This window comes from Terriglobia bacterium (assembly GCA_020072565.1).
In the GTDB taxonomy this organism is placed as follows: Bacteria; Acidobacteriota; UBA6911; order UBA6911; family UBA6911; genus JAFNAG01.
Map to the genome: position 1 here is coordinate 57,672 of JAIQGI010000012.1, position 57,671 is coordinate 115,342.

Annotated in this window: 41 protein-coding genes (2 of these 41 cut by a window edge); 12 read left to right on the top strand and 29 right to left on the bottom strand. The window is 59.7% G+C overall.

The window, feature by feature from the left end; translation table 11 throughout:
* Positions 1-698 carry the 3' portion of an NAD-dependent epimerase/dehydratase family protein gene (locus tag LAP85_09275; GenBank protein MBZ5496581.1) on the top strand. 289 nt of this gene lie to the left of the window's left edge, so 698 of the gene's 987 nt are visible here — the last part of the coding sequence; its start codon lies beyond the left edge, outside the window; its stop codon occupies positions 696-698.
* A gap of 100 nt (positions 699-798) precedes the next feature.
* Here the strand turns inward: LAP85_09275 and LAP85_09280 are convergent, their stop codons facing one another.
* Positions 799-2,985 (bottom strand): S46 family peptidase, encoded by a 2,187-nt coding sequence (locus LAP85_09280; protein ID MBZ5496582.1) that lies wholly within the window; start codon positions 2,983-2,985, stop codon positions 799-801.
* A gap of 284 nt (positions 2,986-3,269) precedes the next feature.
* Between LAP85_09280 and LAP85_09285 the strand changes: the two genes are divergently transcribed.
* Positions 3,270-4,649, top strand: coding sequence for an FAD-dependent oxidoreductase (locus LAP85_09285; protein MBZ5496583.1), 1,380 nt, complete (start codon positions 3,270-3,272; stop codon positions 4,647-4,649).
* Positions 4,650-4,731: 82 nt separating this feature from the next.
* On the opposite strand, the gene LAP85_09290 is transcribed toward LAP85_09285, so the two are convergent.
* From LAP85_09290 to LAP85_09305, 4 genes are all read right to left on the bottom strand, one after another.
* Entirely contained in the window at positions 4,732-6,381 is a 1,650-nt protein-coding gene (locus LAP85_09290) for a M1 family peptidase (protein ID MBZ5496584.1), read from the bottom strand.
* Between the two features lie 269 nt (positions 6,382-6,650).
* Positions 6,651-7,304 carry a nitroreductase family protein gene (locus LAP85_09295; GenBank protein MBZ5496585.1) on the bottom strand — a complete coding sequence of 218 codons (654 nt, stop codon included), beginning with the start codon at positions 7,302-7,304 and terminating at the stop codon, positions 6,651-6,653.
* Between the two features lie 214 nt (positions 7,305-7,518).
* Positions 7,519-8,502, bottom strand: coding sequence for a DUF362 domain-containing protein (locus LAP85_09300; protein ID MBZ5496586.1), 984 nt, complete (start codon positions 8,500-8,502; stop codon positions 7,519-7,521).
* Between the two features lie 99 nt (positions 8,503-8,601).
* Entirely contained in the window at positions 8,602-8,760 is a 159-nt protein-coding gene (locus tag LAP85_09305) for a hypothetical protein (protein MBZ5496587.1), read from the bottom strand.
* On the opposite strand from LAP85_09305, the gene LAP85_09310 reads away from it, so the two are divergent.
* Both LAP85_09310 and LAP85_09315 read left to right on the top strand, forming a co-directional pair.
* The gene (locus tag LAP85_09310) at positions 8,759-9,076 is read left to right on the top strand and encodes a BlaI/MecI/CopY family transcriptional regulator (GenBank protein MBZ5496588.1); all 318 of its coding nucleotides are present in this window, start codon (positions 8,759-8,761) and stop codon (positions 9,074-9,076) included. The genes LAP85_09305 and LAP85_09310 overlap by 2 nt on opposite strands.
* A 114-nt stretch (positions 9,077-9,190) precedes the next feature.
* The gene (locus tag LAP85_09315; protein MBZ5496589.1) at positions 9,191-9,937 is read left to right on the top strand and encodes a hypothetical protein; all 747 of its coding nucleotides are present in this window, start codon (positions 9,191-9,193) and stop codon (positions 9,935-9,937) included.
* A 168-nt stretch (positions 9,938-10,105) separates the two neighbouring features.
* Here LAP85_09315 and LAP85_09320 read toward each other — a convergent pair whose 3' ends face one another.
* From LAP85_09320 to LAP85_09345, 6 genes are all read right to left on the bottom strand, one after another.
* Positions 10,106-11,920: an FAD-dependent oxidoreductase gene (locus LAP85_09320; GenBank protein ID MBZ5496590.1), complete on the bottom strand. Its 1,815-nt coding sequence runs from the start codon at positions 11,918-11,920 to the stop codon at positions 10,106-10,108.
* A gap of 29 nt (positions 11,921-11,949) precedes the next feature.
* Positions 11,950-14,643, bottom strand: coding sequence for an ABC transporter permease (locus LAP85_09325; GenBank protein MBZ5496591.1), 2,694 nt, complete (start codon positions 14,641-14,643; stop codon positions 11,950-11,952).
* The gene (locus tag LAP85_09330) at positions 14,636-17,371 is read right to left on the bottom strand and encodes an ABC transporter permease (GenBank protein ID MBZ5496592.1); all 2,736 of its coding nucleotides are present in this window, start codon (positions 17,369-17,371) and stop codon (positions 14,636-14,638) included. The genes LAP85_09325 and LAP85_09330 overlap by 8 nt, the downstream gene beginning before the upstream one ends.
* A gap of 15 nt (positions 17,372-17,386) precedes the next feature.
* Positions 17,387-17,737, bottom strand: a complete 351-nt coding sequence (locus LAP85_09335; GenBank protein ID MBZ5496593.1) for a PadR family transcriptional regulator — start codon at positions 17,735-17,737, stop codon at positions 17,387-17,389.
* A gap of 127 nt (positions 17,738-17,864) precedes the next feature.
* Positions 17,865-18,053, bottom strand: coding sequence for a hypothetical protein (locus LAP85_09340; GenBank protein MBZ5496594.1), 189 nt, complete (start codon positions 18,051-18,053; stop codon positions 17,865-17,867).
* A gap of 265 nt (positions 18,054-18,318) precedes the next feature.
* Positions 18,319-18,963, bottom strand: a complete 645-nt coding sequence (locus tag LAP85_09345; protein ID MBZ5496595.1) for a hypothetical protein — start codon at positions 18,961-18,963, stop codon at positions 18,319-18,321.
* Between the two features lie 479 nt (positions 18,964-19,442).
* Between LAP85_09345 and LAP85_09350 the strand changes: the two genes are divergently transcribed.
* On the top strand, positions 19,443-21,251 hold the full coding sequence (locus LAP85_09350; protein ID MBZ5496596.1) for an SLC13 family permease: 1,809 nt from the start codon (positions 19,443-19,445) through the stop codon (positions 21,249-21,251).
* Here LAP85_09350 and LAP85_09355 read toward each other — a convergent pair.
* The 7 genes from LAP85_09355 to LAP85_09385 all read right to left on the bottom strand — a co-directional run bounded on the left by LAP85_09355 (position 21,248) and on the right by LAP85_09385 (position 32,809).
* Complete coding sequence (locus LAP85_09355) at positions 21,248-22,303, bottom strand: GAF domain-containing protein (protein ID MBZ5496597.1); 1,056 nt, start codon at positions 22,301-22,303, stop codon at positions 21,248-21,250. The two genes, LAP85_09350 and LAP85_09355, sit on opposite strands and share 4 nt — an antisense overlap.
* Before the next feature lie 316 nt (positions 22,304-22,619).
* Positions 22,620-24,443: a CocE/NonD family hydrolase gene (locus LAP85_09360; protein MBZ5496598.1), complete on the bottom strand. Its 1,824-nt coding sequence runs from the start codon at positions 24,441-24,443 to the stop codon at positions 22,620-22,622.
* A gap of 195 nt (positions 24,444-24,638) precedes the next feature.
* Entirely contained in the window at positions 24,639-25,334 is a 696-nt protein-coding gene (locus LAP85_09365; GenBank protein ID MBZ5496599.1) for a lipid-binding SYLF domain-containing protein, read from the bottom strand.
* A gap of 266 nt (positions 25,335-25,600) precedes the next feature.
* Positions 25,601-26,896, bottom strand: a complete 1,296-nt coding sequence (locus LAP85_09370) for a nucleotide sugar dehydrogenase (protein ID MBZ5496600.1) — start codon at positions 26,894-26,896, stop codon at positions 25,601-25,603.
* 159 nt (positions 26,897-27,055) lie between these two features.
* Positions 27,056-28,744 carry a M14 family metallopeptidase gene (locus LAP85_09375; GenBank protein MBZ5496601.1) on the bottom strand — a complete coding sequence of 563 codons (1,689 nt, stop codon included), beginning with the start codon at positions 28,742-28,744 and terminating at the stop codon, positions 27,056-27,058.
* A gap of 326 nt (positions 28,745-29,070) precedes the next feature.
* Positions 29,071-29,445 carry a hypothetical protein gene (locus LAP85_09380; GenBank protein MBZ5496602.1) on the bottom strand — a complete coding sequence of 125 codons (375 nt, stop codon included), beginning with the start codon at positions 29,443-29,445 and terminating at the stop codon, positions 29,071-29,073.
* Positions 29,446-29,749: 304 nt separating this feature from the next.
* Positions 29,750-32,809: a TonB-dependent receptor gene (locus tag LAP85_09385; GenBank protein ID MBZ5496603.1), complete on the bottom strand. Its 3,060-nt coding sequence runs from the start codon at positions 32,807-32,809 to the stop codon at positions 29,750-29,752.
* 351 nt (positions 32,810-33,160) lie between these two features.
* On the opposite strand from LAP85_09385, the gene LAP85_09390 reads away from it, so the two are divergent.
* Positions 33,161-33,748, top strand: a complete 588-nt coding sequence (locus LAP85_09390; GenBank protein ID MBZ5496604.1) for a thymidine kinase — start codon at positions 33,161-33,163, stop codon at positions 33,746-33,748.
* A 3-nt stretch (positions 33,749-33,751) separates the two neighbouring features.
* Here the strand turns inward: LAP85_09390 and udk are convergent, their stop codons facing one another.
* The 7 genes from udk to LAP85_09425 form a co-directional block, all read right to left on the bottom strand.
* A complete protein-coding gene (udk, locus tag LAP85_09395) occupies positions 33,752-34,360 on the bottom strand; it encodes a uridine kinase (protein ID MBZ5496605.1) in 609 nt (202 codons plus the stop codon).
* Between the two features lie 22 nt (positions 34,361-34,382).
* A complete protein-coding gene (locus LAP85_09400) occupies positions 34,383-35,246 on the bottom strand; it encodes a purine-nucleoside phosphorylase (GenBank protein ID MBZ5496606.1) in 864 nt (287 codons plus the stop codon).
* Positions 35,247-35,360: 114 nt separating this feature from the next.
* Positions 35,361-36,629, bottom strand: a complete 1,269-nt coding sequence (locus LAP85_09405; protein MBZ5496607.1) for a NupC/NupG family nucleoside CNT transporter — start codon at positions 36,627-36,629, stop codon at positions 35,361-35,363.
* Between the two features lie 63 nt (positions 36,630-36,692).
* Positions 36,693-38,003 (bottom strand): thymidine phosphorylase, encoded by a 1,311-nt coding sequence (locus LAP85_09410; protein MBZ5496608.1) that lies wholly within the window; start codon positions 38,001-38,003, stop codon positions 36,693-36,695.
* A gap of 49 nt (positions 38,004-38,052) precedes the next feature.
* Complete coding sequence (gene cdd, locus LAP85_09415) at positions 38,053-38,484, bottom strand: cytidine deaminase (protein MBZ5496609.1); 432 nt, start codon at positions 38,482-38,484, stop codon at positions 38,053-38,055.
* A 196-nt stretch (positions 38,485-38,680) separates the two neighbouring features.
* The gene (locus LAP85_09420; protein ID MBZ5496610.1) at positions 38,681-40,165 is read right to left on the bottom strand and encodes a B12-binding domain-containing radical SAM protein; all 1,485 of its coding nucleotides are present in this window, start codon (positions 40,163-40,165) and stop codon (positions 38,681-38,683) included.
* A gap of 20 nt (positions 40,166-40,185) precedes the next feature.
* Positions 40,186-40,356, bottom strand: a complete 171-nt coding sequence (locus tag LAP85_09425) for a hypothetical protein (GenBank protein ID MBZ5496611.1) — start codon at positions 40,354-40,356, stop codon at positions 40,186-40,188.
* A gap of 161 nt (positions 40,357-40,517) precedes the next feature.
* Between LAP85_09425 and speB the strand changes: the two genes are divergently transcribed.
* The gene (gene speB, locus LAP85_09430) at positions 40,518-41,342 is read left to right on the top strand and encodes an agmatinase (protein ID MBZ5496612.1); all 825 of its coding nucleotides are present in this window, start codon (positions 40,518-40,520) and stop codon (positions 41,340-41,342) included.
* Between the two features lie 97 nt (positions 41,343-41,439).
* On the opposite strand, the gene ssnA is transcribed toward speB, so the two are convergent.
* The 4 genes from ssnA to ygeW form a co-directional block, all read right to left on the bottom strand.
* Positions 41,440-42,762, bottom strand: coding sequence for a putative aminohydrolase SsnA (gene ssnA / locus LAP85_09435; protein MBZ5496613.1), 1,323 nt, complete (start codon positions 42,760-42,762; stop codon positions 41,440-41,442).
* Positions 42,759-45,332: a selenium-dependent xanthine dehydrogenase gene (gene xdh, locus LAP85_09440; GenBank protein MBZ5496614.1), complete on the bottom strand. Its 2,574-nt coding sequence runs from the start codon at positions 45,330-45,332 to the stop codon at positions 42,759-42,761. Before xdh ends, ssnA begins: the two co-directional genes overlap by 4 nt.
* A 295-nt stretch (positions 45,333-45,627) precedes the next feature.
* Positions 45,628-46,845 carry a YgeY family selenium metabolism-linked hydrolase gene (locus LAP85_09445; GenBank protein MBZ5496615.1) on the bottom strand — a complete coding sequence of 406 codons (1,218 nt, stop codon included), beginning with the start codon at positions 46,843-46,845 and terminating at the stop codon, positions 45,628-45,630.
* A 59-nt stretch (positions 46,846-46,904) separates the two neighbouring features.
* Complete coding sequence (ygeW, locus tag LAP85_09450; protein MBZ5496616.1) at positions 46,905-48,116, bottom strand: knotted carbamoyltransferase YgeW; 1,212 nt, start codon at positions 48,114-48,116, stop codon at positions 46,905-46,907.
* 148 nt (positions 48,117-48,264) lie between these two features.
* On the opposite strand from ygeW, the gene LAP85_09455 reads away from it, so the two are divergent.
* The 5 genes from LAP85_09455 to ygfK form a co-directional block, all read left to right on the top strand.
* Positions 48,265-49,545 carry a threonine synthase gene (locus tag LAP85_09455; protein ID MBZ5496617.1) on the top strand — a complete coding sequence of 427 codons (1,281 nt, stop codon included), beginning with the start codon at positions 48,265-48,267 and terminating at the stop codon, positions 49,543-49,545.
* Between the two features lie 24 nt (positions 49,546-49,569).
* The gene (locus LAP85_09460) at positions 49,570-51,039 is read left to right on the top strand and encodes a pyridoxal-phosphate dependent enzyme (protein MBZ5496618.1); all 1,470 of its coding nucleotides are present in this window, start codon (positions 49,570-49,572) and stop codon (positions 51,037-51,039) included.
* Between the two features lie 115 nt (positions 51,040-51,154).
* The gene (locus LAP85_09465) at positions 51,155-52,615 is read left to right on the top strand and encodes an FAD binding domain-containing protein (protein MBZ5496619.1); all 1,461 of its coding nucleotides are present in this window, start codon (positions 51,155-51,157) and stop codon (positions 52,613-52,615) included.
* A 10-nt stretch (positions 52,616-52,625) separates the two neighbouring features.
* Positions 52,626-54,896, top strand: coding sequence for a xanthine dehydrogenase family protein molybdopterin-binding subunit (locus LAP85_09470; GenBank protein MBZ5496620.1), 2,271 nt, complete (start codon positions 52,626-52,628; stop codon positions 54,894-54,896).
* Positions 54,897-54,939: 43 nt separating this feature from the next.
* On the top strand, positions 54,940-57,671 hold the 5' portion of the coding sequence (ygfK, locus tag LAP85_09475; GenBank protein ID MBZ5496621.1) for a putative selenate reductase subunit YgfK. It continues 562 nt past the right edge of the window; 2,732 of the gene's 3,294 nt are visible here — the first part of the coding sequence; it begins with the start codon at positions 54,940-54,942; its stop codon lies off the right edge, out of view.

Genomic DNA, 57,671 nt, shown 5'->3' on the forward strand with positions numbered 1-57,671 from the left:
ATCCCTACACTGATCTGGACATCAATTGCCGGGCACAACTGTCGATTCTGGAAGCGTGCCGAAAGCACAATGCGGGAATCAAGATCGTTTTCGCCAGCACGCGCCAGATCTATGGGAAGCCCGAATACCTCCCCGTCGATGAGAAACATCTTCTCAGCCCTGTCGATGTCAACGGCATCAACAAAATGGCGGGTGAGTGGTATCACGTGCTGTACAGCAGAGTCTATGACATCCGTGCGTGTTCACTGCGCCTGACAAACACGATCGGTCCCAGAATGAGGGTCAAGGATTCGCGCCAGACCTTTCTGGGCACCTGGATCCGCCTTCTGGTCCAGGGAAAACCGTTCGAGGTCTGGGGTGGCGAGCAGATGCGTGATTTTACCTATATTGATGACGCGGTGGATGCCCTCCTCTCTGCGGCGGCCTGCGAAGACACTAACAGCCAGGTGTTCAATCTGGGCGGGGACTGCATCATCAGCCTCAAAGATCTGGCTGACCTGTTCATCGAGATCAATGGCGGCGGCCAGTACATGATGCGGCCTTACCCGTCGGAGCGAAAAAAAATAGATATCGGCAACTACTATGCGGACTTCAACCGGATCAAGTCTGTTCTGGGCTGGGAGCCCAGAGTAACCTTGTGCGAAGGGCTGAGGCGCACTCTGACCTACTATCGAGAACACCTGGAGCACTACCTCTGAATTCTCACTTCCGTCTCGCTGATCCAGACGGATTTGGAGTCACGAAACACACGGGATCTTTTCGTGCCCCTGTTGGGTTCCGTGGTTCCATCTTGGCGCGCTACCTGATGATGCCCATCTCCTTAAGGAGGTTGGCGGCGCCGTCTACTTCGCTCATGTTCCAGAGCATGTACCGGCTTTCGACGTGGATGGACCGCGTCTTGACCTTGTCGAACAGGAAGTTCGAGGCCACCGATTCGTAGGTTCCGTCGAAGAGGAGACCCACCAGCTCGCCCTTGCCGTTCAGCGTCGGCGAGCCGGAGTTGCCACCCGTGGTATCCACAGTCGAGAGGAAGTTCACGGGCACATCTCCGAGGGCGGCATCGAAATAGGGTGTTTTTATCTTGCCTGCCAGCTGTTGCTTGATTACGTCGATCTGGTGCCGCGGCGCGTTAAAATCGCCCTCCCCGGTCTGCTTCTCGACGATGCCCTTCAGACCCGTCTGAGGTTTATAGAAGAGGCCATCCTTGGCATCCACGCCCTTGACCTGGCCGTAGGTCACACGCAGCGTACTGTTCGCATCCGGTGCCACCAGGCCGCCGGACTTGGCCAGCAACGCCTCCATGTAACGAGGACGCAGGCGGGCGGCAGCGCCGGCCCGGTCCTTGCCGGCCTCGCGGATCGATTCCGCGACGAGTTCCAGCGTCCCGGCGAGAGAGATAAACGAGTCCTTGATGGAAACCAGCTCGGGCGTGCTCTTTTCCATCAGGCCGAGGCGGAAATCCCGATCACCCATCTTGGTGCCGGCATAGAGCTTGTCGAGGTACACGTCGATGGATTTCTCCGCCTCGGGCTTTGCCATCCCCGGCCTGAGGCCGACGATCTTGTCGAGCGGCTCAATCCTCTGCTCCGCAGGAAGGGCGGCCGCCAGCCCCATCGCCCATCGCAGGAACACGCGGTCCACGGTGGCGTCCAGAGTGCGCTGCATGCGATCCTGGTTTTCGCGTATGCGGCTCCAATCGCGCTCCTGGAACCCGGCATCCCGATCGAGGTCCTTTTTGGACCGCTGGATAGAGAGGCGGTACAGCGTTTGTGCCGCACTTAAATAATTGGAGGCCGAGGCCAGGTTTCCCATAACCGCGTTCCGCTCGCGGGTCTTTTCTCCTTCCGCCTGCATGGCCTGAAGCGCCGGCAGAACATCCCCATATTTCTGTTTCCGCGCGGGATCGGCTGCGATCCAGCTTGCCAGCTCATTCTCCATGGTCCGCTTTTGGGCGAGCGCTCCTCCCTTCACGAGGCCCTCGAGCATGCCCCTTTGATTGGTCAGGTTGTTGTTGAGGCTCTGGATGCGTCCCGCGACTTTGATGGCCAGTTCCTTGTTGCTGGCGATCAGCTTGTCGATGAGCGCCAGCTGTTCCTGCGCGAGGCGGATCGAACGCGGGAAGGACCACTCGGCCGTCTCCTTCACCTCTGCATAGGTCTGGTATCGCTGTGTACGACCTGGATAGCCGACGACAAAGACCAACTCACCCGGTTTGACCCCTTCGGAAGAAACCTGCAGCCAGTGTTTTGGCCGGTAGGGGACGTTGTCTTTTGAATACGGGACTGATTTGCCGTCTTTGCTGACGTAAGCGCGCAGGTAACTCCAGTCGCCCGTGTGGCGCGGCCAGCGCCAGTTGTCGGTTTCGCCGCCGAACACGCCGATCCCCTCGGCGGGCGCGTACACCACGCGCACGTCCTTGATGTCGAGCTGAGCAATCTCGAAATACTTGAGGCCCTCGAAGAAGGATGCCACGCCGCAGCGCGTTCCGTCTTTCTCGCAGGCGGCGATGCGCTCCTTGATCCTGCGATCGATGATGTCGCTGCGCTGCCGGTCCGTGGACTTGGGATCAATCTTGCCGGTGATGGCCTCGGTCACTTCCGTGACGGCAGTCGTGACGTAGACATGCTGGCCGGGGCCACTCGACAATTCCTGATCGCGGGTTTTTGCCAGATAACCGTCGGCGAGCAGATTGCGCTGGGGCGTCGAGTTGTACTGCAGACCGCCCGTGACGCAGTGATGATTCGTGACGATCAAGCCGTCGGGCGACACCAAGGATGCGGTGCAGCCACCGAGCGAGACAACGGCGCCCATAGGCTGGCCCGTGAGATCGGCGAAAGCCTTTGGGTCCCCCTTGAAGCCCAAAGCCTGTAGCTGTGCGGCGAGTTGCGGAATCTGCTGAGGCATCCACATGCCCTGCTCGGCGCGCAGCCCGATGGCGGGCAACAAAGCCGTGGCGAATAGAACGATCTTCCGTAGAAAGGCCATGACGGTATCTCCTCCTGATTAGAATGGCTTGTGCACCGCAAGTTTTATCCGGCATCAGCTGGCCGAGCAAGAGGAAAATCCTGGCCTCTTGCTCAGTCACGGCACGTGTTCTAGGATCTTAGGATGCATTGAAGGCGCTCTGCTCTACTTCCATGCACCCCGGTGGGTGAGGTGACCGCCCTGAGGTTTGCGCGCATTTGACGTTGCTTCTTCAGGCGGATACGCGCTACAAATAACTATCGATTCATGCATCCATGCAGTGATTCGCAGTCGGGGGAAGTGCTATGAAAAGCAATCGGCAGGATTCCAAATCATCGCGAGGTGTGGGACGTCGGGTGTTTGTTCAGGCTGCGCTTGGAGGTACGGTTGCCGGAGTCTGCTCCGCATTTCAAGACGCTGCGCCCGGTAAGGTCGGGGGTCTGAAAAATAGTTACCGGGAAGTCTTCGAGACGCCAGTCGTGGCGCACCATCAGGTGGTCGTGGCCGGCGGCGGCCCCAGCGGCGTAATCGCTGCGATTGCGGCGGCACGCAGCGGCGCGGACACTCTGCTGATAGAGCGCTACGCGTTTCTGGGCGGGAATGGCACTGCAGGGCTGATGACCTGTTACAACGGCTTCCGAAACCAGCGACCTCCGGAGGCCTTGCAGACTGTGAAGGGCATTCCTGCCGAGTACATTGCCGAACTGGTCAGGCTGGGCGGTATTGCGGATATCGATAGCTACGAAAGAACGGTCCAGCACGATATCCGGAAGGGCGACATCCCCTATACGGTGCCCTTCGATGCGGAAGCTGCCAAGGTCGCCTGCCTGAACCTGCTCAAGAAAGAAGGGGTCAAGCTCCGCTTGCATAGTTGGGTGGTTGCTCCCATGGTCGACGGCTCGCGGGTGACAGGAGTCATCGTGCATTCGAAGTCGGGCCGGCAGGCCATCGCCGCGGATGCCGTGATCGACTGCACGGGTGACGGCGACGTTGCTGCTGCGGCTGGCGCTCCTTTCATGGGCCCCGCCGCCACTGGCGACCGCATGGCGATGAGCCTTATGTACGGCCTTGGCGGCGTGCCTTCTACCATCAAGGGGCCTTTTGGCGGCATGCGTATCGGCGACCATGTGGTACGATGGGGCCCCCGTCTCCAGGGCGATGGCCTCGATGTCGAGACCTTGACGCGCGTCGAGGTCGAAGCGCGATTAAAGCTGTGGGACGATGTTCTGACGTTGCGGAAAAAAGCCGGGCAGGAGTCGATCTATCTTGCGCAGACGGCCACCACCATCGGTGTCAGGGAAACGCGCAGGATCATGGGCGAGTATGTCGTCACCGAAAAGGACGCAATCGAAGGGATCCATTTCCCGGATGTGATCGCGATCAGTTCCAATCCCATGCCCGAGTATCATGGCCAGCGGTATTTCTTCAAGCACGAAGGCTTCGATATCCCTTATCGCTCGCTGGTGCCCAAGAAAGTGGATGGGCTGGTGCTGTCGGGACGCTGCATTTCCTGCGAACAGGGGCCATTCCAGTCGGCGCGCTCAATGGCGCCGGCGATGGCGGTCGGCCATGCATCGGGTTGCGCGGCCGCGCTGGCCGCCCTCAAGGGGGTGCCACCCCGGAAGTTGGACGTGAAGGCGCTCCAGAAATTGCTTCTGAGCCAAAATGCCGAATTGCGCCTGTAATATCTGAATCGACTAAATACCAAGCGGAGGGCTCAGAGAAAGACAGGATTGTTTTCTCAGCGCCTTCTGCGTTGGGACTTTCTCACTTTTTTGCGAATTCGACGAGCTGCATCAGGAGCCAGACGTTCGGGTCGAGGGCGACATCGGCTGGCTCCTTGTCGAGCTTGATAGTGAATGTCTGATCACGCTGTTCGAGCTGCACGGTCTGAATTGCCGGTGCAGCATTCCTCTCGGTAACGATGCCGATATCCAGCGCCGTCTTGTACACCAATTCCCCCGCATGTGCCTGGAGGATCTCCACGGTCAAGATGCCGCCGGCATAGGACCACGTGCCCTTCAGCGCAGGTTGGCCCGGCGTGTAAACCCACTGGCGGAAGAAATCCCCGAGCTTCCTGCCGGACACCTCCTCCATCACACCCTGGAAATCTCCGGTCAGCGCATTCCCGTTCTGATAGCGCTTGTAGTACGTCGAAATGCCCTTCCAAAATGCCTCGTCGCCGACCAGGCGGCGCAGCATATGGAGAAACCAGCCCCCCTTCTGATAGCTGTTGGTGCTGAGGATGTTGTTGAGTCTGGGATTCGCCGGCGTGACGATCGCAGCTGCCGGGTTCTTTTGGAAGTACGCGATGATACGATCGCGGTCGCTGCGGAGCCCGCGGACCATCACGTCGCGGCCGTAAGTATATTCGTTATAGACGTGGGTAAGGTAGGTGGCGAATCCCTCGCTCAGCCAGGTGTGATCCCAATCGGACTCGGTCACGGAATCACCGAACCACTGGTGGGCGATCTCGTGGGCGAAGAGCCCTTCGTTGCGGCCCTGCCCGCTGACGGATCTCTCAGAGTAGAAGATGTTGCTGGAATTTTCCATGCCGCCATAGCGGGTCTTGGATTGGACGTTGGCCAGTTTTTCGTAAGAGAACGGGCCGATCCGCCAGCTGAAGAATTCCAGCGGCTTCATGGCGATGCGGTAATCGGAGAATCCGGCGTCACGGTCCGCGGCGTAGACCCAACTCTGGACGGGAACTCCCGTGACCTGGCCGATCTTTTCGACGGCGAAACGTGCGACGCCGATGACCATGCAGTAGGTGGCGATGGGAACCGATTCCCGGTAGCGTGTGAGACGGCGGTTGCCCGTGAGGCTGGTTGTCTCGACCAGGTCACCGTTCGCGACAACCTGGTAGGCCTCTGGTGCCGTGATAGCAAATTCGCAAGTTGCCTTGTCGTACGGATGATCGATCGTGGGAAGCCAATGGCGGCAGCGATCGGGGAAATTGTCACCGAAGAAAGCACGTTCCTTGTTCTTGTTCGGACCGATGATCAGGCCGTCGGCCGGGATGCCGGAGTAATTGACGATGATCCGGCGCCGCTCGCCTGCCTGTGCGGCTGTGCCCAGATTGATCTGAAGACGGTTGTTCTCGTGCTTGAAGACGAGCGCCTGACCATCGCTCCTGACCCCGCTCACGGTCATGCCGGTCTTGCCGTCCGCGGATTTGCCGATCAAGTCGAGCGAAAGCTCCATCACGCCGCCAGCCTTGAACAGCACTTCGATTCCTGTTTCGCCGGCGATCGTGTTGGTGTCGTCCTTGAGCTCGAGCTTGAAGATGTAGTTCCGGATGTCAACCCCGGGCTGGCGCGGGTAACTGTCGGCAAAGACCAGCACCGCAACGATCAGGATGGATGCGCTAGCCACGGCCGCGCGCCGTGCGATGGTCGCCGTGAGTCGATGGGCCATGTGTCCTCTCCCTCCCAGATATCGTGAACAAGAATACACCCGCGTCCGTCCGGATCTGCTGCAGGAAAAGCGGAGGGAGAGTGGGCGGTCCCGCGGGTAGCCGGCGCCCACCCAGGTGCCTGAAAACCACCTCGATCCTGGTTGTGAATGAAAAGTCTCGAACTGTCGCTCCGGGCTGTATTGCGTCAACTTATGGGAAGCAGGGGGCATCCCAGCTCAACGAAATCTGCCGCTCTTACAACGGCTGAGTGGCACAGGTGAGGCACCGATTACTTCTTGGGATAACCGGCAGATTGGGCCAGCAGTATCTTCTGCTTCGGCCGCAGCTTCATGATTTTTGCCAGCGCCGGCCGGTCAATCATGGCCCGCACGCCGGACACCAGCCCTTCCGAGGCACAGTACAGGTAGACGTTCTGCGAAATGAAACCGACGTCGGCGGCGGACCAGAACTCCTTTTCCGTTTCCGGCACCCTGCCGGGCTTGTCCAGATCCGCAACATAGATCAGGTTCACGGGCGCGTCCTTCGCGTATGCCTGAACGCCCGTGGCAGCTCTGACGTCCTCTGCCAGTATGGGCTGCAAAGCGTCGGCCTTGGCATCGTAAAGGAACAGGCCCTCGGATAGCGCAACATAAATATCGATTTCCTGCCAGTTTACAGCGGACGGCGCGGTCCGCTGCCCGGTGGGCCGGTTGATCCCGAACGCCGCCCAGAGCAGGTTGGAGAGGATCTGCGGCGGCAGCTTTTCGGTGCTGAATTCCCGGCTGGTCTTCCGGTTCTTGAGTGCCTGCATCAATGGCCGGCCGCCGTCGGTCTGCGGCTTCGGCAGCTGGATCGGTTTCAGATCCTGCGCCGACACCAGACAAAGGCCCAGCGCAAGCACAGCCAGGATCACACGCGGCACACCAAGAAGTACTCGTTTCATACTCTTGCCTCCGAGTGAGTTTTTGCCGAAGAATCCGTCTGACCCGGATCATTCATAAATGTGCGACCAAAATGCAGTCTTGGACGCGGAAGAACGCGGACCGCAGCCGACGGTTCGATATTGGTCGGCGTGCAAAAGCTCCTGCCTGCGTTTATCCGCGTCCAATCTTGTCGCCTTTCACGGGTGTGCGGTTCGGCTTCGTGAATAATTCAGGCTAACCCTGGGTCAGGATCCCTTTGAGAGTGTCGGCGTAGGCGCGACTGTCCGCGTCTCCGGTGACGATCTCGATCTGATCGGGCTTCGCGACGCCCAAGCCCAGCTCGACCGCGCGTTGAATCTGCTCCTGCTCGAAAATCTTCGTCGACATGATCGCGTCATTCGAACCCAGCTGCTTGAGGACCGCCAGGCCGACAGCATCGACAGCGATGCGGTCCGTTCCTGCGATCATAACTCCGGCCCTGACCAGCGTGCCTTGGGATGGGCCGCCGTCGACGAATGCGTCGATCCCATCCAGGACGATGAGCTGCGGCGTGAAGGCCTGGTGGATCTCGGCGATCATGCGCCGCATGTGGGTCTGGCGGGCTCGATGGAGTTCGCCCATCAGGCTCTTGTTGGTGGTACCCACGGCGAGCTTTATCGACAGGCTGTGAATGCCACCGGCGCCGTGGGTTTTCAGGCAGCAGGTCCAGAGGAGGTATTCGGCCTCCGTAATCGGCCGGGCGACGTCGAAACCGTTCTGCCAATGATTGCCCGGCGGATTGAGATGAACCCAACCGTCCGGTGGGAGGTCTTCGAAATTGATCACATCAAAGCCGAGTTCCTCTGCCAGCGCCGGAATCCCCTTGGCTTCGATCACCGACTTGGTCGCCGGAGGGCCACTCCGCTCGCCGATGGTGATCTTCGCGGCGCCGCGCGCTTTCATTTCCATGACGAGCTGGCGCAACGTGTCGTTATGCGTCGAGCCGGGTGCGGGATGGGCTGTGTTGAAATTGGGCTTGATCAGAACCTTCTTCCCTTTGGGTGAAGGAAATGAGAGCAATTTCATGGCAGCCGGAACACCCTTGGTCCTATCCTGGGTCTTCACCAGGGCGACCTTGGCGGTCGCCTGGGCTTGTGCCGGGTGCAGGGTTTCCCGACCTATCAATGAAAACGCCGCGGCTCCGGCGGCGGATTGTTTCAGGAATTCGCGACGTTTCATGGCTGCTCTCCTTTGAGGGTTGCGGCGCCATTCTAACACGGGACTTCAATAAAACGTCAACGCAGTGTCCGCGGAGGCTGCAAAGATCGGATCCTGTTTTTATTGATCTCTGGACTCATGGATGAGGTCAGCGGCTGTGGGCTCATCCCATGAACGGGAGAGTCTGTCGTTGATCTGCTGCTCCAGGTGAAAACGCAGTTCCTTATCAAGCTGCCGCTCGGCTACCCGTCTGCGAACGAAGAAGGAAAGCCACCGCATGGCAAGGCTCCTATTCAACAGTCTGAAGAATCAGAGCAATTGCGTCCGAGAGACGCTCCCAGTTCAAGGTCCCTTGATGGAAGAGAAGGGCTATCTCAAACATGAGCAGGATGGGCCGCGCTACGTGTACCTGCCGAAACAGACGCGCGCGCGGGCGGGGCGGTCGGCGCTCAAACGGCTGCTGAAAACATTCTTCGACGGCTCGGCCGAGCGGGCGGTTGCCGCATTGCTCGAGGTGTCGCGATCGGAACTGGGCCAGGATGAACTCGATCGCCTCTCGCGCCTCATCGCGCAGGCCAGGAAGGAAGGACGATGATGACTTCGCTGCTTGATTGGTTCGCAAACGGGCAGGCGGCTGGCGCCTGGCTGGAGATGCTCTGCGACGTTTCGCTCAAGGCTGCGATAATCCTGCTCGCAGCTTGAGAGCCGCGTGCGCGCCATTCTGCATCCGAACCTCAACCGGCAGAGATTGAGCCGCGCGGCCATCGTGGTGGCGATCTTGATCGTGGCCGGCGCGGTTGCGCCGTTGTCCGCGTTGAGCGGCAAAATCCCTGCGGCAGTACGCACGCCGCAAACCGCGGAAGCCTTAACGGAAGTAGCCGAGATGGCTAAGGCCTCCGAAGCTGAAAATCTCCGGCAAGAGGCAGGATGGACGTTAAAGAGGCCGGCGCCGCTGGTCACATCGCAGGACGGCGCGCGGCCGAAGCGCGAAGCGGCACCGCAGGATGCCAGCGAAATGCAGGCGCGCCTCGGACAGTTGCGGGTGGCATTGAGGGCGCACTCGGCCGCCATAGCTCGGTACAGTACCGGATTGATTCGGGGAGCGCAACTCGCCGAGATCAGCAGGGTGTTGGCCGAACAGATCGCCGCGATCCAGAAAGTGACCGATACGCGGATTCCGAAGGCTTATGCTGAATTGACGTCGCAGAAGGCGGAGTTGGAAGAGAAGCTGAAGCCGCTGAACGAGTCGGATTCCAACTCCTGGGCAATGATGCGGCAGAGGGTGGAGATTGAACGGCTGATTGGCGCCTACGGTCAACTGCTTTGGCGCAAAGCCACGCTGGAGATGGAAATCAATAGCCTCTTGAGACGTTACCAAAGCAATCACCCGGATGTCGGGCGCAAGCAGGCGGAATTGGAATCGGTCATCCGTGAGCTTGAAACGATTCTGAAGTAAGCGTGCGACCAGTCACCGCGATTGCGTCGACAGGCAGTTATATCCGCAATGCTCAGTCTCCATTCGCAAATCGGGTTTCAGCTCGGCTCCGATCCCACGAATCGCATCTTGTTCGCACCACGGGTATCCCCGGAGCCGCACCTGGACGACGTGGCGTGGGTAGTGCGCTCAGACGGGGTGGCGGTCGTTCTGTTCTCGTGCGGCAGAAGGTGATTCCGCGGCGGCATGCTTGCCCGCGATGAGACCCTGGACGGCGCATCTGGCCAGACCGTGCTGGCTGAATCCGCCGGCTGACTCGCCCCCGCAGTAAAGGCCCGGTATGACTGCGCCGTTAAGATCCTGTACCTGACACCGTGCGTTGATGCGCAGGCCGGCGCGCGTATCGTGGACCACAGGCGTGGCCCAGGCTGCATAAAACGGGGCCTCCTGGATCTTGTACCTGGGGGCGGGCTTGCCGAAGTCGGCATCCTTCGCGGCATCCACAAAGGAGTTGTACCTGTTCACCGTGTCCTGCAGGGCAGTGCCGGGCATGGGTTTTTTCTGATATCTGTTGACGATCCTGGCCGCCAGCTCCGCTACGGTGCCGGCACTGAAAAAGTACCCCGCATTGATATCCACATTGGGAGGCGTCGGATCCCATTTCTCGCGTTTCACTGCATCTGCGTCGAAAATGGCCCAGATCGGCCCGCCCCCGTTTACGGCATCCCCTGTTCCCGCCAGGGCCGCGTTGAGGTAATTGGGCGGGTTGTATTTGATGTTGACCGCATTGAGGTAACTTCCGGGGATATACGGATCCATGGACCTGTAATTGTTCGCTGTGAACTGGCCTGCCGCTTCGTCATAGAATCTCTTGCCCGCCTGGTTTACGCAGATCACGTCCTGCCAATCCGCCACCCTGAGGCCTGAAGCGCGTGCGAGCTTGAATATGGGGCTCCCGGGCCGCCACTGCAGATTGCGATACCCATACTGACACCCGATCTGTCCCGGCTTGGTGAGAACCGAGCCAAATTCTCCAGTCTGGTTGTAGGCACCCCAGAGCGAGGCCCCGATGGCCATGGCGGCAATCTCTCCGCTGGCGTCCTGGAAGGAGAAGGGTTCACCCGCCACGCCATTGTATTCCTCCGTCAGGCGCGGATCGAAGATTCTGCGGAAGTTCACATTGCCGGTGGAGCCTCCGGTGGCGAGGATGACAGCCCTTTTCGCACGGATGTTCATCCTGGCGCTTTTGGTCTCTACCGCGATTCCAAGAATCCTTCCCGAGCCGGAGGTCTCCCGGAAAATGCCCGTCATTCTGTGCTGAAGGAGGATCTGTACGCCCGCCTTTTTCGCTGCGGCTTCCAGCGGCCGGATGAGACCAACGCCTGAGGAGGTAACGGCTTGAACCATGGGATCGACCGGTTTGCCCGTCTGAACCTGTTCCCAGGCCATCGCGGCGGCATGCATCTCTCTGGGTGCGGAGTTCCCGACCGAGGTGCCGCCTTGCGTGTCCGGGGCCCGGTCAACAAATATGACCCCATGGGCGACCAGCCAATCGTAGGCGGGAGCGCTCATGTCGGCGAAAGCACGGACAATCTCCTTGTCGTTGTACCTGTAGTCAGGGAACCCATTGGCCTGCACGATGGACCAGTCGGTCAGGTCCGAAAAGAGAAGGTCCGGCGAATCCGTTATGCCGGCCTTCTTCTGGGCACTCGTCCCGCCGCCCAACGCTATGTTCCCTCCGCTGATGACGGCGTGGCCGCCGACATCGTAGTTTGCTTCGACCAGGATCACGGACGCTCCCCCTTCGATGGCTTGAATCGCGGCAGGGAGCCCCATGCATCCCGCCCCTACGACGACGACATCGGCTTCCTTGTCCCACTTGGCTGGTACCCTCTGCGCAAATCCGGAAGTCTGGGAAATCAAAGTACCGGCAGCAACCGCCGCACCGGAACGCGCCGTATCCTTAAAAAACTCTCGACGGGTCAAGCCTTTCTTTTTTGACATTCTCTATCCTCCGCATCTCTGTAAAGGTTCTACTCACAACGGAGGGCCGCGATAGGATCCACCCTGGTCGCGCGCCACGCCGGGACACAAGAGGCCACAAGCGCCACCGTGCCCAAGCCCAGCGTGGCGAGTGCGAATGCGACGGCGTCCCGTGGCGTCACGCCAAAGAGCATGGTGGTGATAACCCGGGTCAGCGCCAGAGCTCCGGCGAGCCCGAGCGCCATGCCGGCTGCCGTGAGCACCAGCCCCTGGCGCCCCACCAGCCGGAACACATCTCCGCGTTGTGCCCCCAGCGCCATGCGGATGCCGATCTCCTGTGTCCGCTGGGTAACGGCGTAGGCCATCACGCCGTAGATTCCCACCGCCGCCAGTGCCAGCGAGACCGCCCCGAAGAAACTCAGCAATAACATGAGGAACCACCGCGGTGCGACCGAATCCTGCATCAGCTGTTCCATGGTGCGCACGTCCTCGACCGGCTGGTCTTTGTCCAAGGCATGTACCTGGGCCCGCAAAGTAGCCGCCGCGCTCTGCGCATCGTCGCGGGTGCGCACCGCCACGAACATCGTTATGGCGCCGGGCCTCTGATAGTACGGCACATATACTTCCAACCCGATCTTCTGGTCGAGGCCCTGGTGCAGCGCTGCGCCGACCACGCCCACAACCAGACGCGCGGGACGCCCTCCGGCGTTGCTGAAGTTCATGCGCTTGCCGATGGGATTTTCATTCGGCCAGCAGCGCCGCGCCATCATCTCGTTGATGATCACGACGCCGGGTGCGCCGCCGAGACCCTGCTCGCTCATCCATGCACCGTCGGGAGCCCTGTCATGCTCGTCGAAAAGGCGGCCCTTGAGCAACGGAATCCCCATGGTGCGGAAGTAGTCCGGCGTCACCAGACGATAGCTCGTCATAGCTCTGGCTTTTTCGGTTGAAAAACCGAGGTTCTGGGCCGCCTTGCCGAAAGGAATGGTGTCGGCAGCCGCCGCGCCCAGAACACCGGGGAGCGCCTCAACCCGCTGCAGCAGTTCCTGGAAGAAAGCCGCCTGCCTTCCGGGATCCCCGTATTTATGTCGCGGCTGCGAGATGCGCATCGTCAGCAGCCTCTCCGGAGCGAAGCCGGGCTGAACCGCCCACAAGCGCGCAAAGGTGTGGATCATCAAACCGGCGCCGACGAGCAGGATAAATGCCAGTGCGACTTCTCCTGCGACCAGCACGCCCCGCAGCGTCTGTCGTCCCGTGCCCGCGCTGCGCGGGCCGGCGCCCTCCTTCAGCTGAGCGTTCAGGTCAATCCTGGATGCCGGCAAGGCCGGAATCAAACCGAACAGGATTGCGGATAGAAATGAAAGCAAGCCGGTAAAAGTAAGAACGCGCCAGTCAATGCCCACCTCCTCTCGGCGCGGAATGTCGACAGGCACCATGGAACGGAAAAGATCGATCCCCCAGTAGGCGATCAACAAGCCGGCGATTGCTCCCAGAATCCAGAGCAGCGTGCTTTCAGCGAGCAGTTGACGAACGATGCGAAGTCTGCCCGCCCCCAATGCCACCCGCAACGCGAGTTCTCTGCGACGAGTTGCGAACCGCATCAGCATCAGGTTGGCAACGTTGGCGCACGCGATCAGCAGCACAAACGAAACGGCGCCGAGCAACACCAGGACCGGCCGCGCTCTGTCGCCCACGACGAAGTCCCGGAGCGGAAGCAGGAACAAGCGCCGGCTTTGATTTGCGTCCGGGTATTGTTTCAGCATTCGCCCCACGAATGCGTTCACTTCCTCTTGGGCACCTCCTCTCGTGGCGCCGGGAGCCAGCCTGGCGACTGCCTGGAAGTTCCACATGCCCATTCCGAACTCTCCCGGTATCGTCCCCAGCGCCAAAGGCACCCAGATATCAGCCTCCGGCGTGCGCGGGCCCGGCGGCATGACGCCGACCACGGTGTAACTCTCGCCGTTCAGTATCAATGCCTTTCCGATCATGCTCGGGTCGCCGCCGAAGGCATCCTGCCAAAGACTGTGGCCCATAAGGATCACTCTGCTGCCGCCCACTCTGTCCTCTTCTTCCAGAAACCCGCGGCCCAGGATCGGTTGCACCCCCAGCATCGGAAACAGGTTTGCCGATACGCGGACGCCCGCAACCTCGCGAGGGTTGTCCCCTCCGGCAAGTACGTATTTGCGCTGGAAGCCTTCCCAGGCAGCCGTTTCTGCAAATGACCGGATCTCGTTTTTCAGAGCTAGAAACGCCGGCCCGGGTATGTGGTTGTGCGACCATTGCTCTGTGAGGCGGCCCGCGCGGCCGGCCATCCTGAGCAGCCAGCTTGACTCTTCCGCCAGCACCGTAACAATCCGGTCCGGCTCCCGGTAGGGAAGCGGCCGCAGATAAATGGCGTTGACCAGGCTGAAGATCGCCGCATTCGCGCCAATGCCGAGCGTGAGCGCGACTACTGCGACGGTTGTGACGCCGGGATTCTTCCGCATCATCCGGAACGCATAAATGAGGTCCTGTCCCAGCCGCTCGCGCCAGCCCCACCCCCAGATCTCTCTGCTCGTTTCTTTGAGCAGCGTGGGATTGCCGAACTGCCGCCGGGCTGCACAGCCGGCATCATCGGCAGGCATCCCATTTTCCTGGTTCTCTTCGGCCTGCATCTCGAGATGAAACTGCATCTCTTCCTCGATCTCGCGATCGAAGCGGTCGCGGCGGAACAGAACCAGCAGACGTCGCCAGAGCTCACTCATTGCGGAGAGCCTCCATGGGATCGATTCGGGTGGCGCGACGCGCGGGAATATAGCAGGCCAGCAGCGCCGTGGCGGTGAGCACGAGGGTGATGGTTGCGAATGTCCAAGGATCCGTCGGACTGACACCATAGAGCAGGCTTGCGATAAATCGAACTGCCGCCGCAGCCGCAGCCAGCCCGATCGCCGAGCCGATCAGCATCAGCGCCAGGCCTTGTCCGAGCACCATCCGCAGCACTTCGCCGGCGCGTGCCCCCAAAGCGATGCGGATTCCAATCTCCCGTTTCCGCTGCGCCACCGAGAATGACATGATGCCGTAGATTCCGATGGCCGCCAATATCAGCGCAAGCAAGCCTAGCCCGCTCAGCAGCCCCGCGGTCATGCGCTCCTGCCCGAGCCCGGCGTCGCGGTACGACTTAAGCGTCACCATCTGCGAAACCGGCAAGTTCTTTTCCAGCGCCTGCACCTGGCCCCGCACGGCAGCTGCAAGCCCCGTCGGGTTGCCCGCGGTCCGCAGCTCCAGGTTCATCATGCCCCAATAGTTCTGTGCCAGTGGCATGTAGAAACAGGGTTTGATCGCCGCACGGTAGTTGCGAAACTTCCCGTCCCTGACCACGCCCATTATTTCCACCGTGCGGCGTGGCTGCTCCACCTCAAAGCGCTTGCCGACGGGATCCTGGCCCGGCCAGAACTGTTGCGCCCATTGCTCGTTGACAATTGCTGCCGCGGCCGCGCCGGCGCGGTCGTAGCTTGTGAAGGCGCGGCCGCGCACCAGCGGCAGGCCGACCGTTTCAAAGTACTTGGGAGAGACGATGTTGAAGTCAACCTGCAGCGTCCGCTTCTCTGCGGGATCATTCGCGGTGCTGATGGACACATCTGTGCCGCCGCGACGTCCGCCCATCGGCACGACCATCACCAGCGCCGCGCTGCGCACGCCGGGCAGAGCTTCCATTCGTTCCAGCAATTGCGTGTAGAACGCCTGTCCGCGCGCTTCGTCATATTTGAGTGCCGCGACATTGAGGTTCGTCATCAGAACGTTGCCCGGATCCGCGGTGATATCGGCGGCGCGGGCGTTGGCGAGCGTTCGCAGGAAGAGCCCGGCGCCGACCAGGAGAACCACCGACAGCGCCGCCTGCACAACCATGAACACGTTGCGCGCATTCCATCGCCGCAGGCGCGCGCCACATCCAGGATCGACTTTCAGGGCCGCCGTCATACTGGTTCTCATCGCCTCCCGTGCCGGAACCAGTCCAAAGAGCACGCCGGTGAGCATCGACACCAGGAGCGCGAAGCCCAGTACACGCGGCTCCACACCCGTCTCCAGCAGCAACGGAAACCGGAATGGGAGGGGAAAGCCGGCGAGGAAATCCGAAGTGAGAACCGCCACCAGAAGCCCGGCGCTGCCGCCCAGCAGGGAAAGTACCAGACCCTCAGTCGCCAGCTGCCGCATGAGACGTGCGCGGCCTGCGCCGATCGCGAGCCGGACTGCCATCTCCCGTTGCCGGCCGGAGGCGCGCGCCAGCAGAAGGTTCGCAACATTGAAACAGGCAATCAGCAACACGATCCCCACCGCCGCCGCCAACATTCCGAGAGATGCCGCGATGGTGTTCCGAGACTGCGGCTGCAGCCGCATCTCGCCGGCCGGGATCAGGGTCGCGGTCCAGAGAAGCGGATTATGTTTGCCCATGACTTTGACCAATTCCGGCTTTCCCCAGACCTCTTGCCATGGGCCCTGTTTCAGCTCGAAACTCAACCTTGCAAAGGCAGCATCGGCTTGTTTCAAGCCCATCTCGGCCTTGAGCCGCCCAACCGCTTCGAGCCAGTGAGTGCCCCACTGATTCCGAAGGTCTATGTCCGCGGCGAACGTCGCGATTGTTGGATACATCATGGTTGGGACCCAGAAATCCGGTGGAGCGCTGCGGTCCAGCCGCAGACCCGCGAAGCCGCGTGGCGCGACACCAACCACGGAAAAGCCGCGGTGGTTCATTATGATTTGTCGACCGATCGCCTCCGGGTCCCCTCCGAACCGGCTCCGCCACAAGCCGTAACTCAGAATGACCGATGGCCGCGCATTCGGAATCTGGTCCTCTTCCGGCACAAACGACCGTCCAAGCGCGGCCTGCACCCCCAAAATGGAGAAGTAATTCGCGCTGACGATCTCACCCGCCAGGTTCTCTGTCCGATCCCCAAACTGCACGTCGGCATCGACATCGCCGTAGGCTGCGAGGCCTGAAAGCACCTCGCTGTGATCCCGATAGTAAAGGTAATCGGGAAAGGACAAGCCTTGATAGGTCTCGGTGCCGGTGTCGGAGTGATAGCCAAGTGAAACCAGCCGGGCCGATTCCGGGAAGGGCAGCGGACGCAAGAGGAGCCGGTCTACAAAGCTGAAGATCGAGGTGTTGACTCCGATCCCCAGCGAGAGGGTCAGCACCGCAACCATCGCGAATCCGGGATTGCGCCGCAACATGCGAGCGGCATAACGCACGTCTTGTAAAAACCGTTCAACCGAGGCCCATCCCCACATTTCCCAGCCCGCTTCCTTCAGCAAAGCCACATTTCCGAATTCCCGCCTGGCGGCATAGCGCGCCTCGTCGGCATCCATCCCGTTCTGCCGATTCTCCTCGGCCTGCATTTCGAGATGGAACCGCATCTCCTCTTCGAGTTCACGGTCGAGGCGGTCGCGGCGGAACAGAACCGAAAGCCGTCGGCCAAACGCGCCCATCCACTTCATAGCACCCCTTTTGATTCAGGCGGGCTCGATCACGCGCACAATGGCGTGCATGACCCGGGTGAAATCGGAGACCTCAGTGGCCAGTTGTTTCCTCCCCGCCGGCGTGAGGTGGTAGACGCGCGCCCGCCGCTTTGGACCCGCCGTAACCCACTCGGCCGTGACCCACCCTTTCACGAGCATCCGTTGGAGGGCTGGGTAAAGCGATCCCTCTTCGACCTGGAGCACGTCGTCCGACATGCGTTTAATTTGTTGAGCGATGGCGTATCCGTGCTGTGGCTCGCGGGCCAGGGTCTTGAGGACCAGCATGTAAAGCGTGCCGGGCGGAATCTCGGCCCGGGAGTTTTTTGTCTCTCTTTGTATAGACATGCTATGCATAGTAAGGCCGGAATAGTCAAGACGTCAAGCGCGAAGATCAGGCATCGAATCAGGGATCGTGTCTGCAATAATCAAAATGCAGGCGGGGAAATGGGGTTTTTCAGATACGTCCACGGCATTAAGGCAAGAAGCGGCCATACTTGAACCAATGGTAGAGGACGTAGAACCAGCTGAGAAATGCATGGATCAGGGCCCAGGCGATGTTGTGATTGACTTTCCAGCTCAGCAGGGCCGCAAGGACAGCGCCAATGCTGCCAAAAATGCCGCCGCCACAGCAGCCGCAGCCCTTTTTATGCCTATCTCCCATTTTGTTTCCCTTCCGGTATCCGGCCCCTGCGCCCAAATCATCCCCGCGTCATTCAGCGTGACATGGGAATCATACGGCGCCTGGACTTCGATCCTACTATGCCTCGACCGCCGGCCGGCTGCCAGCACAATATCGAGCCGGTTGCTTTCGCAAATCGGTAACAGACCCGGTCGGGCGGCACTCTCGCGCCCCGGATCATGCACGGACCGTTCCCGCTCGGGATTCGACAAAAGCGTGACACGAGTGGTGACCCCACTTTTCTCGTTCAAAAGGGAATGTTGCGCTTTTTCAGAAACTTCTCGGCCCTTTTGCGAACGGGAGCTCTGGTGTTCTGGAGCTGCTTTTTGACGAATCGGATAATGCGATCTTTGTCTTGCACGTGATCGAAAAACTGGTCGAAGGAACCGATCGCGTGCCCGATCGCGACATTGCGACATTCCGGAGTCTTGTATTTGGCCCCTTCGACTTTCAGGATTTCCTCTGAGATTCTCTCGGCAAGGTCGGGCTTCGCCAACGCGATTCTTGCCGAGCCGCCGATGATATTGGCGGCAGTGATCATAACGGGCCCGGGGATGGGTGAAAAGTACTTTTCAAAGATGGACTCAAACTTGTTCTTCGAATCCGCGCGTGCCAGGTTGGCGATGCTCATGATGGCACCCCACTTGAGGATGCTGTTCTCGCAATCAAGCATTGTGGCGAGGAGATCGAATTGGGGATAAAGAAGGGCCGGTTGCCGCTCGCTGATGATCCGAAGGACTTTTTCGCATCTGTATTTTATCGTCGCCTTTTTAGCATTGAGGCCTTCGATCAGTTCCTCAATCAAATCAGGAGATTGGATTACCCGCTCTGCGATCCTGACAGGATTTGAACTTTTTCTCGAAATCCGCTGAAGAAGACTCGATCCAGTCATATTCCCCCCTCTGGCTGCCCCGGTTTACGCACTCCCGCTACTAGCCTGAACCATTCAGGAAGCAGAAGCGCACGCCGACCAAGGCCGAACGGTCGGCGCCGGTCGGCGTTTTTCCGCATCCAAAACTGCATTTTGGTCGCACATTCATGAATAATCCGGGCTGGTGCTTGAGCGACCTTCCACCATTGTCTGGAATCGATGCCGGATTTGGGTTTACTCCAATCGGGGCTATGAAAGCAACGGTTTTGAAGCGCGATTGAGGCGAGGTGGACGTCATTGGAGTGCGGCAGCTCGCTGCTGCCTTCGAGTAGGGCGCCACAACACTCTTAAAAGCAGGGTACGATCATCATTGCACACTCCAGCACTTGTCTGCAGATGCGTGCGGCCTTCTGCGCAAGCGTGCTCCTGGCTTGGGCTAGGCGGGGATATTCGGCGAATTTCCTTGCCAGTCCGAATACAGAATCCTATTCTCCGAATTGATGAGTCTCGAAATCGGTATCGTCCTGGTCATTCTGGCAGTCTCCATCCTCCTCTTCGTCTCCGACAAGTACAGCCCTGATCTGGTAGCGCTGTTCGCCGTGCTGGCGTTGCTGCTAAGCCGGACTCTCGACACCGCCGATGCCCTGGCGGGATTCGGGAATCCCGCGGTCATCACCATAGCGTTTGTATTTCTGGTCACGGCCGGTTTGACCAACACGGGGATTGCCGCCTGGATCGGGCGGCACCTGTTCCGCATTGCGGGGGAAAACGAGGGACGCCTGGTTGCCGTAACCATGGCAGCGTCCGCGCTCCTTTCGCTATTCATGAACAACATTGCTTCCGCATCGGTGCTGCTCCCCGGCCTCACCAGCATAGCGCGCCGGACCCGAATCAGCTCGTCAAAGCTGCTGATCCCGCTTTCCTTCGGCACCCTTCTCGGCGGAATGGCGACTCTGTTCACGACGGTCAATATCCTTGCCAACGACGCACTGCACCGGAAGGGGCTGGCGCCATTCACGCTCTGGGATTTCTTCCGCATCGGCAGCCTGCTGACCATTGCGGGGATTGCCTTCATGGCGTTGCTCGGCCGGAAGCTCCTGCCCGACTATCCCGCCAAGGAGATATCCCCCGTGCGCCGCTTTCCTGAGGATCTGGCCAGGCTTTACCGCATTTCGGAGCAGATGTTCGAAGCGCGCATCCTCGCCGGGTCGCCGCTGGACGGAAAAACCGCTGCGGCAAGCCATTTGGGCCATAATTACGGCCTCAATATCCTCGGCATTCTCCGCGGAGCCCTTATCAAGCTGGCTCCGGGTAAGGACGAAATCCTGCGCGCCGGGGACCGGCTGATCATTGAGGGCGAAGTCGAGGTTCTCCAGCAAACCCAGGAAGGACTCGGCCTGGTACTCGAGCCCAAGGGGGCAGCGCCGGATATGGTGCTGGCCGACCGCGACGTCGGAGTAGCCGAGATCGTGATCTCCCCTCACGCCGACGTCGTCGGCCGGTCATTGCGCGACATTCACTTTCGCGAGAAGTTCGGGCTTGCAGTACTTGCGCTTCTCCGCGAAGGTCAGCCGGTGAAGCGGGGTGTGCCGGACGTGCCCTTGCGGGTCGGCGACGCGTTGCTCGTGCAAGGTCCGCGTGCACGTCTGGAACTGCTTCGCGCCGAGCGGAATTTTATCATCCTGGAGGAACCCGAGTATGTCGGTGGAATTGCCCGGCCCGACAAGGCGCCCTGGGCGCTGCTGGGAATGCTTCTCATGCTCTTGCTTGCTGGTCTGGGCCTGCTGAGCATCGCTGCCGCCGCACTGCTGGGGGCAGTGGTGATGGTCGTGTCGGGCGCCCTGAAGATGGAGGAGGGCTACCAAGCCATCGAATGGAAAGCTGTTGTCATGATCGGGGGAATGCTGTCGATGGGAACGGCTCTGGAGAAGAGCGGGGCCGCCACCCTGATTTCCCATAGCCTCCTGCACGTGCTCGGCCCGTTGGGCCCCGCGGCCGTGATGGCAGGTTTCTTCGTTTTATCCATGTTTCTGGCTCAGGTTCTTTCGGGAGCCGCGACGGTTGTTTTGATGGCTCCCATTGCCCTGAGCACCGCAATGCAGCTGCAGGTAAGCGCCCACCCGCTCCTCATGACGGTGGTCTTAGGGGCCTCCTGCGCTTTTCTTACGCCTGTAAGTCATCCGGCGAATGTGCTCGTTATGGGTCCGGGAGGATACAGATTTGTCGATTATGCTCGCGTCGGTGGGTATCTCACGCTGATCGTTTTCCTGCTCGTGATGGTTCTGGTGCCCCGCTTTTGGCCCTTTTAGGTCTCTTCGACGCGGTGCCAACCCTGCTCCTCGGGTTGGAGGCGGTCAATGCGCCGCTTGAGTTCATCATAGAGCTGAGCGTTTTCCAGGGAGATCGCGCCCAGGCTGGCGATCGACTGAATATACGCGGTCTCGTCTTCACTGAAGCGACGGGGCTGCGCGGAATACACCCGCATGACGCCTATAACCCTGTGGCTTCCCGTAGCGCGGTCGGGCACCATCAGCGGGACTGCGTGCACCGATCGTATCCCTTCCTTCAGTGCCTCCTGCGGATACTGGAGCCGAGACAGTTCAGCCACATCGAAAATCGTTACAGTCTCTCCTCGCAGAACCGCCTGATCCACGCTGCTGCGGGCGACGGCGATCTCTCCCTTGTTGAGGTAAGCCTGGCTCAAACCGGTAGCCGCAACCAGGCTGAGTTTCTGCCCCGTAGCATCAAGCAGCCGGATGATACCCCCCTTATAGTTCAACTCGTCGACGGTCCGGCGGAGGAGGGCGGTCAGCACCTCCTGGAGACCCACCGATGAAGTGATCTGCCGGGAGATGTTGCGCAGGGCCTCCACGCGCTGCGAGCTGATCAAGGCCCTCGCTGTGAGTCTCGCCGCTGCCTCCAGGAAGTTTTTTTCCTCCTCGCTTGCGGCCCGCGGTTCTGCCGAATACACCCGCATGACGCCGATGATTCTGTCCCGCAGTGCCAGCGGAGCGGCCAGGAGGCTGCCGATCCCTTCCGCCACCGCCTCCTGGTGAAATTGGAAGCTGGAATCACTCCTCATGTCCGGGACATCGATCACATGGCCGGCGAGGACTTCGCGATCCAGTTCGCTCTTTTCGATTTCGACCGCGCCTTTGGCCAGATACGTGTCGCTGAGCCCGAATGAACCTGCGGCCACCAGAGTGCGGCGCTCGTCGTCGAACTGACGCACCAGCGCAGCCTTGTAGCCAAGATTCTCCACTAGAGCCCGAAGAATGGAGCGGATCACATCCTGCCACTTCGCCGTAGGATTTATGGCGTCGGCGATCGCGGAGATCGTGTGGCAATGCTGCGCGGTCATCGTTTCAGAGCGAATATCGCCTCCTTAGACTGCGCGTTCGGCTGCCGGGGCACTGTTACATCAGGTCGATCAGAGCACCAGTTCGAACAGATTATAGGTTGCAGGGCCCCACAGGTCAAACCGCAACCGCAGAGAGGCTTGGCGAGAACGGGTGCCTCTCGCCATGTGTGCCGATCGGGATCGACAAGCGGGAAATACTGCACACACGGAAAAAGGTTTTATCTATTTCGTGGCTGCCGATTCGGCTGCGGCCGCCGGCCGCGCTGCGGGCTCCGGGGACTGGGCGGTGACATTCCGGCAGACCACGATCCACTCATCAGTGTTTCACGACCGGCAGCTCGATGCTGGAGGGGTGCTGCGCCGAGCGATAGACACGCTGGGTGGTTTTCTGGAAATCTCTCGGATTGGCCAGGAAAATGTTCGGCACGAACTTCTGGGGATTCCTGTCGATCAGGGGGAACCAGGTGCTCTGCACCTGGACCATGATCCGATGCCCTTTCAGGAACGTGTGATCGTTCGTGTGCAAGCCGATGGTGAACTCCGCCGGCTGGTTTGGTATGAGCGGTTCGGGCTTTTCAAAGCTCCTGCGGAAGCGTCCGCGGAAGACCTCGTTGGCGATCATCAGCTGATATCCCGCCATCCTGGGATCGTTCGGATATGCCTCGGGGTAGACATCGATGAGTTTGACGATCCAGTCGCTGTCGCTGCCGGTAGTCGAGGCGAACAGGTGCGTGACGATGTCTCCCGCCAGGGTCAAGTCCTCCGCCAGCGGTTCCGTCGACCATGCGACTGTGTCCGGGCGCAGATACACGAACCGCTGATCTTCCAGCAGCCAGGTCGACCATGTGCTTCCCGAACCGTATGTTGCCTGTATGGGCCGCTGGCGATACGGCACGGGCTTAGCAGGATCGGAAAGGTAGCTGTCGTACGAGTCGGCTGCACCGCCGCCGGGTGCGTTGAATGACAGCCGGCTGCCGGCGTGGAAATAGAGCTTCTGCATGGCGATGGCTTGCTGCGGCGGCCATGTATCCCAAGTCTTCCATCGGTTCGAACCGGTTTCGAAGGTCATGGCTTCCGTCAACGGCAGGGCGCCTTTGTCCTTCAGCCAATACGCAAACCAAGCTCTCTGGATATTTTCACGGAAATATCTGCCGGTGTCGTTGTCGAACGGAACGGGACCCAGGCGGCTGCCGTCTCCGCGCGCCCAGCCGCCGTGGTTCCAGGGACCCACGACCAGGTAGTTCATGTGATTGCTGTCGTTCTTTTCGAGCAGTTCGTAAATCTTAATAGGCCCGTAGAAATCCTCCTGATCCCACCACCCGGCCACGTTGAGATTCGGAACAGCCAGTTTCAAGTCCCCCAGGTAGCGTGGAAACGCCTGCTTCTGCCAGAACTCGTCGTAGTTCGGATGGGCGACGAAATCGTTCCAGGTTGGAATCTTTTCGTGGAAGTGGAGTTTGTTGGCGTTGGCGAGCGGCCCGAGCCGCAGATACCACTCGAAGGTGTCGGCGATGTCAAACGGGAAAAGATAGTTGGTCCTGTCCGTTTCCAGTTCTGCGGCATATTCGAAGCCATAGCTCAGGCGGAAGGCACCATTGTGGTGGAAATCGTCACCGAGGAACATGTCGGCTGGCGAGGCCTGTTCGGAAGCGGCCTTCAGCGCGGGATGCGGCTCGAGCAGCCCCATCATCGTGAGCCAGCCCCCATAGGAAATGCCGAGCAGGCCTGCCCGGCCGTTGTGGTTGGGGACGTTCTTAAGCAGCCAGGCGATCGTGTCGTAGGTGTCGGTGCCCTCATCGATGGATTTAGAATCACTGCGATCTCGCGGCGGGCGCTGCATGACAAACTTTCCTTCGGATTGAAACCGTCCGCGAATGTCCTGAAAGACGAAAATGAAGCCCTCGGGGATCAGCTCGCGGTAGCTGCCAAGCGTTCGCGAGAATCCTTGGCTGTCATCGTTGATGCCGTAAGGGGTACGCGTGATGAGAAAAGGGAGGGCCTCGGGGGCTTTCTTGGGCACGCAGATCTCAGTGTGCAGGCGAACGCCATCGCGCATCGGGATCATCATTTCCGACCTGGCGAACAACTGGCTGAGATCCGGCGCCGTCTGGCTCCTGCCCGGCTGCAGAACCACCATCATGCCGGCAGCACAGAGCACCGCCAGCGCCCCAATCGTTCTCGTGGCTTTCATTTCGGTTTCCTCCAAATGAAGCCGATGGCAAGACAGTCCTCAGAACAGAACCGCAGAAGAGAGGTTTTCCTAGTATTTCGTGATCCCTGGTCTTCGTTGCGGCCGCCGGGCAGCGCTATGGTTACGGCAGTGATCTTGTAGTGATTACTTGCCGCTTAGATTCTTCGGCGATTTCTTATTCAGCAGACCGACCAGAGCCATGCCGGCAGGAGGAGTCTTGACCGCGCCTTCCCGGACTATCTGGCGGGCGCTCAGTTCGCGGCCGTACAGGTTTTTGTTGGCATCGCCGTCGGAGCGCAGTGTCGAACCCTCCAGGGACACGCCGGCAAAGAGACCGCGAGCACGCGAATAAGAGAGGATCTCGGCTCTCATCACGATGTCAGTCGCGGCTGCCGCGGTGCGGCCTTTGGGACCGGCAGCGGCCGAGGCGTCTGCACCCAGCTTGACCTTGCTGCCCATGACCGATTCGGCTCCCTTCGGGTTCATGACCAACAGGAGAAAGTCGGTCGCCTGACCACCGAGCTGGAATCCTATGCTGCCGCCCTCCAGGGCAAACATCGCCGGCGCGCCCCAAGTCCCGGTGAAATCCTTTCCCGAACGGCAGACGATCGCACCGCGACCATAACTGCCGCCTATGCCAATGGCAACCTTCACAACGGATGGGAAGACGATTGCACATTCTGCCTTGTCGAGCAAATCTTGGGGGACGTCGTCCGGAATGTTGAGAATCTCCTTTAGGACGTCACCGCATTCCTGAAGCCGTTGCTGTTCCTTCTTCTGCGCCTGGACCGGCAGAGCCACCAATACCAGCAAGCCAATGGATCCCAGCAGCCTACGCATATTTTCTCCTCCCGAATTGGCAAGTGCGAAACCCTATCTTTCAAGTATAACCCTTCAGGCAGGCGTAAGATGCCAAAAAACCGAGACACGAAACGTTCGTAGGCAGCGCGCACGCAACCCGGACCTCCAGAGGCAGCGACTTGCAGGCGCAACTGCCTATGCTGAAACGTGCGGCGCGGCGTCCGGCGGAGGTGCTTGAAGCGCGGCCGGATCCGGCGCGTCCGTGATTATGGAGGTTTCTGCGGGTCGGTCGGATCGGGCTTGGCTTACAGGCGCCACAGCGTGACACCCTCAGGGATCTGGTCGCGGGGCAAGACCTTGCGAACGTCCGCGACCACGCCCTCCCCACCCTTGAGCAATCCCGTAACCAGTTTCCAGGGATTCGCCTTGAACTGGTCGTGCGACACCGCGAGGATGACCGCGTTTGCGGGTTTTAGTCCCTCCAGCGGCGACAGCTTGATGCCGTACTCATGCTCCGCCTCCTGCGGATACGCCAGGGGGTCATGAATCTGCACGTCGAAGCTGTAGGATTTCAGCGCATTGACGATGTCGATCACGCGCGTGTTGCGCAGGTCGCTGACGTTCTCCTTGAACGTGAAGCCGAGGATCGTCGCGAGCGGGCGGCTTCCATCAAAGCAGACTTTGCCGCGCGCGAGCGTACGTTTGACGACTTCCTTGGCCACAAAGACGCCCATTCCGTCATTAATCCGCCTGCCGGAGAGGATCACTTGCGGGATATAGCCGAGTTGCTCGGCCTTGTGCGTCAGATAGTAGGGATCAACTCCGATACAGTGCCCGCCGACCAGGCCGGGGGAGAATCTAAGGAAGTTCCACTTTGTTCCTGCCGCCTCGAGCACATCGTGCGTGTCAATACCCATGCGGTGAAAAATGATCGAGAGTTCGTTGATGAGGGCGATATTCAGGTCGCGCTGGGTGTTCTCGATTACCTTGGCGGCCTCGGCGACTCTGATCGAAGCCGCCTTATGTACACCCGCTGTTACAACCGAGGCGTACACCGATGCGACAATTTCGAGCGTCTCGGCGTCCTGGCCGGAGACCACTTTGAGAATCTTCGTAAAGGTGTGTTCATTGTCGCCTGGGTTGATCCGCTCAGGGGAGTACCCGATCTTGAATTCCTTGCCGCACTTGAAACGTGATGTCTTCTCCAGTATCGGCACGCAGACTTCCTCGGTAGCTCCGGGGTAGACTGTGGACTCGTAGACTACGATGGAGCCGGGACGCAGGTGGCGCCCCACAGTCTCGGAAGAACGGATGAGCGGTGTCAAATCCGGCCGCTTGGCCTCGTCCACGGGCGTGGGAACGGCAACGATGAAGAAATCAGCATCGCGCAACCGTGCGGGGTCAGTCGTATATTCCGCCTTATTCCCTTCAAAATCGCATTTGGAAACGTCGCCGTTGCGATCGTACCTGGCCTTCAGTTCTTCAACGCGCGCTTCGTTGATGTCGAAAGCGATGAGGTGTTCTTTCTTCCCAAAGGCTACCGCAATCGGAAGGCCGACGTACCCGAGGCCCACAATGGCCACTTTGCGATTATGACCCATGATTACTCCTCCTGTTCAAGATCAATCCTTCCGCTCCGTACACTCATCGGTATCGGGCGGGGTCAGGTGAGATCATATCCCTTCACTTGCCAGGGGGGCGTATCTGCAAAAATCAAAATCCTTACGCGATAGTGATTCTTGCAGATCCGATCCACTTTATCACTTGACCTCCTTGCGGTATTTGAAGATTGGGTAGACGACGGGATGCTGCTCGACCCCGAGCGATCGCATGTGATTGTCGAGGAGACCCCATCCGACGAAGCCGTCCATGGACTGCGGTTCCAGGTAGTAAAACGCCGCGTTAGCCATAGGCTGAGCCATATCAAGGAAGTAAGTTCCGGCCGGGAACTCCCTGGTGGCGGGACCGAAGAATCCGCCTTCGAGCGTCGTCATACTGCTTCCCCGGGGTTTGACCATCTTATCGACGACGAACTCCTCGCCGGTTGCTTTCATGGACTGAGCCAGCGTCTGGAGCCTGATGTTGTGGGTGCGGAGTTTGGCGACCAGATCCTGGAGTTCGGCCGGAATCAGATACCCGCGCGGCATCGGGGCATCCTTGGTTCCCACCGGCTTGGCAAGGTGCTCCACGTCATGAATGACTTCAGGCGGGCCGCTGGCAGATCCGGGTGCGGTGCCCCGCACGCTCGTGCCCGGCAGGAACACGGCGTCATTCGTTCGGTAGGCCAGGATGTCCACCTTGCCCCAGGATTCGTATTTGCCGGCGACCCAGTTTTTCAGCCCTCCCGAATCAGCCTGTGCACGCACCCTGGTGACGGTGTCTTCATCCGCATCTTTGCAGACCTTCTGCATCTCCTTGGCGTGCGCGTTAGTGAACTCCAGGAGGGACAGGACGTAGGCGTACTGAGCGTAAATGCGGCGCTCAAATGTGGGGTGCCCGGGGGTTTCGGTGATGATCGCCATACGGTTCCGCAGGCCGTAATCGTTGACGATGAACTTCGCCTCGACGCTCCAGATCGCGTTGTCATGGCTCCAGACCGTCGGCGGCCACTTGTTGTCGGCAAGGCAGTGAGTGAAGGTCTCGAGTCCGAAATCCCGCCTGACCGCTTCACGCACGGCAGGGAAGAGTGTGTCCCAAGTGTAGGCGCGCGGCGCCGGATGGGCGGCAGGCACTGTGCAGGTGGCGTATGTGTTGGCGTAGCCGTGATTCACACGCCCCATCAGGTGCAGATCGACGAGGAGCACCGGGTCCCACCGGTTGAGTACGTTTTGATACAAGCCGTTCGCCTCGATGCTCTCGAGCTTGACCGCGTCGCGATTGAGATCCAGCCCGGCGGCATTCGATCGCTGCCCGACGATATGAGGGGTGCCGTCCTGGGTGGCAAACGTATCAGTCCCGTCCATGTTGAAGATCGGCAGGATAATCACGATCTGGTTGTCGAGCAGGTGTTTCCGGCTGCCGAACAGAATATCGCGCATCACCAAGAGGAGCGCCTCCGTGCCTTCCGGTTCGGGAGGATGGATATTCCCCTGCAGAAACATTACCGGCTTGCCCGATTTCACGGCTTCTTGCGGCGAGGTACTGCGCGGATTGGCCAGCACGATCGCCGGGGCCACCTTGCGCAGGGCGGTCGTGAAAATGTTAAGTACGTAAACGTTCTCGCTGTTCCATTTCAGCGTGTCGACGAATTCCTGGAGATCCAGGGTCGAAGTCGTCCTGGTGTAATTGGTCTTCTCAGGAACGGTGAGGAATTTTGCGGGCCATTTCCCGTTCCAGCCCTTGGGGACCTCGTCGGCCCAGTAGATCTTCTGCTGCTGAGCCCCGACGGTTATCGATAACACCGCGACGAGCACAACCGCGGGCACAAGGGATCGGGTTCGCGGCATCATTCGATTTCCTCCAGGCGTGCAGGTGTCGAGTCTGGAAAACTCTCCAGGCTATGGCATCCGATGGATAGACCTCAGACCTGACCCTGTCTTACATGCAGACGCTCAACCGCCGGGCAAGAAAAATCTCATGAGGCGGAGCATGTAGATTCAGGCTGCCGGATCTTGGAACGGAAGACGACTTCTTCAGGGCACAAGCGTGCGCCTGCACCGGTTTCCACCATCTGCGTTTTCAGAGCGAATCCGGGTCCAAGCTTCGTGCAGAATCCGGGCCAAGCCGGAAAGCGGCATTCGCTTTGACTTGAGCCGTCCTCAGCATGGCACCGCGATCAAGCCGCGGGCTTGCTCTGCTTTTCCTTCCGCTTCTTGGCCCAGTAGGCCTTCATTCTCTCACTCTGGGCCTTGCGCGCTGCAGGGCTTACAGGGCCCTTTGCCGGCTTTGCTGAAGCCGGTCTTTTTGCAGCCTTGGTTTTGGTGCCCGTCTTCCTCTTTGCGGCCCAATAGGCCCTCATCTTCTCACTCTGGGCTTTCCGTTGGGCAGCGGTTCTCGCTTTGCGTCTCCCCGCGGCGGGTGCAGCGGTTGCGGGCCCCTTGGCCTTGACCCCGCCTTTTAACTGGGTCCGGATCCAATCGATTTCAGCTGCCACTGCGACTCTTCGTCCTTGGAGCGCCTCTATTGCGAGTTCCAGAATCCTCTTGTCCATAATCCCTTTCTGCGGAGTTGGGGGAAAGCCGGATGCTTGAACCGGCAAACTCCGCCACGGCAGTAGCCTACGACACTGGCTCGGGAATTTGCAAGTTGGAATCGCAGCAAATAGCGATCCCGCAGAGATGATATTTTTGGAAGACCGTTCAATGCAATGACTCCAGGACTGGAAGAAAGCGCAAACGCTCGACATTTTTGCAGTCTTAGAGTTTAGGCAGTTTGCAGGTGCTGAAACTGTTGCGATGGAAAGGCGGATCAGGAAGAGGGGCCGGGGACGATCTGCCCCCGGCCCCTTTGACCGTTTAGAAGAACAGACGCATGCTCACCTGGCAACGGCGGGCGTTGGTGCCGTCCGGGAAGCCCTGCGACTGGTTGCCGACGCCAAGGTTAGCCGTCGGCCTCAGTACGCCTAAGGTCGCTGTGTAGGCTTGGGTGTTGACGCCGGTGTTCGTAATGGTATTGGACAAGTTAAAGGCCTCGAACATCAGGTTCAACTTGACGCGTTCGTTAAACGGAAGTACGCGGGTCAGACGCGCGTCTGCGCGGTAATATTGGTCGACGTCCAGGCTGCTGACGGGCCAAAACGGCACTCGGTTCCAGCCGCCGGAACCATTCATGGTCGTGTAGGTCAAAAAGACGCCTGTGAACTGGGTCCCACTGACGTTGACGGTCGCTGTGGTGGGGTGTGCGGAGGCCAGAGTCGTAATTGCCGAAAACTGCCAGCCATTCACGAAGTAGCGGGCGAACGCTGAATTGCTCTGGGTGAACGTGGGTTGCCACATCAAGTTGATTACGGCACGATGGCGCTGGTCCAGGCTGGAACTGCCCCTGTCCGCCATGTAGTTGCCGGGTGTCGTGACGTTGTTGTAATTCCACCCGATGTTCCAGGAAGCGCCCTGCATATCGGCGTCATCGATCGCGTGCGACCACGTGTAGGAGAGGCTGCCGGTCAGCCCGTGCGACATGCGCTTGCGCAGCTGAACGGTCATGCCGTTATACCAGGATTGGCCGCCGTTCTCGACCTGCAGGATCTTACCGTACCGGGAATCGGCCTTATTCGCTGAGATGTAGACAGGTGTCGTGTATGTGCCCACCTGGCTGCCGCCGGCATCGTTGATGATGTAGGTCACCGTCGGACCCGGCTGCCCGAGGTTGACGTCGCGCTGCGTCCAGATGCCGACGCCGCGGCTCCAGATGTAACTTACCGTGAGTGCCAGATCTTGGCTGAGCTGGCGCTCAATCGCCACGGTCCCCTGCTGAGTATACGGATTGTGAAAGTCTGGCGAGGCGAATTGGAGGTTCACGGTCCCGGACGGCAATCCAGTAGTACCAGGAGGAAACACGTTCGGGAAAACCGGTGAGCCCGGAGTGGTAGTAGAGACATAGATGTTCGGCTGGAACGTGCCGTTGCCCAACAGAAGGCTTTCCAGGCCGTTTCCGTGGAAGCGCGCCCAGAAAAGCCCATAGCCGGCGCGGATCAGGGTTTTATCATTGATCATATAGGTCAGGCCGAAACGGGGCCCGAAGTTATTGGTCGGCGAGGGGATAATGCCCGTCTGCGGGTAGTTCGGATTTACCATCCACGGCTGCGGAATGTAGGTATGTTCGTAGCGCAGACCAAAGTTCATGGTGAGCCGCCGGCTGATCCTCCAGACATCCTGCGCATAAATGCCAATGTCGCTGGTACGGAAATTCTGGATGGGATTTCCGAATGTCTGCTGGAAGTTGGAATAACTCTTCGCGTTGGCCGTGTTGCCACTGAAATCTTTGGCGAAATTGGTCAGACTCGAGTAGCTGTAGCCGCCCAGGCCGCGGTAAAGCTGGTTAATGTAGTCCTGGTTAGTGGAGGTGTCAAAGCCGAACTTGGCAGAATGTGCGCCATGCGTCCAGCTGACGTTGTCTACAAACTGGAAGCGCAGCTCGCTGGGCAGAGTGCGCGGGTAGGCCTCGGCCGCGCCGATGGCTGTACCGTTCAGTGAGATGGAGAGGCCCCCTGTTTCTATGGGCCACAGATCCCCGGCACCGGGATCGGACAGGCGATCCTTGAAAAAGCCCACGCGGAATTCATTGAGGAGAGTCGGGCTGATAACGCTGATCCACGACGCTTTTCCATAGCGAGTCTCCACGGTGGAATTCCCGTTGCCGCCGAGGGCGTTGCCATTCGTGAGCACCGCCTGCGTCTGAATCCCGTGCGGCGACTTCCAGTGCATCGCGTTCATATCGAAACTGAAGGAGTTGCGCTCGGTGGGGCGCCAGTCGAACTTCAGAAATCCCATGGCGGAATCCACCGTTCGCGGAACCAATACGTCCATCTGCCGCTTGATGAAGGCGATCGCAGTAGCGCACTGCGCCGCAGTGGCAGTGCAAGACGCAGTGATGTTGTTGCCACCGGCATCTGTGAACGAGGTGTTGATGATGCGGTTGATGGCCGGGAAATTCCTCTTGACGATCTCGAAATTCCCGAAATAGAAGAGCTTGTCCGTCTTGATCGGACCGCCGATGCTGGCGCCGGCCTGGTGCCGCCACTCGGGCGGATTAAGGTTCCTGGGAGCATAGCGGTCCATCGCGTTCAGCGTGCGATTGCGGAAGTACCAGTAGGCAGTGCCGTGAACATCGTTGGTTCCACTGCGGGTGACGGTGTTGATGACCCCACCCATGGCACGGCCGAACTCAGCGGAGAAACCGTTGGAAAGCACCTGGAATTCCTGCACCGCATCCTGCGAGATCTGCGTCGTGATGCGGGTACGGCCGGCGTTTTCGTTGTAGTAGCCCTGGGTGGTGTCGTTGCCGTCGGTAAGGAACGAATTGCCGCCGGCGATGCCGCGGAAACTCACCAGGCCGAAGGTGCCGTCATCGGTTACCGCAGGCGTGATCAGCACGAAGGTGTCCGCGCGGCGGCCGTTGATCGGCAGGTTATCGATCTGCATTTTTTCGACTACCTGCGATACATCCATTTTGGAGGTTTCCACCAGCGGGGCTTCGCCGGTTACCACGACCTGAGTGGCGGTACCCGCCGGTTGCAGAGTCACCTTGAAATCGACCGTTTGGCCGACGAGGATTTCAAAGTCCTTGGCCTCCCACTTGTTAAAACCCGGCATGTTGACCGTCAGGCTGTAACCGGTGGATGGTACCAACGCCGGGGCCGAAAACACGCCCGCTTCAGTGGTTACCATGGTTCGCTGGATGCCCTTCGATGTGTTCGCTACCACAACCTGGGCTCCAGGAACGGTGGCGCCGCTCGAATCGCGCACCACCCCCGAGATTCCTCCCATGCCGGCTACCGCCTGGGCCCATGCGGAGCCGCTCAGTGCGATGCTCAAGATAATTACCAGAAGCAGGAGCTTGCTCTTTGAAACTTCCATGGTTCTTCTCCTTACATTTATGAAAAAGCGGCAGACATTCGTCTGCTTGCGTGAGCCTATCTCGCGGAAAAAAGAAATCTATCCGATGTGCGGGGGAGGGGTCAAATGAAATCCACGCAATAATTCGGCTCGGAGTTGGCCCAAGGCACCACCTATTTTCGGAGCCTGGCCCCGAGCGGTTCCCGACGATTTGGGATCCGGAAACGCGGCGTCGCATTTCCAGCTTGCTCCTCCATGCATACCCGCGATACAAATAGCCTCCTGAGGGCAGGCCAGTCCAGACTACCTCATCGTGGTGTTCTCCCGTCAGGCGGGATGGAGCCCCGTGGCATCAGCAATTGAGGGATGATTATGAACTTTGCCAAGGGAAATCTTGGTTGGATCGAAGTTGTTTGCGGACCAATGTTTAGCGGCAAGAGCGAGGAACTGATCCGCAGGTTGCGCCGCGCCGAGATCGCGCGCCAGCGGGTGCAGATTTTCAAGCCTGCGATCGATCAACGATATTCTGATAACCACATCGTCTCGCACAGCGAACTGAAGATCCGCTCGGCGAGCGTCAAGGACGTCACGGAGCTCGAGGCTGCCCTGGATCTGCGCACGGAAGTCATCGGCATCGACGAAGGCCAGTTCCTCGGCAATGAGCTGGTGGATCTGGTTGTGCGGCTGGCAGACCTGGGCAAACGCATCATCATTGCCGGCTTGGATACCGACTACCTTGGCCGTCCCTTTCACCCCATGCCGGAACTGCTGGCAGTTGCGGATGAAATCACCAAGACCCTCGCCATTTGCATGCAGTGCGGAAATCCAGCGAAGCACACCCAACGCCTCGTGGCCAGCGACGAGCTGATTGTGGTGGGCGCCGGGGGACTGTACGAGGCACGCTGCCGCCGCTGTTTCGAACCCAACCTGGGCAAAGCCAAAGCAAGTACTGAGCGCTGAGTGCTAAGTAGTCCGGCGGACGTGGGCCATCACCGCATCCACGGACTGCTGGATGGGGTTGTCTCCCGCGATTACGAGGTCCGCGAAGGCTTTGGTCGGGCGCACATGCAGCTCTGCCATGGGCTGGACGGTCTCGGCGAACTGACGGCGCACCGACTCAGGAGTGCGCCCTCGTTCGCGCACATCACGCACAATCCTGCGGTCGAGGCAGAGCTTATCCGGCAGATCCACGAACACCCTGGTGCCGAACAATGACCGTACATCCTGCCAATAAAGGACGAACAGCCCTTCCACGACAATAAACTTGCGCGGCTTTACGAGCTCCACATTCCTGGTTCGGGTGTGCGTGGCAAAGTCGTACACGGGACGCTCAATCTCTCTGCCGTTGCTCAGCGCCCGGACATGCCGCAGAAACAGGTCATGATCCAGCGCGCCCGGTTCGTCAAAGTTGAATTTGATCCGCTCTTCCAGGAGGCGATCGGAGAGGTCGACGTAATAGCAGTCGAGGGGCAGGATAGCCGCAGGCAGCTGTGCCGCCAGATTAGTGGAGAGCTCGGTTTTCCCTGCACAGGATGGGCCTGCCACCCCAATCAGATAAGCTCTGGCTGCCATTGGTTTGCATGCCGGCAAGGCACTATCCTCCCGTATTTCTCAGGTCGTCTGAAATATACGGAATCACGGCGCGGAGCAGAGACACGAACTGTCCCTTGATGCGCTCCCCGGTCTCCAGGACTTCTTCATGAGTGATCAACTGATTCGTGATTCCGGCCGCCATGTTGGTAACGCACGAGATCGCAAGAACCTTGATGTTCATATGGCGTGCCGCGATCACTTCGGCCACCGTGGACATGCCGACCACATCCGCGCCAATGGTGCGCAAATATCTGATCTCGGCCGGAGTCTCATAGCTGGGACCGGTCAGCGCGGCATACACGCCCTGGAACATGTCCAGATTGAGGCGCCTGCCTTCACGGAGCGCAATCTCCCGGTAATCCTTGCAGTAGGCGGTAGTCATGTCCACGAAGCGCACGCCCAGGCGCTCATCATTGGGGCCGATCAGCGGATTCGCCCCTTGCATATTGATGTGGTCCTGCAACACAACCAGACAGCCTGGCTTCAGCTCGCGAGAGACCCCGCCGGCGGCGTTGGTCAGGACGGCCGCCCGAACCCCCATGCGCCCGAACACGCGCATCGGGAAAACGACTTCTTTCGCCGAGTGGCCCTCGTAGAGATGCACGCGGCCCTGCATGACGGCGATCGGCACGTCGCCGACGTTTCCGATCACAAGCCGTCCGGTATGGCCCGCAGCGCTGGGCCGGGGGTAGTGGGGAATATCCCGGAATGGGATGGACACCGCCTCCTTCATGCCATCGGCGAACGCGCCCAGCCCGGAGCCCAGGACCAGGGCGATCTCGGGCCGCAGCTCGGTTTTGGAGAGCACAAACTGTGCCGCCCGCTCCGCACCGGCAAACTCGGAGTTTGTTCCGCCCTTGCCCATCAAAACCTCCATCGCCTCTCGGGAATGCTGCAGTGTGATGCCGCCGCCGGCATGACGACAGGGCGCCGGACGGCCTGTGCACTCCGAAGACTTCGGCGCAAATTCCCCTGATCTCTACGTCATCAGGATTCCCACGATCGAAGCCGACATCAGGTTGGCCATAGTTCCGGCCAGCATGGCGCGAAATCCAAGGCGTGCCAGTTGGTCGCGCTTATTGGGCGCCAGCGCTCCGATGCCGCCGATTTGAATCCCGATGGAACTGAAGTTAGCAAATCCGCACAGCGCGAATGTTGCAATCGTAAACGAGCGCGGGTCGAGGATGGTCTTCATCGGCCCGAGCTGGGAGAACGCCACGAGCTCGTTGATCACCATGCGCGTGCCCAGCAGGTTGCCGACATTGACGCAGTCCTTCCACGGCACGCCGATTACGAAGGCCACGGGCGCGAACAGGTGGCCGAAGATGGATTGCAGCGACACCGGGAACCAGGAGATACCGACCTTGGCGAGGCCGCTGTGAACACCGCCGAGAATGCCGTTCGTCAGTGCGATCAGCGCGAGAAACGAGACCAGCATGGCGCCCACGTTTAACGCCAGATGCAGGCCGTCGGTCGTGCCGCGCGAAATAGCTCCCAGCGTATTGGTATCCCTGGGCATCTCAACCGAGTCGACGTCCACCCCGGTCGCAGCGGCGGCCCCGGGAGCGCTCTTGGCCGCGGTCAGCGGGGTCTCGGTCTCCGGGACGAACATTTTGGCCAGCAGGATCGTGCCGGGCGCGGTCATGATGACGGCCGCAAGGAGGTGCTTGGCCTCGATACCATAGAGAATGTAGGCGCCCATGATGCCTCCGGAAACATGCGCCATGCCCGCCGTCATGATGGTCATCAACTCGGATTTCGTGCAGCTGGGCAGGAACGGACGAATCGAAAGCGGAGCCTCCGTCTGACCCATGAAGATGCTGGCGGCCACGTTGAGCGATTCGGCGCCACTGGCGCCCATCAGCCGCATCACCTTGGCGAATTGCCGGATCACGAATTGCATGATGCCGAAATGGTAGAGAACGGCAAAGAACGCGGAGATGAAGATGATCGTCGTCAGCACCTGAAAGGCGAAAACCATGCCGAATTTGCCGCCATTCTTGCCCAGTTCGCCGAATACAAACTCAGAACCGGCAAACGAGTAAGCCAGGAGTCTGTTGACGGCTTCACCGGCCATCTGGATCGCACCTCGGCCCGCTTCCAACCTGAGCACCAGCAGGGCAAAGGCGAATTGCAGGCCGAGTCCCCAAAGGACAGTCTTGACCCGGATGGCGCGCCGGTTGGTCGAGAAGGCATACGCGAGGCTCATCATCGTCAGGAGACCGACAAATCCCATAAGTCGGGCCATTCGTTTTTCCCCCTGTTCCGCGCCTGCCGTGAACCCAACGTGCGCAGCCGGGCCGGGTTGCGGTTATCCCCCGATAACCTGTCTCACGAGCGGCCGCGGCACATGCCTTGCGTCTTGTGTCACACGATAGGCCTGCTCCACCAAGGCGCGGGCTTCGGGCAGCCGCGCATCGGAGTTGTAATGCACCGTGAGCAGCGGTTCGCCCGCCGCAACCACGTCTCCAACTTTTTTGTGAAGCACCATACCGACCGCAGGATCGATCAAATCCTCTTTCTTTTCGCGGCCGCCGCCCAGCACGACGCCGGCAATACCCACCTGCTCGCAGGCGATTGCGGTAACCCGGCCGGCGCATGGACTGACCAGCTCCACCTTGTGCCGCGACTGCGGCAGTCGCTTGGGGTCGTCCAGCACCTCCGGATCGCCTCCTTGCAGCCTGATAATTTCGCGGAATTTTTCCAATCCCCGGCCGTTGGCGATTATTCCCCCGGCGAGGCGTTTGCCTTCATCCACGGTGACCGTCCGCTGACCCAGGTAGAGCATCCATCCGGCGAGCTCAAGGCACAGGGCGCGCAAATCGGCCGGACCGGAGCCGCGCAGAACGTCGATGCACTCGGCGACTTCGAGCGCGTTCCCGACCGCCTGCCCCAGCGGCTGATCCATGTCCGTTATCAGCGCGACCGTCTTCTTGCCCATGCGCCGGCCGGTTTCGACCATCAGTTCGGCGAGCGCCGCGGCGTCCTCGGTTTTCTTCATGAATGCGCCGGAACCGGTCTTGACGTCCAGCACGAGGGCATCAATACCTTCGGCCAGCTTCTTGCTCATGATCGAGGCGCAGATCAGATAAGGGCTGTCGACCGTGCCCGTCACGTCGCGCAACGCATACAGTTTTTTGTCGGCGGGAGCGATCTCCGGCGTCTGGCCTATCAGCACGCACCCGCATTTGCCCAGCACACGCTGGAAATCCGCCAGGGAGAGATTCACATTAAAGCCGGGGATGGATTCGAGCTTGTCCAGCGTTCCGCCCGTGTGGCCCAGACCGCGCCCACTAATCATGGGCACAAGCAGCCCGGCCGCAGCAACCACCGGCGCGATGACGAGCGAGGTTTTGTCGCCCACCCCTCCAGTCGAGTGCTTGTCCACTTTGCAGCCCGGCAGCGATGAAAGATCCAGGATTCTGCCGGAGCACAGCATGACCTCCGTGAGAGCTGCCAATTCGGCACGACTCATCCCGCGGAGAACGACGGCCATCAACCATGCGGAAATCTGATAGTCGGGAATTTCATCGCGGGTGTAACCCGAAACCAGGAAGTTGATCTCTTCTCGGGTCAGCTCGGCCCCGTCGCGCTTTTTCCGGATTATGTCTACAGGACGCATTTTGAAAATCCCATAAGTCGGCACAGACTCGCCGTACCGATGTCCCGGATCAGAACACAAACCCGAAGGGCAGGAGTTCGGAGGCCCGAATCTCCTGCACTCCGTTCTGTCCCTGGAACAGCACGGTCGCGTCGGGTCCCATTTCAAATATCACCTGGCGGCACGCCCCACACGGCGCACATGGCCCCTCGGGTCGGCTCCAGACGGCGATGGCCCGGATGCGCATCTTGCTGCCCTCGGCAGCCACCGCAGAGAAAATCGCGGTCCGCTCGGCGCAATTGGTCAGCCCATAGGAGGCGTTCTCGACATTGCATCCGGAAAAGATAGCCCCGTTTTCCGTAAGCAACGCGGCGCCGACTTTGAATTTGGAATAGGGAGCATAGGCGCGTGCCAAAGCTGCTTTTGCCGCGCTGAGAAGGACTTCCCGCTGCTCGGCCGAGAGTCGGGGATGTCGAGGATCGGCTGATTGGTTTCCGGCCACCGTAATCTCCTGGGTTAATACAGCGCAGGCTGAAATGCCGGCGCGTTCATCCTTCGCCGCATGCAGTTTGCCGCGGGGCAAAGAGGCATTAGAAGTGAGAAACCATGGCGCGTCAAGTGGCAAGTGGATTGAACTTCCTTAAACGAGGATCCCGGACACGTGTGATGAGGAGAGGCCGCTATTGCTCTCTTGTCCCCTACAGGTAGTTTCGCTCGGCGCGGCGGCGTGAGCGGTAGCGTTCGAAGGCCTTGCGCGCATCCTCTAATCCAAGCATCGACCTGAGTGTGCTTCCGCGAAAGGTGTGCCGCAGCATCCTGTGTCCGATTCGTGCCACAAAGAACGGGCTGTGAAGGAAGGAGGCCGGCATGTGGCGCAACTTCATCCAGCGCTCGGCGCGCCAGCGCATGAACTCGATCTCCTCGGCAGCTAAATGCTCACTGCGCACGACCGCGGTAGTGCCGTCATATTCCTCCCATCGATCGCTGACGATCAGGCCGCGGGCCCGAAACTCGTTGCTCATGGGAGTCCGGGGGTAAGGAGTTGGATGCTGGATGTAGGGCCAGTCGACATAGCGACGAGCAAAATCCAGGTTGGCCTCAATCGAGGCCCTGGTATCGTCCGGGTTGCCGACAATCAGGCCGCCCACGACATAGAGGCCGTTCCGGTGCAGATGATCGATCGCCCGGCGGGCTGCGTTGCGGACGACGTGCCCATGAGCGCGTTCTTCATTCTTCGATCGCGCCCGCAAGAAACTCAGATCACTCTCCAGCACATTCTCGATCCCGAGGAACACGTAGCGGAAGCCCGCCCGGCGCATGAGCGGCGCCAGCGTGGCGCCGTGGTTGGCGAGGGCGGAAGTCATCGCCTGCACAATGTATTCGGCCCGGTTCAGACGGGCGTCGATGAGGGCGCGGCAAAAGGCCTCAAAGCGCGCCACATCGAGTGTAATGTTGTCGTCGACCAGGAAGATCGTGCGTGCACCGCGATCCAGCGCGTCGCGGATGTCTTCCAGCACCCGATCCATCCGGTACGTGTGGAAATTGCGGCCCCGCAGCGCGACGATCGAGCAGAAACTGCAGTCAAATGTGCAGCCGCGCGAGGTTTCGACGACGTCGACCGGGCGGCCCATCAGGGTATACCCATCGAGCACTCGTGCACCGCGATTCGGAAGACGGATCTCATCTCCGTTCAGGCGGCTGACGGGCCGGTCGGGATTTTGAGAAAACCTGTCACCGTCGCGATACCATAGTCCCTCAATGTGCCCGTAACCGTTGCCCCGCTCCAGCGCCCGCACAAGTTCGCGGAAGGTGATCTCTCCTTCGCCGCGCACCAGAAAGTCCGCGGCGCCGGCGTAGGCTTCGGGCGCCAGGCTGGGATCGTAGCCGCCGGCGACAATGCGCGCCGCCGGCCGCAGCGAGCGCACCAGTTCGGCTATCCTCAACGCGCTTCGGCGCTGAAAGGTCATTACGGACAGCCCTACCAGGTCCGGCTCAAACTGGCGCACGAGCCGCTCGATGCTTGCGCGCACGCGACGCTGGACCAGGATCAAGTCGGCGACGGCGACCCTGTGATGCGCGTCGATGTTTCCTGCCAGAGAGGTAAGGGAGGCAGTCGGCAGCCGCATCCCATGCGCAGGCATGTGTTCGAAGGAATCCGGCATGGAGAGCAGCAGAATATTCATGTGGTTCTTGCTGCGCCTGCTTACTTAATGGCCTTCTTCGCCTTTTCTATGGTCGCCCGAGAGAAGTAGGCGCAGACACCCTTCTTGGCATCGGGCTGGATGGCGGCCGCCTTCACCGCTTCCTTCAGCCGTTTCTCCGGCACGCCAAGCTCCACTGCCCAGTTTGCGACGGTCTTCATTTCCTCAGCCATGATTCTGGCCCTCCTTTGATGAATCGACGGTTGCAGCATCATATCACGCTTGCAGATTCCACTGAATCTGCCGGACAATTATTTGGCGCGCGCCAGGAGTTTCTGCAGGATAGCTGAAATCAGGAGCGCGGGAAGGTTCCTTCAGATTGGAGAAGACGACGGTGTCATACCCTGATCTTTCTTCCGAGGGAGGGAAACTCGGCATCATCGGGCTTCCCTTCGACGAAAACTCCTCTTTTCTGACGGGAGCAGCGGGAGCGCCCCCTTTGATAAGAGCAGCCCTCTTTTCGGAGGCTTCGAATCTCTGGAGCGAAAACGGGACCAACCTTGGTGATGTGTCGCTCATCAGGGATGCCGGTGATGTCGCGGCTGTTGCCGGCGTGGACCTGGTTTTCCTGATCGAAGAATCAGTGCGGGTGCTGCTCGACCGGAAGCTGCGGCCGATTGCGCTGGGTGGCGATCATGCGATTACCTACCCCGTGATCCGAGCAATTGCCCGGAGCTATGCCGGTCTGACCGTCCTGGACTTCGATGCTCACCCGGATCTGTATGACGAGTTTCAGGGCAGCCGCCGCTCTCACGCCTGCCCATTTGCAAGAATCATGGAGGAAGGGCTGGTGCGCCGTCTTGTGCAGGTTGGGATCCGTTCGATGAACGGGCACCAGCGTCGCCAGGCGGAAAAGTTTGGGGTTGAGGTGATCGAGATGAAGGATTGGCGCGACCTGCTGCTCGTGCTGGATTCACCCATGTACATCTCGTTCGACCTGGACGCCCTCGATCCCGCATTTGCCCCGGGCGTCTCCCACCGCGAGCCTGGGGGCCTTTCCGTGCGGCAGGCGCTGAGGGCGATTCAGACGCTGGACGCGGTTGTTGTCGGGGCGGATCTGGTCGAGTTCAATCCTCGAATGGATGCCATGAACACGACAGGAGTCGTCTGCGCGAAGCTCCTGAAGGAGATCGCGGCAAAAATGCTGGAAACCGCCTGACCGCTCAAAAGTGGATAGTCATGTTGACATGGTTTTGCTCCCGGTGGTGGTCACCACATGGGACGGCAAGCGCGTCACGGATTTGAAACCATCACAGCTAGAACCGTTTCCAGAGCGCGGCGGACAGTTTTTGCGAATGCCCGGCGATGCTCTCTTCATCCAGGTGCAAGAGGCGCTTATTCTTCATCAGAATTCTTCCGCCGACGATGGTGGTATCGACTATTGCCTGGGACAGCCCGAACACCAGATGAGCCGGGAAATTGTCTTCATTCATCCTCGTCGGGGGGAAGTAGTCGACGCAGATCAAATCTGCATTCCAGCCTTCCCTCAGTTGCCCTACCTTTTGGAAATAACGGTTGGAGATCTCCTGGTTGTTCCTGATCAGGAGGCCCACCGCCTCACCGAGCGCGGCACTGGGATCTTTTTGCGAGAGTCTCTGTGCCCAGATGGCGCTGCGCAGCTCCTCGCGCATGTTGCTGGTCATAGCGTCTGTTCCCAAACCGACCAGCACGCCCTTTCGCGTAGCCTTCAACAGATCCATCACGCCGACGGCATTATTCAGGTTGGATTGGGGATTATGGACGACGGCCGTCTGTGACTGGGCCAGCCGGTCCCATTCGTCATCATCCAGATGGACCGCATGGGCGCAGACGGTTCGTGGACCGAGGATGCCGTGATCCGATAAACGCTGAACCACATTCTTGCCGTAGCTACTCCGGGTAATCGTTTGATCCGCGACATCCTCGGCACAGTGTATGTGAAAACCAGCCTGATACTTCCCGGCCATTTCTGCGCACTTACGAAATGTTTTTTCCCCGAGGGTAAAGGAGGCATGCAATCCGAAAAGCGCCTTCAACTGGTTGTTGTTCACTTGCCGGCATTGCTCCATAAAGCGGAGATTTTCCTCGATTGCTTCCCGGGCGATGTCCTCTCCATCCCGGTCGGAAACCTCGTAGCAAAGACATGCCCGCAACCCCAATTCCTGAACCGCCTGGGCGATTCGGGTGAGGGATCCCTTTACGGCGTAAGGTGAGGCGTGATGATCGATGACCGTTGTGGTCCCATGGCGAATGGATTCCAGCCCCGCCACCAGCGCGCTGTAATAACAATCCTCGAGGGTAAGCCGTCGATCGAGGCGCCACCACAAATTGCGCAGTATTTCGGTAAAATTCCTCGCCGGTTCTGCCTTGGTCAGGCCTCGGGCGAAACTGGAATAAAAGTGGGTGTGGGCATTGACAAAGCCCGGCATGACTACCTTGCCATGAGCGTCGATGACCTGAGCCTTGAGATTCCTGGTGGACCTTTGCGGCACTATCTTCTTGATGAGGCCGCCTTCGATCAAAACCGCGTGGTTGGCGAGTACCCGGTTGGGATGCTCCAAAGTGACGATGATGCCGTTTTTGATCAGCATTCTTTTCATTTGGGATTCCGTTTCAATGGGAGAGAATATCGGCGCATGCCGTCAAAGGCATGCAGCGCGTTGGCCACCGAAGCTGCGGTAGGCGCCATCCCTATTTCTCCCACTCCCTTGGCACCAAAGGGTCCATGCGGATCGCCGGCTTCGACGCCGATCACGATTACCTCCGGCATCTGGGGCGCGCGCAGCACACCGCATTTGCCCAGTTTCAGAGACACCGGCCTCCCGTCTTTCATGGGGAAATCCTCGGTGAGGGCATATCCGAGTCCCATGTGCACGGCCCCTTCAATCTGGCCCTCGAACAGAGTGGGATTCATGATCCGGCCGACATCGTGCGCAGCGTAAATCTTGTCGATCTTCCCCTTTTCATCCAGCGTGACCACCTGGGTCGCGTAACCGTAGGAATAATGGGTCTCATGACCCACGTCCGGCTTCACTTCACCGATCTTCGACGTCCTGTTGTAGATCCATTCACCGGTGTATTCCTTGCCGGCCAGATCCTTGAGAGAACAATTCCTCAGGTCGGCGATCAGTCTTTCAGTGGCGACAATCAGCGAATTCCCCACCAGCGAGGTCCCGCGGGAGGCGGTGGTCATGCCGCAAACCGTTTCAGAGGCGGTATCGACTCGGACCTCGATGATCGAGGGATCAAGCCCTGTCCGCTCACAAACAGTCTGTATGGCCATCGTGTGGACTCCCTGGCCCATTTCCGTCCAACCATGATAGATAATCAGCTTGCTCCCGGATTCAACGACGATTTTGGCTCTGCCGATATCGGGAACGCCATTGCCGATCCCGGTATTTTTGATGGCGCAGGCGATACCCGCGTAGGGCGCCTGATAGAACACGTCCTTTACTGCCATCAGGGTCTCGCGCAGACCCACTCCGCCATGGAGGATCTGCCCGGTGACCGTTTCTTTCCCATCCGCCAGAGCATTGTCGTAGCGGAACTGCCAGCGGTCAAAGCCTCCCTGCCTGCACAGGTCGTCGACACAGCTCTCCATGGCGAACGTCGCTTGCGGGACGCCAAAGCCGCGCATTGCTCCGCAGGGGATATTGTTGGTGTACACAGCCCGCGAGCGCACGAGCACGTTGGGGACGGCGTAGGCGCCCGCGGCATGCCCCGCGGCGCGCTCCAGAACTTTCATCCCCACCGAAGCGTAGGCTCCGGTGTCACCGACAATTTCAGCAATCATTCCGGTGAGCTTGCCGTTTTTGTCACACGCGACAGCGTAATCGAGGCGCATGGGGTGGCGTTTGGGATGCATGATCAGAGATTCTTCGCGAGTGAGAGAGACCCGTACCGGCTTTTTCAGGAGATAGGCATAAAGGGCCGCGTGTCCTTGAACGGAAAGATCCTCTTTTCCGCCAAAAGCCCCGCCGGTTGCCACCTGGACTACGCGCACCCGCTTCTCCGGCAGACCCAGAATCATGGCGATCTGCCTGCGGTCTTCGTAGGCGCCTTGCCCCTGGGAAAACACATGGATTCCGGCTTCACCGGCGGCCCTGCAAGGCCTCGCGAGAGCGCATTCGGTCTCCATGTAGGCGTGTTCCACACGCTGGGTGTAATAGCTTCCCTTAGCAAGATAAGCTGCATTCGCGATTGCCTGATTCGGATCCCCGCGTTTCAAACTGGTCAATGATAAGACATTGCCGCTCTGATGAATGAGGGGCGCATCTGGCTTGAGTGCCTCATCCACGGTGGTAACCGGCGCCAGAATCTCATATTTGACTCTTATCTTCCTGGCCGCCCGGCGGGCGATCTCGTCCGCCTCAGCCACTACTCCCGCTATGACATCTCCGAGGTAACGGGTTTCTTCTCCGACCGCAACCATCACCGGCCAATCTTCAATTATGAGACCGATGAGCCGTCGGCCCGGGATGTCCGCTGCTGTAAATATCCTGATCACGCCGGGCGTCTTTTCCGCTGCAGCGGCATCGATTCTCAGGAGCCTGGCGCGTGGATGATCCGAGAATCTGAGAGCAGCAAAGAGCATCCCGTCTTCTTTCAGGTCTCCGACGAAAGGCCTTTTCCCCAGGACCGCCTGGTAGGCCTGATGCCTCGCCAGCCGGCTGCCTATCTTACCCGTAGCATTTTCTTCAGGGAGTGTTTCCTCGCCCCGCAGTACCCTCGCAGCATAGAGAATTGAATCTATGATTTTTTTATAGCCGGTACAGCGGCAGAGATTGCGCTGAAGGGCCTTCTTGATCTGACCGCGTGTGGGATCCGGATTGCTCAACAGCAGCGCCCGCGCAGCCATCACCATGCCCGGAGTGCAAAACCCGCATTGGACTCCCCCTTTTAATACAAAGGCTCGGGCGAAGATATCCTGGATTTTTTCTTCTAACCCGTCGGGGGTGATTACGGTCTTGCCTTGCACCTGCTTCATCGAGGTCGTACAGGAGAGTGTGGCTTTCCCGTCCATAATGACCGTGCATCCCCCGCATGCCCCTTGTCCTGAACACCCGACCTTGCAGGAGGTGATTCCCGCTCTTTCTCGAAGATAGTATGAGAGCGTCAGATCGGTATCACCCTCGAAAGTCCTCTTTTCGCCGTTGAGTATGAATTCCACTGTGTGATTTCCTCCAGCTTCGGCACCGCAGGTGCACGCTCATAAACGCGGATCCTAACCCGAACTATTCGTGAAGCAGAACCAAACGCCGGTGAAAAGGCAACAAAATTGGACGCGGATAAGCGCTGGCGCCTGCGGCGCGGCAAAAGTTCCTGCACGCCGACTAAGACCGAACGGTCGGCGTCTGTCGGCGTTTTTCCGCGTCCGAAATTTTCTCTTGATCGCATATTCATGAATAATCCGGGCGAATCTGCGTGAATCGCGCTCATCTGATGTTCCGCTTTCAGGAACGGAATCAGATGGGTCGGGCCATCTCGCAGTACAGGTGGGGAAATGCCGCGTAAAAAGCTGCGGCCGTGACCAGATGATCCACCGGCACCTGATCATCTACCGTGTGAGCGTATATTTCATTTGCGGGGCCGAATCCGATAGTAGGAATTCCCATCATTCCCATTGTGGCGACACCGTTGGTGGAAAAAGTCCATTTGCCGACTTCGGGTTCTTTTCCCAAAATCCGACGATAAGCTTCCATACTCGCTCTGCAGAGCAGATGATCTTCTTCCAGCACCCACGTGGGATAGTATTTTTCGGTCTCATAGACCAGACCAGTGTAACTCGGCACGTTGTATTTCAAGACTTCCGGGATTGCCTCTACCCCCGCGTGCCTGATCGCTTCCTGCACTTCCGCCATCGCACCAACCTTGGTTTCTCCACGGGTTAAGCGCCGGTCCAGGTGGATGTAGGCGCGGTCGGGGACTGCGCACAGAGATGGGGTGCTGCATTCAATGTAGGAGACGGTCACCGTTCCTTTGCCCAGGAACGCATCCTCGCGTAAGCGTTCATTCAGTTTCTCAATTTCATTCACGATCTTCGCCATCATGTATACGGCGTTTTGTCCTCTCTCGGGCGCCGATCCGTGACACGAGATTCCTCTGGCAGTCACCCCGATTTCCATCCGGCCGCGGTGGCCTCGATAGATATTGAGATTGGTGGGCTCGGTGATGACCACGACCTCGGGCACGATGATGTTGTTCTTGAGCAGATATTGCCAGCAAAGTCCGTCACAGTCCTCCTCTTGAACGGTTCCGGTGAGCCATAGAGAATAATCTTCTTCGAGTTCGAGATCCTGGATGATCCTGGCGGCATAGACCATGCTGGCCATGCCGCCTTCCTGGTCGCCGGCTCCGCGGCCAAAGATTATTCCCTTTTCCAATTTCCCTAGAAATGGGTCCCACCTCCAGGCCCCGGCATCGCCCACGCCGACCGTGTCGACATGGGCATCCATCGCGATCACCCGCTTGCCGTTGCCGATACGACCCAGGATGTTTCCCATGGCATCGATGCGGATCTCATCGAATCCCACCTTTTCCATTTCTGCCTTGATCCGGAGGATGACTTGTCTTTCCTTACGGGACTCGGACGGAATAGCGAGCATTTCCCGCAGAAAAACAACCATGCGCTCGCGATACTTTTCGGCCTGCACCATGATTCTTGCAGCATCGATCTTAACCATGGGTACCTCAGTGTCTAGTTGATCCCGCGCCGCGTGCCGGTGCGGGCGAGCACAATCTTTCAACCACTCAAATGTTCGAGCCGGAGTCTCCGTCTCTTTTCTTTTTTTGCAGCGAGGCCTTTCAAGACCACTGCCGGATCATCAAATCTGCCGGCAAGGATCATGGCGGCAATGATAAAGGGCTTAAATCCTGCCTCTCGATATGTTTCGATGCGGTAGCGATCAAATACACTTTTCTGCACCTCGCCTTGGGCACAGGAAACGGAGGAAATATCTGCGGGCAAGCAATGCATGTAGAGCGCCTTGCCGTTCCGCGTGAGTTTCATTCTGGCCTCGGTACACTCCCAGTGCTTGAAACGTGCATTATTGGCGAGGCATTCCTTTTCCAGGTCTTTGAGTCCTGCTGCGTCGTTTTGGCGCAGGAGCGCCGTGCGCCTTTCCATCACCTGATAGGGAGCCCAGCTTTTGGGATAGACCACGTCGGCGTCCTGAAACGCCTCTTCCATGGATCCGGCGAGATGGAAGCTCCCTCCGTTTTTGTTCGCTTCCAGCGCAGCGAGATCCAGCACCTCAGGAACCACGTTGTAGCCCTCGGGGTGAGCCAGAACCACATTCATGCCGAATCGGGTCATCAGCCCGATAACGCCCTGCGGCACGGAGAGGGGCTTCCCATAGCTTGGTGAGTAGGCCCAGCTCATGGCTATCTTTTTGCCTCTGAGATTGTCAAGACCTTCGAAGTAGTGCTCCAGCTGAAGCAAATCTGCCATGCTCTGCGAGGGATGGTCTACATCGCATTGCAGGTTGACGATGGTAGGCCTCTGCGGCAAGACCCCCTCCTTGTATCCATTATCAAGAGCTATGCCCACCTCGAGCATGTAGGTGTGCCCTGCTCCCAGGAAAATGTCGTCCCGAATCCCGATCACTTCGGTTAAGAAGGAGACCATGCTGGCGGTTTCACGCACCGTTTCGCCGTGGGTGATCTGGGATTTGCCTTCATCCAGATCCTGAACGGCGAGGCCCAGCAGGTTGGCGGCGGAAGCGAAGGAAAAACGGGTGCGCGTGGACTTATCGCGGAAGTGGGATACCGCCAGACCGGAGTCAAACAGCCGGCAGGAGGCATTGTCATGATAGAGCGCCTTGAGGATATTGGCCGTCTTGAGGATGATTCTTAATTCATCAAGGCTCTTATCCCAGGTCAGAAGAAAATCTCGACCGAAGAGTCCGTTTTTCAACTTTCTGATTTCCGCGATTTCCTTGTTGAGATCCACCATGACTGGCTCCCGGTCACATTTTAAAATGGCAACGAAATGAAAAGGTTGTAGCATTAAAGCACCGAGGCGAGCAACGGCGAATAAGGCAGTGGGAAGCTGCCTCCTCTTTTTTTGTGGCCGGGACGCCGGGAGCGGGGAAGAGGCGAGCATGGATCAGGTTCTGGGGCTTGAATGCACCATCTGTAGCGCAAGGTATCTGGTAAACGAGATAACCTATGTCTGCCCCAAACACGGCGACGACGGCGTTGTAGATGTCATTTACGATTACAGCCTGATCAGGGAACAGATCTCCACCTCAAAATTGGCGGACAATGGGGATCATTCCATCTGGCGTTATCTGCCGCTGCTCCCAGTTAAAGCAGATGCAGCCCGGCAGCTCAGCGAAGGCACGATCCTGGCGCATGTGGGGTGGACGCCGCTTCTGCCGGTGCCGCGCCTGGCAGCCAGGCTCGGCCTCAACCGGCTCTGGGTAAAGGACGAGGGGCGGCAGCCCACGGCCTCTCTCAAAGATCGTGCCTCGGCAATCGCCATAGTTAAAACCCGCGAAATGGGTCTCGGCATGGTAACCACCGCCAGCACCGGCAACGCGGCGGCCGCCCTCTCGGGTCTGTGCGCCGCGGTTTCGCAACCGAATGTCATCTTTGTGCCTCGCACAGCGCCGCAGGTCAAGATTGCGCAGTTGCTGGTGTTCGGTTCTACGGTGCTCCTCGTGGATGGCACGTATGACGATGCCTTCGAACTCTGCCTGAAAGCCGCGTCCGAGTTCGGCTGGTATAACCGCAGCACCGGCTACAATCCCTACGTGAGCGAAGGCAAGAAGACTGCTGCATACGAAATCTGTGAGCAGCTGCAGTGGCAGGCCCCTGACCGCATCTTTGTGCCGGTCGGTGACGGCTGCATCATCGGAGGACTCTATAAGGGATTGCGGGATATGATGGCCCTGGGCTGGATTGACCGGATGCCCAGGTTGATGGGTGTGCAGGCGGCCGGGTCTGCGGCACTGTCGGACGCCTGGGAACGCGGCCTGAAAGCCACAGAGATGCACCCGATCGAGGCTCATACGATCGCCGACAGCATCCGCGCCGGCTTGCCGCGCGATCGCATCAAGGCACTCAGGGCCGTGCGTGAGAGTGACGGTGCTTTTATCCGCGTCACCGACGAGGAGATTGTCAGGGCCATTCCCATCCTGGCACGGGGCTGCGGGATTTTTGCCGAGCCCGCGGCTGCCGCTGCGTATGCCGGCCTGGAGAAGGCAGTTGATCTGGGATTAGTCAACCACGACGAGCGCATGGTTGTGCTGGTTACCGGGTCCGGACTAAAAGATGTCGCAACGGCAATCAAGTCTGTAGCTAAGCCCTCTGTCATTTCTGCCGATTTGGCGGAGGTGCGCCGGGTTCTGAAGCAGGCGGGCGATTCAGTCGTACGCTGACCGCCTCCAAAGGAAACGCGCCGAATGATTGATCTGAGCATAAACAACGAGAAGTTGAAACGGGCCGTTCAAAGGGCCAAGGAGCGCGGCATCATCATTCCGACGTTTGCGCAGATGAAAGATCCCTCGCGGATTCCCGATGTCATCAGGACCCGGCTCAAGGATGTAGGCCTGTGGGACATCAATTCGCTCAACCTTTTTCGCATCACGTGGCACAATGAGCCAGTCCCGCATGGGGGCGGGTTCGGCAGCGTCAACTACCTCGAATTCCCCAAGTCGCTCACCGGCGTAAGTGCCCGGATCTTAGCCCTGGTGGGCAAATGGTTTCCCACCGGTGCACACAAAGTGGGAGCTGCTTTCGGCTGCCTGGTGCCGCGCCTGGTCACGGGGCAATTCGATCCATCCGCGCAAAAGGCAGTCTGGCCGTCCACCGGCAACTATTGCCGCGGCGGCGCCTACGATTCGGCCCTGTTAGGATGCGAGTCCGTTGCCATCCTCCCCTCCGGCATGAGCCGCGAACGATTCGCATGGCTGTCCAAAGTCGCCGGGGAAGTGATTGCCACGCCGGGCACTGAGAGCAACGTCAAGGAAATCTTCGACAAGTGCTGGGAATTGCGCCGCTCGGGCCAGGATCTGGTGATTTTCAACCAGTTCGATGAGTTCGGAAACCATCTCTGGCACTATGACGTCACCGGCCACGCGCTGGAAGTGATGCTTGAGCACGCGTTGCGCGGCGGCGAGGTTTTGCGCGGCGCGGTCTTTACCACGGGATCTGCAGGCACGATGGGCGCGGGGGATTATCTGAAAGAGGTCTGGCCGACCAGCAGGCTTGCTGCCAGCGAGGCGCTTCAATGCCCGACGCTGATGATGAACGGCTTCGGTGAGCACCGCATCGAAGGCATCGGCGACAAGCACGTTCCCTGGATTCACAACGTCCGCAACACCGACATGGTAATGGCAATCGATGACGAGGCGCCGATGCAGATCATCCGATTGTTCAACGAGCCGGAAGGCAGGCGTTACCTGGCCCGGATGGGCGTGCCCGAAGCGCTCATCAGTCAACTGGCGCTGTTGGGCATCTCCGGTGTGGCGAACCTGTTGTCGGCGGTCAAGATGGCGCGTTGGTACGAGTGGGGCGAAGGGGATGCGGTGGTCACCGTGCTCACCGACTCGATGGAGATGTACCAGAGCCGCTTGCAGGAGCTCACGGAGGCACGTGGCGAATTTACCGCTTGTGATGCAGCCGCGGCGTACCACCAGCACCTGATGGGCCAGGGTACCGAGCATGTCGAGGAGTTGAGCCATCCGGCGCGCAAGCGCGTGCATAACCTCAAGTACTATACCTGGGTCGAACAGCAGGGCAAGACCTACCGGGAGATCCAGGCTCAGTGGTACGATGGCTACTATTGGAGCAACATCCACCGCCAGGCGGAAGAGATTGACGCTCTGATCGGGCAGTTTAATCAGATGACGGGGCTGCTCAAGGGATTGTAGGAACATCTGGAGTGCGCCGGCTCGCCGCCGCTTCGTGCACGTGCGGCGAAAAGCAAGCCGCGGGCATGGCTGTGCACTCCTGGCACGTCGTTGCAGGTTCTTCAGGAGAAATATCGTGTGGCGGGCCTATCAAACACCAACCTCTGTTGAAGAAACAGTGCGCCTTCTCGCTGAACATGGACGGAAGGCCCGCATTATTGCCGGCGGCACCGACCTGCTGGTCGAATTACGACGCGCTGCCGGTCCAGGACCTCTGCTGATCGACATCAGCCGCATCGGGCAACTCGATCGTGTGCGGCTTGATGGCCAGGGCCTGATCCACATCGGCCCGGCGGTCACGCACAACCAGGCGGCGGCCTCCGCGACCCTGGTTGAGCGCGGCCTTCCGCTGGCGCTGGCATGCCGGGAAGTGGGCACACCCCAGGTGCGCAACCGGGGCACGGTGGCGGGCAACCTCGTCACGGCTTCTCCCGCCAACGACACCATCACGGCACTTTGGGCGCTGGATGCGCGGCTGACGCTGCGCAGCGTCCGGGGCGAACGCTCCCTGTCCTTCCCCGATTTTTACCGGGGAGTGCGCCATACTGCGCTGGAGCCGGATGAGATCGTAACCGATATTGCCTTTCCAGCACTGGGCTCAAATCGCCGTGGTGTCTTCGTCAAACTGGGCCTGCGCCGCGCGAATGCCATCGCCGTGGTCAATGTTGCCGCCGTCCTCACCTTCGAGAGGAGCGCCATCACCGAGGCCCGCATCACAGTAGGCAGCGTCGCCCCTACCATCGTCCGCGCGCCAGAGGCGGAAAGGTCGCTGCTGGGAGGGGGCTTGAAGGCAGAACGCATCGCGGAAGCGGCCCGCCTGTCTGCGCAGGCAGCGATGCCCATTACGGATGTCCGTGCCGGGGACGATTACCGGCGTGAGGCAACACGCTTCCTGGTACGGCGCGCCCTTACCGCTCTCGGTGAGGGTGTAGAGCGGTACGTTTGCTCGCGCCCGTCGCCGATGCTTTGGGGCAAGACTGATGGCCATTTCCCGCGCTGGGAAGGGAAGAGGTTGAGCCACCACGAGGGAGGGCCTGAACCCATCGAGTGTACGGTCAACGGTAATCATGTCGTCGTGCCCGGCGCGGGCGGCAAGAGATTGCTGGACATGCTGCGCGAGGACCTGGCATTGACCGGCACCAAGGAGGGATGCGGCGAGGGCGAGTGCGGCGCATGCACGGTGTGGATGGATGGAATCGCAGTTCTGGCCTGCCTGGTTCCTGCCCCGCGCGCCCATGGTACGCGCATCGTGACGATCGAGGGAATGTCCCAGGGCGATACTCTTCACCCCTTGCAGCAGGCATTTATCGACGAAGGAGCCGTCCAATGCGGCTACTGCACGCCCGGCCTTATTATGGCCGGCGCCAGTGTTATGGACGAAATTCCCGCTCCCACCTGTGAACAGATCAAGGCCGGACTGGTGGGCAACCTGTGCCGTTGCACAGGGTACTGCAGTATCGTGCGCGCAGTCGACAGGGCGGTTGGGGCAGCTTCCCATGCCGGCGCAGTGCACTCGGGGGCAGCACAAAACGCATAAGGAAAGTTCTATGACGCAAGTGATCGGTCAATGCGCTCCCCGGGTGGATGCCCGCGCCAAAGTCACGGGTGCCGCAATATATCCAGGCGACCTGGCCATGGAAGGGATGTTGCACGCCAAGATTCTCTTTGCGGGCCGACCTCACGCCCGCGTCCGGTGCGTTGATACGGCGGAGGCACAGTCCGTCCCCGGCGTAACTGCCGTTTTTACCGCCCGTGACGTGCCGGTGAACGAACGCGGCTTGCAGATAGCAGACCAGCCCGTGCTATGCGGCCCCGGCTCATCCAAGCCCGGCGCCGACGTGGTGCGCTTTGCCGGCGACCAGGTGGCACTCATTGTGGCCGCCACCGAACGCGCTGCTGCGCACGCCCGCGACCTGATCCGCGTCGATTATGAGGATCTTCCCATCGTGATCGATCCATTCGACGCACTCAAGCCCGGCGCCCCTCAAGTGCACGCCCAGCGGCTGCTCAACGAGACTCATCCGGAACTGCGCTCGGAAGGAAATCTAATCTCACATCATCAGATCCGGAAGGGTGACGTGGAAGCAGGCTGGCTGCAGGCCGACGTGATTGTCGAGAGTGAATACCGCACATCATCCCAGGAACACGTGTTCCTCCAGCCCGAGGCCGGATTGGCTTACATCGACGACGAAGGCCGTGTGACCGTGGTGGCAGCGGGGCAGTGGATATCGGAAGACCAGCACCAGATCGCTCACGCTCTGGATTTGGAGCCGGACCGGGTGCGTGTAATTTACCCGGCCATCGGCGGAGCGTTCGGCGGGCGGGAGGATATCTCGGTCCAGGTGGTGCTGGCGCTGGCTGCCTGGAAATTGCAGCGCCCCGTAAAAATCGTCTGGAGCAGGGAAGAATCAATTCTGGGACACTGCAAACGGCATCCGTTCCGGATCCACAGCAAGTGGGGTGCCACCCGCGGCGGGAAAATCGTTGCCGCGGAGGTGCGCATTGTCGCCGACGGGGGCGCCTACTGCTATACCACCAACAAGGTTCTCGGCAACACCACTGCCACCTGCACGGGACCTTACGAAATCCCCAATGTCAGGGTGGATGTGGACGGGGTCTATACCAACAACACGCCCAGCGGAGCCTTCCGGGGCTTCGGCTCGCCCCAGGCCATCTTCGCCGCCGAGATGCAGATGAACAAACTGGCGCAGGCGCTCGGCGTGGACCCGGTCAAACTGCGGCTCAAGAACCTGCTGCGCGAGGGAAGCCTGACCGCCATGGGTACGCCTCTCCCCGAGGGTGTAAGCCTGGTGGAGGTCACTGAAAAATGCGCCACGGCCGCCGGCTGGAAGCGCACGGACCAGGACTGGCGCAAACCCTCAATTCAAAATCCGCAATCCAGGATCCGGCGGGGGATTGGTCTTGCCACCGCTTTCAAAAACGTGGGCTACTCTTTTGGCTATCATGATAACTGCCGGGTAAAGGTCGCCTTGAAAGGCCACATCGAGATTGAGGAAGCCCTGGTCTACATAGGCACAGCCGAGGTGGGGCAGGGCTCTCATACGGTGATCTGCCAAATGGCGGCCGCTGCGCTGGGCGTGCCCCTGGAGCGGGTGCGGCTGGTCGCTTCCGACACCGCTACCAGCCCGGGCAACTCCGGCTCCGTATCCGCTTCGCGCATGACTCTCATGGCCGGGAACGCCGTCCGAGGAGCCGCCGCAAAGGCGTTGGAGAATTGGTACGCCCAAGAGCGGCCTGCCATAGCCGAGTTCACTTACCTGGCTCCCAAAACTACGCCCTTCGATCCGAAAACCGGCCAGGGCTTCCCTAATTTTTCTTACGGCTATGTAGCCCAGGCGGTCGAGGTAGAAGTGGACACTGAAACCGGGGAGATGCGCGTTTTGCGAGTCGTGTGCGCCGACGATGTGGGCAGAGCCATTAACCCCCAGCAAGTCACGGGACAGATCGAGGGAGGCTTGCTCCAGGCAATCGGATGGGCTACCTGCGAAAATTTCGTGACCCGAGAAGGCCGTGTGCTGACGCCGAACCTCAGCACGTATCTGATTCCGACAACCGCCGACCTGCCGGAGCGGGTCGAGGCGATCATTGTGGAACACGCCAACACCATCGGTCCTTGGGGAGCCCGCGGGATGGGAGAGATGCCCTTTATCGCGCTGGCGCCGGCGCTGGTCGCAGCCGTCCATGACGCCACGGGCATCTGGTTTGACGAAATTCCGCTGACGTCGGAACGGGTTTGGAGGGAACTGCAGGCCGGCGGGCGGCAGATCGAAGGCCAATGTCGCATCCCTTTCCGGTGACTGTCGGTGTGCTTGAGATCATGTTGGAAGCGGACAAGATCGCCTGAAACGAAATATGAAAGCCCTCCCCTTTGAAGTCATTCTTGATTGGATTCTGAGAGAACTCGAGCAACGGGAATCCATTTTCGGGATTCATCGTTCTCTCTTTTACGAGCCTCGACAGGATGCCCCCTATGCGGTTTCAGATTGCTGCGGGCATCACCTCTCGACTCCAATCGGCCCGGCGGCGGGGCCGCACACTCAGCTGGCCCAGAACATCGTCTCGGCGTGGCTTTGCGGTGGCCGCTTCATCGAACTCAAGACCGTCCAGGTCAGGGACGAACTTGTGATCCCACGACCGTGCATCGACATGGAGGACGAAGGATACAACGTCGAATGGTCGCAGGAACTTAAGCTGGACCAGTCGGCCGATGAGTACATCAAGGCCTGGGTGTTGACTCACATTCTGCATCGACTGCTCGGCTTTGAGAACCGGGTTCCGCCGGGAACGATATTCAACATGAGCATCGGCTATGACCTGGAGGGCATTAAGGGAGAGCCGATGACTCGATTTCTGGACCGGATGAAGGATGCGTCTGCAGAACTGGACGCGATCCGTGCGGTATTGCGCGCGCGTTTCCCGCAGTTCGCCGACATTGAGATCCCGTCTCAAATTTCCGACAGCGTCACTCTGTCCACCATGCACGCCTGCCCGCCGGAGGAAATCGAACGCATCGTCCGCTATCTGCTGGATGAGAGGGGTTTGCACACAACGGTCAAACTGAATCCCACCCTGCTCGGCAAGAGAAGAGTCTTGGGCATACTTCACGAAGACCTCGGCTTTCGTGAGATTCAGGTTCCGGATGCCGTGTTCAGGCACGATCTGCGATATGACCGGGCAGTGGAACTCATCAAATCGCTCCAGCGGCAGGCAGCCGGCCTCAAGCTGACCTTTGGCGTCAAGCTGAGCAACACCCTGGCAGCCGTAAACCACAAAGGGAGGCTGCCCGGCAAAGAAATGTACCTGTCGGGCCGTGCGCTTTATCCTCTGACTATCAACCTCTTCCGCAAACTGGTCCGGGAGTTCAACGGCGACTTGAATGTCTCCTACTCCGGTGGGGCAGATGCGCTCAATGTCAGCGCCCTCCTCGCTTGTGGCGCCCGCCCCGTTACGGCGGCAACTGATTTGCTCAAGCCCGGCGGCTACGCAAGATTCCTGCAATACCTGGGAAACCTGGCGGCCGAAATGCGTGATCGAGGAGTCGCAAGCCTGGATGAGTTGGCGCGCAACAAGCTGGCGAATCTCGAGCAGGCAGCAGCGGAGGCGCTCGTGAATCCGCGCTATCACAAGAGCTATTATCTCCACGGACTGCCCAGAGTTGACTCCGGCCTGGGACTTTTTGACTGCATCGCTGCGCCCTGCGTGGAGCAATGCGCTGTGCGCCAGGATGTGCCTGAATATGCCCGGCTCATTGCTCAGGGAGAATATGACCGCGCGCTCGCGGTGGTGCTGGCGCGCAACCCGCTGCCGGGTGTGACCGGTTATATCTGTACGCAGCTCTGCCGGACATGCTGCACCCGCTCTGCGAGCAATTACGACGAACCCGTGGGCATCCGTGATCTCAAGAGGTTTGCTGTCGAAAAGGGACGGGTCGCCCCGCCCGGGAGGGATAAGCTCGGCCGCAGGGTCGCCATTATCGGCGGCGGGCCGTCGGGACTCTCTGTCGCGTATTTCCTCGCGCTCAGCGGAATTCAAGCCACCATTTTTGAGGCCAGAAACGTTTTGGGTGGAATGATGCGCCTTGCGCCGGCTTTCCGACTGCCCCGGGCTATCATCCAGGAGGATGTGGAGCGGATCGTGCGCATGGGCGTCGCGATCGAGATCTCCCGCCCGATAACTCATCCACCCGAGAGATTGTTGAAGGATGGCTTTGACGCCGTCTACATCGCGAGCGGGTTTCAGAAGGATGCGCCGTTGCGCATCGAGGGAATCGAAGGGAAGGGCGTCGTCGCGGCTCTCGACTTCCTGGAGCAGACGCGGCGCGGAAATGATTTGGAATTGGGGGCAAGGGTCCTGGTTATCGGCGGCGGCAACACTGCCATGGATGCCGCGCGCACGGCCCAACGGCTGACGGGCCATCCGGTGACCGTCGTTTATCGGCGGACCAGAAAGGAGATGCCCGCCGGCGAAGAGGACATAGAGGGAGCGTTCGAAGAAGGCATCCACCTGCAGGAGTTGGTGTCCCCGATCCGAGTGGTCCTGCGCGGCGGCCGGGTGGCCGCCCTGGATTGCATCCGAAACAGACTGGGCAAGCCGGGCCCGGACGGGCGCAGACGCCCAATCCCGATTGAAGGGAGCGAATTCCAAATTGCAGCCGACTCGATCATCGTGGCAGTCGGCCAGAGCGCCGATCTCACCTTTCTCAACGGAAGCGCTGTTCGCCTTCGCAAAGAGGGATCCATAAAGATCAGCCCGGCAACCGGCCTGGCAGGGGTGCCTCACGTCTATGCGGGCGGAGACGTTGTCGCCGGGCCGGCAAGCATCGTTGCCGCTTGCGCCGATGGACGGCGAGCGGCTGAGGCCATCTGCACGGAATTCGGGATTGAGTTCCGGCAATGGCCCTCCGTTCCGGCGCGGCTTTCCGAAAAGGAAATTCTGGACGTCAAGGGCGTGCGCGCCCGAAGAGAAGCGCAGCACAGGGCCGCGAGGGTGCCCCCCGGCCAACGCGGCGGCTTTGACCTGATTGAAGCAACGCTGAGCGAAGAGGCAGCGCGCAGAGAAGCGGTGCGCTGCCT

Bases quoted from the DNA above. Each gene is read 5' to 3' on its own strand.
- LAP85_09280 (MBZ5496582.1), bottom strand. From the start codon at position 2,985: ATGGCCTTTCTACGGAAGATCGTTCTATTCGCCACGGCTTTGTTGCCC.
- LAP85_09285 (MBZ5496583.1), top strand. From the start codon at position 3,270: ATGAAAAGCAATCGGCAGGATTCCAAATCATCGCGAGGTGTGGGACGT.
- LAP85_09290 (MBZ5496584.1), bottom strand. From the start codon at position 6,381: ATGGCCCATCGACTCACGGCGACCATCGCACGGCGCGCGGCCGTGGCT.
- LAP85_09295 (MBZ5496585.1), bottom strand. From the start codon at position 7,304: ATGAAACGAGTACTTCTTGGTGTGCCGCGTGTGATCCTGGCTGTGCTT.
- LAP85_09300 (MBZ5496586.1), bottom strand. From the start codon at position 8,502: ATGAAACGTCGCGAATTCCTGAAACAATCCGCCGCCGGAGCCGCGGCG.
- LAP85_09310 (MBZ5496588.1), top strand. From the start codon at position 8,759: ATGGCAAGGCTCCTATTCAACAGTCTGAAGAATCAGAGCAATTGCGTC.
- LAP85_09305 (MBZ5496587.1), bottom strand. From the start codon at position 8,760: ATGCGGTGGCTTTCCTTCTTCGTTCGCAGACGGGTAGCCGAGCGGCAG.
- LAP85_09320 (MBZ5496590.1), bottom strand. From the start codon at position 11,920: ATGTCAAAAAAGAAAGGCTTGACCCGTCGAGAGTTTTTTAAGGATACG.
- LAP85_09325 (MBZ5496591.1), bottom strand. From the start codon at position 14,643: ATGAGTGAGCTCTGGCGACGTCTGCTGGTTCTGTTCCGCCGCGACCGC.
- LAP85_09330 (MBZ5496592.1), bottom strand. From the start codon at position 17,371: ATGAAGTGGATGGGCGCGTTTGGCCGACGGCTTTCGGTTCTGTTCCGC.
- LAP85_09335 (MBZ5496593.1), bottom strand. From the start codon at position 17,737: ATGTCTATACAAAGAGAGACAAAAAACTCCCGGGCCGAGATTCCGCCC.
- LAP85_09340 (MBZ5496594.1), bottom strand. From the start codon at position 18,053: ATGGGAGATAGGCATAAAAAGGGCTGCGGCTGCTGTGGCGGCGGCATT.
- LAP85_09345 (MBZ5496595.1), bottom strand. From the start codon at position 18,963: ATGACTGGATCGAGTCTTCTTCAGCGGATTTCGAGAAAAAGTTCAAAT.
- LAP85_09350 (MBZ5496596.1), top strand. From the start codon at position 19,443: ATGAGTCTCGAAATCGGTATCGTCCTGGTCATTCTGGCAGTCTCCATC.
- LAP85_09355 (MBZ5496597.1), bottom strand. From the start codon at position 22,303: ATGACCGCGCAGCATTGCCACACGATCTCCGCGATCGCCGACGCCATA.
- LAP85_09360 (MBZ5496598.1), bottom strand. From the start codon at position 24,443: ATGATGGTGGTTCTGCAGCCGGGCAGGAGCCAGACGGCGCCGGATCTC.
- LAP85_09365 (MBZ5496599.1), bottom strand. From the start codon at position 25,334: ATGCGTAGGCTGCTGGGATCCATTGGCTTGCTGGTATTGGTGGCTCTG.
- LAP85_09370 (MBZ5496600.1), bottom strand. From the start codon at position 26,896: ATGGGTCATAATCGCAAAGTGGCCATTGTGGGCCTCGGGTACGTCGGC.
- LAP85_09375 (MBZ5496601.1), bottom strand. From the start codon at position 28,744: ATGATGCCGCGAACCCGATCCCTTGTGCCCGCGGTTGTGCTCGTCGCG.
- LAP85_09380 (MBZ5496602.1), bottom strand. From the start codon at position 29,445: ATGGACAAGAGGATTCTGGAACTCGCAATAGAGGCGCTCCAAGGACGA.
- LAP85_09385 (MBZ5496603.1), bottom strand. From the start codon at position 32,809: ATGGAAGTTTCAAAGAGCAAGCTCCTGCTTCTGGTAATTATCTTGAGC.
- LAP85_09390 (MBZ5496604.1), top strand. From the start codon at position 33,161: ATGAACTTTGCCAAGGGAAATCTTGGTTGGATCGAAGTTGTTTGCGGA.
- udk (MBZ5496605.1), bottom strand. From the start codon at position 34,360: ATGGCAGCCAGAGCTTATCTGATTGGGGTGGCAGGCCCATCCTGTGCA.
- LAP85_09400 (MBZ5496606.1), bottom strand. From the start codon at position 35,246: ATGGGCAAGGGCGGAACAAACTCCGAGTTTGCCGGTGCGGAGCGGGCG.
- LAP85_09405 (MBZ5496607.1), bottom strand. From the start codon at position 36,629: ATGGCCCGACTTATGGGATTTGTCGGTCTCCTGACGATGATGAGCCTC.
- LAP85_09410 (MBZ5496608.1), bottom strand. From the start codon at position 38,003: ATGCGTCCTGTAGACATAATCCGGAAAAAGCGCGACGGGGCCGAGCTG.
- LAP85_09420 (MBZ5496610.1), bottom strand. From the start codon at position 40,165: ATGAATATTCTGCTGCTCTCCATGCCGGATTCCTTCGAACACATGCCT.
- LAP85_09425 (MBZ5496611.1), bottom strand. From the start codon at position 40,356: ATGGCTGAGGAAATGAAGACCGTCGCAAACTGGGCAGTGGAGCTTGGC.
- ssnA (MBZ5496613.1), bottom strand. From the start codon at position 42,762: ATGAAAAGAATGCTGATCAAAAACGGCATCATCGTCACTTTGGAGCAT.
- LAP85_09445 (MBZ5496615.1), bottom strand. From the start codon at position 46,845: ATGGTTAAGATCGATGCTGCAAGAATCATGGTGCAGGCCGAAAAGTAT.
- ygeW (MBZ5496616.1), bottom strand. From the start codon at position 48,116: ATGGTGGATCTCAACAAGGAAATCGCGGAAATCAGAAAGTTGAAAAAC.
- LAP85_09455 (MBZ5496617.1), top strand. From the start codon at position 48,265: ATGGATCAGGTTCTGGGGCTTGAATGCACCATCTGTAGCGCAAGGTAT.
- LAP85_09460 (MBZ5496618.1), top strand. From the start codon at position 49,570: ATGATTGATCTGAGCATAAACAACGAGAAGTTGAAACGGGCCGTTCAA.
- LAP85_09470 (MBZ5496620.1), top strand. From the start codon at position 52,626: ATGACGCAAGTGATCGGTCAATGCGCTCCCCGGGTGGATGCCCGCGCC.